We start from the raw sequence: 56,451 nt of genomic DNA, 5'->3' as shown, positions 1-56,451 counted from the left end.
ATGGGGGTGCGTTGCCGGGCGGTAGCCTTCCAGTCGATCTGCCGCAGGCTGTCCCCTTCGCGAAACTCACGCAACTGGTGAAACTCCAGTCCCAAGCCACGGCGCTGACGTTGGCGTACACCCAGTTGACTCAGCCAGTTATCTACGCCCTGCAGTTGGGCACCGTACAGACGGGCGAAATCCGGGTAGACGCGGGTGGTATCGCTCACGTCGATCAGTCGCCGTGCTGACCACAGGCCCATGGGGCTGGGCAGGAGAATTTCACAGCGGTTGAAACTGAAATGACCACGCCTCAAGGGGCGAAGGCGATAACCCAGTTCACTGCGTTCACCGGGGCGCAGGTCTATGGATTGGGGCATGTGCTCCACCGACAGCCCATCAGGGACATGATCGAACACCTGCACGCTCAGTGTCTGCGGGAAGTCATGCTCGAGAACCAGGCGTATTTCCCCCCAGCGGCCCAATGCCAGGCTTCCGGGCATTTGCCGTTGCACACGGGGCGAAGGGCGGCTACGCAGACGCATCGCATCCAGCAGCGCGAGCAATAACAGCGCCAGTAGCAGGCCCCACGCGATGGAGTGCAAGGTGTCGGGCACTTTGAGCTGCAACGCTGCCGCAATTCCCAGCAGGACGTCCAAGCCCAGCAATACGCCAAGCCAGTTCAGCAGCAGACGGGTCGGTTTCATGGGCGATTCATTGCCGAGGTGCCGGGATCTGGTCGAGCAGTTGCTTGAGCACCTGGTCGACCTCCAGCCCGTCGATATCCAGCTCTGGCGCGATGCGTACCCGATGGCGCAGCACTGCCAGCGCGCAACCCTTGATATCGTCCGGGGTGACGAACTCACCACCGCGCAACAGGGCGCGGGCACGTGCGCCACGTACCAGGTCGATGGAAGCGCGTGGGCCGGCACCGATGGCCAGCCCTGGCCAGCTACGGGTGGCGCGCGCCAGCCGTACGGCATAGTCGAGCACTTGTTCGTCGAGTGCCAGTTCACTGGCTATCTGTTGAAGCTGCAGCACGTCTTCGGCCTGCAGCACGGTGCGCAAGGGATGTACATCCAGCATGTCGGCGCGAGACGAGCGCGTGACTTCACGCACCATGTCCAGTTCTTGCTGCGCATCGGGGTAATCCATGCGCACCTTGAGCATGAAGCGATCCAGCTCCGCTTCCGGCAGCGGGTAAGTACCTTCCTGTTCAATAGGGTTCTGGGTCGCCAGCACCATGAACGGTTGACCGATGGGCAACGCCTCGCCTTCGAGGGTGACTTGCCGCTCCTGCATGGCTTCGAGCAAGGCTGCCTGGGTCTTGGCCGGCGCACGGTTGATTTCGTCGGCCAGCAACAAATGGGTGAACACCGGCCCTTTGCGCAACTTGAACTGTTCAGTGTGCAGGTCATACACGGCGTGGCCGGTGACATCGCTGGGCATCAGGTCCGGGGTGAATTGAATGCGCGCGAAATCCCCCTCAAAGCAACGTGCCAAGGCACGCACCAGTAGGGTTTTCCCAAGCCCCGGCACGCCTTCGAGCAGCACATGGCCGCCGGCGATCAGCGCGGTCAGGACATCGTCGATCACCGGATCCTGGCCAATCACCGCCTTGCGCAATTCAGTACGCAGGTCCTGGGCTTGCCTGCTGGCACGTTGCAAGGTTTCGCTCGGCAAGGCAGTGGCGCTTGAAAGTTCGCTCATAGGGCATTCCTGAGGGTTTGCAGGCACGCCACCTGCCGGCTGAAATCGGCACTGGAAAGCCGTTTCTGCGGGAGTGGGTCAAGGGCCTGGCTGATGACATGAAGGGGTTGGCGCGTCAGGTGTTCAAGCACCCGGCACTGTGCTGCACTGTCGAGGTGTTCAAAACCGGGGTGACGGTGCCGGGCCGCGCGCAGGATATCGCGCTGCAAAGCATGCAGCAGCGTGCCCTGGCCGCTGCGGCGCAGCAGGAAGTCGGCGCTGGCTTTAAGGTGTTCCTGCAATTGGCGGCGAGCATTGGAGGTTGGAGATCGAGTCGGGCCTTGACGCATACCGGCCCGCCACAGTGCCAGGGCGATCAGCGAAATCAGTGCGATCAGGGCCTGAGGAAAATACCGCATCAGTAACGTGAACAGGTCGTCGAAGTCGCTGTTGAACAACAGGGTCACGGCCGTGCCCTGATTCAGGTACCACAGTAGCCAGGCATTGTCGTGCTTGCCGATGTTCGGAGTTTTCCACAGGTCACTGTCGGTGATCACTGTGACGCTGCCTTCCCCGAGGTCGAGTTGCATCAGGTGGCTCGACCTTGAGCTGTTGGCGGAAAATTGGGCCTGGTGCCTAGGGTCGGTGAGATTGAAATCCGTGTCGAAACTGAAGTACGCCGAGGCGGTTTCATTGTCGACGTAGAGTTTGGTGAGGTCCTGGCTTTTGTTTTTAAGGGGCTTTTTACTGGAAGGCGCAGGTTCCTCAGGTTCGTCACTCAAGGTTTGGTGGATATGCAAGCGATCGAGCAGCAGGTCGCCACTTTTGCCGGTCTCCTCATCCCACAACGCCTCGGCCACCAGCAACAGATGACCACCGGATTTGGCCCAGCTCAGCAGTTGCTCTATCTGGCGGGGTGACATGTTGCTGCGTTCGCCGAGCAGCAACAGGCTGTTGCCCTTGCCCGGTAGGGTAGTCAGCCGCTCCAGGCTGTTGGCGTGCTCAACGGTCACGCCTTGTTGGCGTAGAAAGTGTTCGGCTGCCAAGTAGGGGTTGGCCAAGGCTTCTGGAGAAGGGCCACGATCCACCACCTCGTCGTAGGGAATTGCCTTGGTCCACGCATAGAAGGCACCGGCTCCAAACACGCATGCCAACAATAGCCCGACCCACAGTAACGGCCGGTTCATTGGTTGCTCCCCGGGTTGAACAGGGTGCGCCAATCACTGCACAGTTTTTGCTGGGCTGAGGGGGGAGGCAGGTGATGACCGTAGGCAAGGTTCTGCCAGTGTTGGGTCAACTCATCGCTGAAAGCCAGGAGCTGCGGTTGTTGCAACCGTTGAACCCGCTCCAGGACCTGGCCTTCGGTATCAGCGCTTTTCAGCGGCACATTGAAATCATGCAACAGCCGACTGAGCAGGCCTCGATACAGTAGGCCAAGGGCTTCCCTAGGATGGGTGGCCCACAAATGCTCGGCGGCACTGGCCACATCGTCGGGCAACGTCTGCGTGTCCAGTTCAAGGCCGAACAGTTGCGTGGGAACGGGGCCGCCAACCTTGATCGTGCGAGGCCCGCGCCGACTGACAAAAGTGCGCAACCACTCACGATAACGCCACGCCAGCAGGAACAGGGCGCCGATCAGAAGCCCCCACAACAGCACCTCCAAGCCCAGGGCGATCGACTTGAAAGTATTGCTGTTGAAGTTATCCAACAGCGCCTTCAGCCAGTCTGGAAGCTTGCCGTCGCTGTGAGCTTTGCTTTTAACCGACGACTTTTCTTCGCCAAAGCGATAGCGCGTGACGGTTTCCGGGTTCTTGAAGGGAGGCTTGTCCAGTAGGGACTGGACAGATTGGCTTGCGCTCTGGGTGCTCAGTGGTTTTGAGGGGCTGGACGCTTCTGCCATGACGGGCGCGCTGAATGGCAGCAGCGTCAGCCCGATCATCAGCAATAGCAGCGGCGCCACATTGCTCAGGCGTTGACGGAGGCGACGGAAGACCAACTCCAGGTCCCAGGCCTCCAATACGGTGCGGCGGTTGAGGTAGAGGCTGAAACCGCAGGCTACATAGATGGGTTCCCAAAACACCAGGATCAAGGCGTAGAAGGCGTTGCCCAAATGTTCCAGCCATAACCCTTCCGAGCTTGTCGCCAGTACCAGGCGCTGCCAATCCCAATCCATCTCGACGTATTGGGGAATGAACAGGTAGAAGAGCGCCATGCAACCGAACCACAAGCCGATCTCCAGGTGCACCCCAATGGTGGTCAACCAGCGTGCGGCCCCGGCATTACGTTGCTGCAGTACACCCAGTCGTTTTTGGCGTGCGGGCCCATCCAGGCCTTCGAGCTGGCTGACCGGCATCACAAAGCTGCGGCTCAGACTGAACCGGCGCCAGGTCAGGCTGGCCAACAGTTGACCCTTGAGCAGGCGCGGCCACTGACGAACGGCCTGCTTGATGCTGGGTGTTTCGCCAAACAGGGCCTTGGACAAGATATACAGGGGGAGACGATCAAAGGCCGGCTTGAGCCACCAGAACAGGAACATTGCGGTGGACGGGTACTTCCACAGCAGTGCCGTGAGCACGGCGAACACTGGCAGCGTCACCAACGCCCAACTGCCCATCAACAACAAGCGATGCTCACGGGCCATCAATACGCCAAGATCCATCGCCTCCCAGGCAGTACGTGGGCGGATTACCACGCTGGCATCACTGAGGCGCATGGCGAGTCCTTCCGGCAAGGCTCAAGTAAGCGACTACCAGCAGCCACAGTGCCGCGCCAACCAGATATTTGACCCAGGGAGCTATCAGGGTGGTGGATGACCAGTACGCCTCAATGAAGGCTGCGATCAACAGGAAGAGCATGACGCCGCATAACATTTGCACGCTCTTGCGCGCCGCCAGCCGCAGTGATTCGCCGCGGGTCAACTGCCCGGGAGCGATCAGCGCCCAGCCCAGTTGCAAACCCGCGGCACCGGCGAGGGCGATGGCCGTCAGCTCGAAGGCCCCATGCCCGATCACGAATGACCAGAAGGTCTGCCCGTAGCCGATTTCGGTCAGATGCCCGGAGACCGCACCGATGACCAGGCCGTTGAAAATCAGGAAGAACACGCTGCCCAGCCCGAACAGTAATCCGGCAGCAAAGGTCTGGAACGCAATACCGATGTTGTGCATCACGTAGTAGCCGAACATCATCCAGTCTTCGCTCGAGGCACGCTCAGCGGCGCGGCCCAGGCGGCTGGCATCAGGGTCATACATGCCCTGCATCTCGGCAACCTGCAGGGGACTGACGATGCTGTAGATCAGGTCGGGAAACAGGTAGACCAGCAACGCGATACCCACCAGGCTGCCAAAGAACAGCAGGCTCGCTACCAGCACGAAACGCCACTGTTCCCGCACCAACCGGGGAAAATCGGCAAGTACGAAACTCAGCACATTTGCCGTCAATTGGCTGCGATGGCGGTAGAGTTGTTGATGGCCGCGCAAGGCCAGTTGTTGCAAGGGGTCTACTAAATAGCTGCTATAGCCGCGTTCCTGGGCCAGGGCCAGGTGCTGGCACAGGTGTCGGTACTGATGGGGGAAATCGGCCATGTCACTGGTTTTAACCTTGCCTTGTTCCAACTGTTGCAGGTGTTGGGCAAAGGCCTGCCATTGAGGCTGGTGACGGCTTTCGAAAAGACTCTGCTTCATGTTGGCCCCAACAGGCCACGGGCCACGCCGTTGAGTTGTTCCACGGCGCGGGCTGGGGACACTTGCAACGGGGTAGCGAGAATCGACGCCAACTCGTGAACGCGTTCCGTGGAAAGCTCACCCTGGCGTTCCGCAAAGCCAAGGATGGCCCGCTGTTCACTCAGCTCCAGGGCGAAGGGCAAGCGTAGGGCGGGAGCTTGAGGAATCTTGGGGCGCATGAGCGGTTGTTCCCGGTAGATCACCAATGTACCGGCGGCCAGGTCGCCCAGGCGCTTGAAATGAGGATGCTGCAGGCAACTGATCGCGCCCAGGAAGTAACCGAAGGGCAGCATGTCGACAAACCGCAGTAGATTACGGATCAGTGACGCGGACCAGCCGACCGGGGTGCCGTCATCGTGTACCACACGCAATCCCATGACTTGCTTGCCGGGCGAACGACCCTGGTTGAGCACCTCGAACAGCACCATGTACCACCAACTGATCAGGAACAGCAGCAGCGAGCCCAGGCCGATGCCGACATTGCCAAGCAAGGCCAATGGCACCAGCAGAACGCCCATCACCACCCCGCGCAACCCCAGGTCGAAGGCAAAGGCCAGCGCACGTGGCATCAGGCCAGCGGGGCGCAGCGGCAGGTCGATGCCCTCCGGGGTTTCGATCTGGTAGCGGGTATCCAATGGGGCTGACGGCATCGCGATCCTTGGCAGTGCAGAATGGCTGGGAGACACGGATGCTAGCAGTGTCGGCGATGGAAGCAACCATTCAAGGTTTTGCTGGATGTTTGTACAGTTGATTTGGTGCTGGTCGCGGACGCGGTCCAGCGCCTAGACTTTGTCGATCTTCAGTACAGGAATAGCCCGTGACCTCCATTTTCTGGTACGACTATGAAACCACCGGCATCAATCCGCGCAGTGATCGCCCGCTCCAGGTAGCGGGCATTCGAACGGACCACGAACTCAATGAGATAGGCGAGCCGGTCAATCTTTATTGCCAGCCCAGCGACGATATCCTGCCCCATCCCGTCGCCTGCGCCATTACCGGTATCACCCCAGCAATCCTCGCGGAAAAAGGTCTGGCAGAGGCCGATTTCATGACTCGGGTGCATGCCGAGCTGGCGGCTCCGGGTACGTGTGGCGCCGGGTACAACACCTTGCGCTTTGACGATGAAATGACGCGCTACAGCCTGTACCGCAACTTTTTCGACCCTTACGCACGTGAGTGGCAGGGCGGCAACAGTCGTTGGGATCTCATCGACGTGATCCGCACCGCCTACGCCCTGCGCCCGGAGGGTATTGCATGGCCGCAACAGGATGGGCGCGTCACGCTCAAGCTGGAGCGCCTGACCGAAGCCAACGGTATCGATCATGGCCAGGCGCACGATGCTCTGTCCGACGTGCGAGCCACGATTGCCCTGGCCCGATTGGTTCGTGAGAAACAGCCCAAGCTGTATAAGTGGCTGTTTCAACTGCGCAGCAAGCAGGCGGTGATGGACCAGGTGCGATTGCTGCAACCCATGGTGCATATCTCAGGGCGTTTTTCCGCCGAGCGTCATTACCTGGGCGTGGTATTGCCATTGGCGTGGCACCCGCGCAATCGCAATGCACTGATCGTCTGCGACCTTGGGCTCGATCCCCAAGGGTTGTTGGACCTGGATGCCGATACCTTGCGTCAGCGTCTCTATACCCGTCGTGACGATCTTGCCGAGGGCGAGTTGCCGGTGCCGCTCAAGTTGGTGCACATCAATCGCTGCCCTGTGGTTGCTCCCTTGAATGTGCTTCGGGCAGAAGATCGTGAGCGTCTGCACTTGGACATGGATCTTTTTCAGGCGCGCGCCCTGCGGCTAACTGACGCACAGGAACTTTGGCGCGATAAATTGGCGGCCATTTATGCCGAGGAAGATTTCGTGCCGAGTTCAGACCCGGAGCAACAGCTTTACGATGGCTTTATCGGAGATCGTGATCGGCGCTTATGTGAACAAGTCCGGATGGCCGAGCCTGCGCAATTAGCTCGCCAGCAATGGCCTTTTGATGATCATCGTTTACCTGAATTACTGTTTCGCTACCGAGCGCGTAACTTCCCCGATACCTTGAACAGTGAGGAGCAACAACGCTGGCAGCTTTTCTGTCAGCAACGTTTGTCAGACCCGGAGTGGGGCGCGCCAAATACCCTTGCAGCATTTAAGCAGGCCAAACAGGAATTTGCCGTTAGTGCGGCGCCTTTTCAGGCGCAGGTGCTTGAGCAGTGGCAGGAATATGCCGACGCGCTGGCCCATAAGGTGAATCTGTAGTCGGCTCTCATACAATACACAGGCAATAAAAAACGCCAGCAAGCTGGCGTTTTTAATGTATCGCGTATCAGGCGCAGGCCTGGCGAGGCTTAACCCAGCAGGGTTGCCCAGCCTTCAACCACGTCACCGCCCCACTTGGCTTTCCACTCTTTCAGGGTTTTGTGGTTGCCACCTTTGGTTTCAATCACTTCGCCGTTGTGTGGGTTTTTGTACTGTTTGACTTTGCGAGCACGCTTGGTGCCGGTAGTTTTCACAGCGCCACGCGGTGCTTTAACTTTCGATTCTGGATCCAGCAGCGCGATGATGTCACGCAGGGATTTGGAGTACTCACCCATCAGGGCGCGCAGTTTGCCTTCGAATTCCAGCTCGGTTTGCAGTTTGTCGTCTTGGGACAGGTTTTTCAAACGGGCTTGCAGCTCTTTGATAGCTTCTTCGGTGGCACGGTATTCGTTGATCAGAGACATGTGGACTACCTTATGTAGAGCGCTGATTGACAGGGAGAGTAGCCCAATAATAGTCAGGCAGTTTGCCCAAGTAAACATTTAAGCTCGCATTTATGTGAATTACTTTGAATGTTTGTAGCGTTGCTATGCATTCGAGTTAATTACTAGGGCGTAGACCTTAAGATAATCTCGTTGAAATACGGGGAACAGCTGTAGGTTGAGGGAGTAGATTCATATGAAGGTGGTAAAACCATAGGCTATTAAGGGGCAAGCCGTCGGCCAGCGATCAGAATAAGCGTCAACGAATACTGCAGTTTTCCTGCGCAATCGCTAGAATGGCGGCCTTTGCGAAGTTCTGGAGTTTCCCCCTAATGCGCACTTTTCGGCTGGTGATTGCTTGCCCGGACCGGGTTGGCATCGTTGCCAAGGTCAGTAACTTTCTGGCCTCCCACAACGGTTGGATCACCGAGGCGAGTCATCACTCGGACAATCTCAGCGGTTGGTTCTTCATGCGTCACGAAATTCGTGCCGATTCGCTGCCTTTTGGTCTTGATGCCTTCCGCGACGCGTTTGCGCCCATCGCCGAAGAGTTTTCGATGACCTGGCATATCACCGACACTGAGCAGAAAAAACGCGTGGTGTTGATGGCCAGCCGTGAATCCCACTGCCTGGCCGACTTGCTGCATCGCTGGCACAGCGATGAGCTGGACTGCGAGATCGCGTGTGTGATTTCCAACCATGATGACCTGCGCAGCATGGTCGAGTGGCATGGCATCCCGTACTACCACGTGCCGGTCAATCCGCAGGACAAAGAGCCGGCGTTCGCCGAGGTCTCGCGTCTGGTCAAGCAACACGAAGCCGACGTGGTGGTGCTGGCGCGCTACATGCAGATCCTGCCACCGGAACTCTGCCGCGAATACGCTGGCAAGGTGATCAACATTCACCACAGCTTCCTGCCGTCGTTCGTCGGCGCCAAGCCGTACCACCAGGCGTCCCTGCGGGGTGTGAAGTTGATCGGCGCTACTTGCCACTACGTCACCGAAGAACTGGACGCCGGCCCGATCATCGAGCAGGACGTGGTGCGTGTCAGCCACAGCGACAGCATTGAAGACATGGTGCGTTTCGGCCGTGACGTCGAGAAGATGGTGCTGGCCCGTGGCCTGCGTTACCACTTGGAAGACCGCGTGCTGGTACATGGCAACAAAACGGTCGTGTTCTGATCGACCTGTTGTGATTGAAGAATGAAGGGCCTGGGCGTTAAATCGATCCAGGCCCTTTTTCTTTGTACGCTGCCGAGGATTGAATCATGAGTGATCCGCTGGACAAAGCCACTTCAAAAGCCCCCGCCACATTAGGGGAGGGCTGTTTGAGTCGATACGACCCGGACGACCTGAGCAGCGAGGACGGCACCGAGTTTCCCGGCGCCGCCGAATTGTGGGAGCAGGAGCAGGCCAAGTCCGAGACCAAGGACGCCTGATCAGATCCGGAAACTGCCAACCAATTGTTTCAACCGTGCAGCCTGTTGTTCCAGGTCGGCACAAGCACGCAACGTGGATTGCAGGTTTTCCACACCTTCCTGGTTGAGGGTGTTGATCTCGGTAATGTCCATGTTGATCGACTCCACTACCGAGGTCTGTTCCTCTGTGGCGGTGGCGACGGACTGGTTCATGCCATCAATTTCGCCGATGCGTTGGGTCACGCTGTTCAGGCGTTCGCCGGCCAGGTTGGCGATATCGACACTTTCAAGACTGTGGCGCTGACTTTCACCCATGGTGCTGACCGAGTCTCGCGCGCCGACTTGCAGTTCTTCAATCATCTTCTGCACCTGTTGCGCCGATTCCTGAGTGCGATGCGCCAGGTTGCGCACTTCATCCGCGACCACTGCAAACCCACGCCCGGCTTCCCCGGCACGGGCTGCTTCGATGGCGGCGTTCAGTGCCAGCAGGTTGGTTTGCTGGGAAATACTGGTGATCACTTCGAGAATCTGGCCGATGTTCACCGTCTTGCTATTGAGCGCTTCGATGTTGCTGCTGGAGGCGCTGATCATCGACGACAACTGGTTCATCGCCTTGATGTTGCGTTCCACCACTTGCTGGCCATCCTCAGCCAGATGCCGTGCATCGCTGGCCTGATGGGAGGCCTGCGCTGCATTGCGCGCGATTTCCTGGGCCGCAGCGCCCAGTTCATTGATGGCGGCGGCGACGCTGTTGGTGCGGTTGGCCTGCTCATCGGAATTGACCATCGACGAGTTGGAGGCGCTGACCACCCGCAGTGCCACTTCATTTACCTGTTCGGTTGCCGAAGACACTTCGCGGATCGACGTATGAATGCGCTCCACGAAGCGGTTGAAGGCGTTACCCAGCGTGCCGAATTCATCGTGGTTCTGGATGGTCAGGCGGCGGGTCAGGTCGCCCTCGCCATCGGCGATGTCCTGCATGGCGCGGGTCATCACGTGCAGTGGTTGCAACAGGATACGGATCAGCATGCCGAGCAGGGCGATGATGATCACCACCGCAATGAGCGTGGCAATGACCGCTGAGGTGCGGAATTCGCTGAGCATGGCGAAGGATTTTTCTTTATCGACTGAAATACCGAGGTACCAGTTTACCGAGGGCAGGCCCTTGATCGGAGTGAAGGTCACGATGTTGTCTTTGCCGTTGGCCTCGACCTCGCTGAAGTCTGCGCTGATCTTCGGCGTATTTTTCGGATACGCGTCGGCCAGGGTCTTCATCACCAGGTTTTTGTCCGGGTGTACCAGTACCTTGCCGTCGGCGCTGACCAGGAACGCATAGCCCATGCCGCCAAAATTCAGCGCGCCGATGTTATCCACCAGGGTTTGCAGGCTCAGGTCACCGCCGACCACGCCGATGCTTTGGGTGCCTTGGTTGCTGGGAGTGGCAACGGAAATGATCAACTTGCCGGTGGCCGCATCGATATAGGGCTCGGTCAGGGTTGAACCGTTGCTGCTCTGGGCGCCCTTGTACCAGGGGCGAACACGCGGGTCGAAACCGACCGGCATCTTGGTGTCGGGGCGGATGGTGAAGGCGCCCTTGCTGTCACCGACGTAGGTCGCCATGAAGGAGGACGTCAGAGTTTTCTGTTCCAGCAGGCTGGCAACAACCGAAGGCTCGGGGTTGATGGCGATGTTTTGCGCGGCGTTTTCCACCAGGGCTATACGCCCGTTAAGCCAGGTTTGAATGTTGCTGGCGGTGACATCGCCCATTTCATGCAGGTAGTTGTTGAGATCGTCGCGTATCGCGTTGCGTTGCAGGTAGTCGTTGTAGAGGGTAAACAGCGCGAATGCGGCAATGACGATAAGGGAGGCTGCAAGCAGGATTTTGTGGCTGAAGCGCAGATTTTTATTCATGGCTTGTAGGGTCCGCTAAGGTCTTAATATCCGAAGCGCGTCCTTATGGGAGGCGCAAATGGCAGCGTCAAAAAAGGTGTGATACTTCTTGTGATGGTTCCGGTGGTCCCTGTGGGAACTATCTGACCTATTTTTAGACTTTGTGGGTCTCACACTTCTCTGTATCGACCTGGCCGCAATAAAGATTAACCATGGGTGACGAAATGCCTGACTCCACGCAACTGCTCATCGGCGCCGGCCTCGACGGCCAGCCCATCGCCCAGGCCATGCGCCTGGCCAACCGTCACGGGTTGATCGCCGGTGCCACCGGCACGGGCAAGACCGTTACGCTGCAACGCCTGGCCGAAGCCTTCAGTGATGCCGGCGTGGCGGTGTTTGCGGCGGATATCAAGGGTGACTTGTGCGGCCTGGGCGCTGCGGCGAACCCGCAGGGCAAGGTGGCCGAGCGCATCGCCGGCATGCCGTTCCTCAATTACACGGCCAAGGCTTATCCGGTCACGCTGTGGGATATCCACGGGCAATCCGGTCATCCGTTGCGCACTACGATCAGCGAAATGGGCCCATTGCTGCTCGGTAGCCTGTTGGAACTCACCGACAGCCAACAATCGGCGCTTTACGCGGCGTTCAAGGTCGCAGACCGCGAAGGCTTGTTGTTGCTGGACCTCAAGGACCTCAAGGCGCTCCTCAATCATCTGCGCTACCACCCCGAACTGTTGGGCGAAGACGCGGCGCTGATGACCACCGGCTCCAGCCAGGCGTTGTTGCGACGCCTGGCGGTGCTGGAGCAGCAGGGCGCCGAAGCTTTGTTCGGCGAGCCGGCCCTGCAGTTGGAAGATATCCTGCAGCCCACGGGTGACGGGCTTGGTCGCATCCATCTGCTGGACGCGAGCCGTCTGGTTCACGAAGCGCCGAAGGTGTACGCGACCTTCCTGCTGTGGCTGCTGGCGGAGTTGTTCGAGCAACTGCCCGAGCGCGGTGATGCCGACAAGCCGTTACTCGCACTGTTCTTTGATGAGGCGCACTTGCTGTTCGCCGACACGCCCAAGGCGTTGCAGGAGCGACTGGAGCAAGTGGTGCGGCTGATCCGTTCAAAAGGCGTTGGCGTGTATTTTGTCACCCAGTCGCCAGGCGACCTGCCGGACAGCGTGCTGGCGCAACTCGGCCTGCGCATCCAGCATGGCCTGCGGGCGTTCACGACGAAAGAGCAGAAATCCCTACGGGCCGTAGCCGACGGTTTTCGGCCGAACCCGGCCTTTGATGCCCTTTCGGTATTGACCGAGTTGGGCACGGGCGAGGCGTTGGTGGGCACGCTGCAGGAAAAAGGCACGCCGGAAGTCGTCCAGCGTGTATTGGTTGCACCGCCGCAGTCGCGGATCGGGCCGCTCAGCGAGGCCGAACGCGCTGCATTGGTGGCCAGTTCACCGTTGCAGGGCCGGTATGACAAGCCGATTGATCGGGAGTCCGCTTATGAAGTGCTGATGGCACGCAAAGAGCTTGGGCCAACCGAAGAGGCCAAGCCGGCCGCCGAGGAGCCCAGCTTCACCGACAGGGCCGGGGCGTTTCTTGGCACAACCGCAGGCAAGGCGCTGAAGTCCGCGATGCAGCAAGCCGCCAATCAAATGGGGCGGCAATTGGTCCGTGGTTTGTTGGGGTCGTTGTTGGGCGGCAGCAAGCGCAAGTAGCGATTCAGGGCTTGGCTTTGGCGTGGGCCGCCAGGCGTTCAAGCGCCGCGCGCAAGCCTGGGTTGCTGATCCCGTCGGCCGTTGCCTGGATGGCTTCGGCCGCATGGGTCGACAAATCATGAATGTGTTCCGCCACGCCAGGTTGGGTGGTGGGCGGTTGCACCTTGAACTGGATGCGCGTCAAGCCAGCGAATTCATCAAAGGCCATCAATTGGCGCTGCAGGCGTTTTTGCTGATAGCGCAAGCGTGTCGCCCAGTGGCCATCTGTGACAATCAGCAGCAGGTTGCCTTCACGCCAGGACGCCACGCGGCAATGTTCGCGTGCGGCCGGTTGCAACTGGGTTTCGAGCAGTCGTTGCAGGCGGCCCAGGCGTTGCGCATGGCCAAAGATGGCTTTCAGCGGCTTGGCATCGCGAAGCAACACGGTGGGAGCGCGGGCTGATAAGGGGCGAAACGCCATTATTGGACACCTTAAGTAACAGAGCCGCCATCTTAGCAGAACCCGCCTGTACGGCCCCAGGCAATGCATTCTGTGGGTTTTGTTCATGAAATCAATTGGTAACTTCTTCGCTCCATGGGTTGAAGTTCCGGCAAAAGCCCTTATTTTAAACAAGCCCTCTCACAGCACCATGCCAGCATCGGGGAACAACGCCACTTTCCTCACCCACGAATCCGGGTAGAATGCGCGTTCGCATGCGGCCGTGAGGGCTGCTCGGGCCACTCACGGTGCGCCCTCCATCCCTATGTGTGGAAGAACCTGCCGATATGTTTGCGCCTTTGTTAAAGAAACTTTTTGGAAGCAAGAATGAGCGCGAAGTCAAACGCATGCTCAAGACGGTGCAGCTGGTCAATGCCTTCGAAGAGCAGATGGTTGCCCTTTCGGACGAGCAATTGCGCGCCAAGACCCAAGAGTTCAAGGCCCGCATAGCTAAAGGTGAAACCCTCGACAAGCTGCTGCCCGAAGCCTTTGCGGTCGCCCGTGAAGCCGGTAAGCGTGTCATGGGCATGCGCCACTTCGACGTCCAGTTGATCGGGGGCATGACCTTGCATGAAGGCATGATTGCCGAAATGCGTACCGGTGAAGGCAAGACCCTGGTGGCAACCCTGGGCGTTTACCTCAACGCACTGTCCGGCAAGGGCGTGCACGTTGTGACGGTGAACGACTACCTGGCCCGCCGGGACGCCAACTGGATGCGCCCGCTGTATGAATTCCTCGGCCTGACCGTCGGCGTGGTTACGCCGTTCCAGCCGCCGGAAGAGAAGCGCGCTGCCTACGCTTGCGACATTACCTACGGCACCAACAACGAATTCGGTTTCGACTACCTGCGCGACAATATGGCGTTCAGCATGGATGAAAAATTCCAGCGCGAACTCAACTTTGCCGTGATCGACGAAGTCGACTCCATCCTCATCGACGAAGCCCGTACCCCGCTGATCATCTCCGGCCAGGCCGAAGACAGCTCGCGCCTGTACACCGAAATCAACAAGTTGATTCCGCGCCTGGAGCAGCACATCGAGGAAGTGGAAGGCGTGGTGACCAAAGAAGGTCACTTCAGCATCGACGAGAAGACCCGCCAGGTCGAACTCAACGAAGCCGGTCACCAGTTCGTCGAAGAAATGCTGACCCAGATCGGCGAGCTGGCCGAGGGTGAAAGCCTGTACTCGGCACACAACCTGGGCCTGTTGACCCATGTGTATGCCGGCCTGCGCGCCCACAAGCTGTTCCATCGCAACGTCGAATACATCGTGCAGGACGGCCAGGTCGTGCTGGTTGACGAACACACCGGCCGCACCATGCCGGGTCGTCGTCTGTCCGAAGGCCTGCACCAGGCCATCGAAGCCAAGGAACACCTCAACATCCAGGCTGAAAGCCAGACGTTGGCGTCCACCACCTTCCAGAACTACTTCCGTCTGTACAACAAACTGTCCGGCATGACCGGTACGGCCGACACCGAAGCGTTCGAATTCCACCAGATCTACAGCCTGGCCGTAATGGTCATTCCGCCGAACAAACCGTTGGCGCGTAAAGACTTCAACGACCTGGTGTTCCTGACCGCCGAAGAGAAATACGCGGCCATCATCAACGACATCAAGGACGGCATGGCCCAGGGTCGCCCGATCCTGGTGGGTACCGCCACCATCGAGACTTCCGAGCACGTATCGAACCTGCTCAATAAGGAAGGCATCGAGCACAAGGTTCTCAACGCCAAGTTCCACGAAAAAGAAGCCGAGATCATTGCCCAGGCCGGTCGCCCAGGCGCACTGACCATCGCCACCAACATGGCCGGTCGTGGTACCGACATCCTGTTGGGCGGTAACTGGGAAGTGGAAGTCGCGGCACTGGAAAACCCGAGCCCTGAGCAGATCGCCCAGATCAAGGCCGATTGGCAGAAACGCCACCAGGCCGTGCTGGAATCCGGTGGCCTGCAGGTGATCGCTTCCGAGCGTCACGAATCGCGCCGTATCGACAACCAACTGCGTGGTCGTGCCGGTCGCCAGGGTGACGCCGGTTCCAGCCGCTTCTACCTGTCCCTGGAAGACAGCCTGATGCGCATCTTCGCTTCGGACCGTGTGAAGAACTTCATGAAGGCCTTAGGGATGCAGTCCGGTGAAGCGATTGAACACCGCATGGTGACCAACGCCATCGAGAAGGCCCAGCGCAAGGTCGAGGGCCGCAACTTCGATATCCGTAAGCAACTGCTCGAGTTCGATGACGTCAACAACGAACAGCGTAAAGTGATCTATCACATGCGTAACACGTTGCTGGCCGCCGACAACATTGGCGAGACCATCGCTGATTTCCGTCAGGATGTACTTAACGCTACCGTCAGCGCACACATCCCGCCACAGTCCCTGCCAGAGCAGTGGGATGTTGCCGGTCTGGAAGCCGCTTTAAAAAGCGACTTCGGTGTGGACTTGCCGGTTCAGCAGTGGTTGGACGAAGACGATCACCTGTACGAAGAAACGCTGCGCGAGAAGCTGATGACCGAGCTGCTGGCCGCGTACAACGAGAAAGAAGAGCAGGCGAGTGCCGAAGCACTGCGCACCTTCGAGAAGCAAATCGTACTGCGCGTGCTGGACGACCTGTGGAAAGACCACCTGTCGACCATGGACCACCTGCGTCACGGTATTCACCTGCGTGGCTACGCGCAGAAGAACCCGAAGCAGGAGTACAAGCGCGAGTCGTTCACGCTGTTCTCCGAACTGCTGGATTCGATCAAGCGCGATTCGATCCGCGTGCTGTCCCACGTTCAGGTGCGTCGCGAAGACCCGATCGAGGAAGAAGCCCGCCTGCGTCAGGAAGCCGAGGCTCTGGCTGCGCGCATGCAGTTCCAGCATGACGAAGCACCGGGCCTGGAAGCGCCTGAGGTATTGGGCGAAGAGGTCGACGTGGCCCTGGCTCAAACCCCGGTTCGCAATGACCAGAAGCTGGGCCGCAACGAGCTGTGCTACTGCGGTTCGGGCAAGAAGTTCAAACACTGCCACGGCCAGATCGAATAAGATTTTTGCCTGACGCTGCAACACCCCGCGCCGCGACCGGCCTCTGCCGTCGCGGCGTTTTGCCATTAATTTCGCCGTCGCTTACGACGGCACAGACATCATCTGATTTTTAAGGAGCGCATTCATGGCTGTTGGTCTTGGTCCTTTGCCCACATTGCACCCGGTTGCCGGTTTTGAACTCGGTATCGCTTCGGCCGGCATCAAGCGCCCTGGGCGCAAGGATGTGGTGGTGATGCGCTGTGCCGAAGGCTCGACCGTCGCCGGTGTGTTCACCCTCAACGCGTTCTGCGCCGCGCCGGTGATCCTGGCCAAGCAACGCGTTGCCGGCACGATCCGTTACCTGCTGACCAACACCGGCAATGCCAACGCAGGTACCGGCGAGCCAGGCCTGGTGGCCGCCGCGCGCACCTGCGCCAAGTTGGCCCAGCTGACCGGCGTGGACGCCAGCCAAGTGCTGCCGTATTCCACCGGCGTGATCGGTGAGCCATTGCCGGTAGAAAAAATCGAAGGCGCGCTGCAAGCTGCGCTGGACGACCTGTCGGTGGATAACTGGGCCGCGGCAGCAACCGGCATCATGACCACCGACACCCTGCCCAAAGGCGCCAGCCGCCAATTCGTGCACGATGGCGTGACCGTCACCGTGACCGGTATCAGCAAGGGCGCGGGCATGATCCGCCCGAACATGGCCACCATGCTCGGCTACATCGCCACCGACGCCAAAGTCTCCCGCGACGTGCTGCACAGCCTGATCCTCGACGGCGCCAACAAGTCGTTCAACCGCATCACCATCGATGGCGACACCTCGACCAACGACTGCTGCATGCTGATCGCCACCGGCCAGGCCGACCTGCCGGAAATCACCGAGGCCAGCGGCCCGTTGTTCGCGGCATTGAAGCAAGCCGTGTTTGACGTGTGCATGGAAGTGGCCCAGGCCATCGTGCGTGACGGCGAGGGCGCCACCAAGTTCGTGACCGTTGAAGTCAACGGCGGCGGCAATCACCAGGAGTGCCTGGACGTGGGCTACACCGTGGCGCATTCGCCGCTGATCAAGACGGCCTTGTTCGCCTCCGATCCTAATTGGGGCCGTATCCTGGCGGCAGTGGGTCGTGCCGGTGTGCCGGACCTGGACGTGAGCAAGATCGATGTGTTCCTCGGCGACGTGTGCATCGCCAGCCGTGGCGCCCGCGCCGAGACCTACACCGAAGCCCAGGGCTCGGCGGTGATGCAGCAGGAAGAAATCACCATCCGCATCGAGTTGGGTCGCGGCGCGTGCAGCGAAACCATCTGGACCACCGACCTGTCCCACGAATACGTGAAGATCAACGCGGAATACCGTACTTAAGAGGAAACGCGCGGTGAAACGAGTGCATGTAGCAGCCGCGGTGATCCGCGGTGTCGACGGCAGGATCCTGTTGGCGCGCCGCGCCGATACCCAGCATCAGGGCGGCCTCTGGGAGTTTCCAGGCGGCAAGGTGGAGGCCGATGAATCGGTCGCCAGCGCGCTGTCCCGCGAATTGCAGGAAGAGCTGGGTATACAGGTCACCACCGCGCGGCCGCTGATCAAGGTGCAGCATGATTACCCGGACAAACAGGTGTTGCTGGATGTCTGGGAGGTTTCGGCGTTTACCGGCGAGCCTCATGGTGTTGAAGGGCAACCGTTGGAATGGGTCGCTCCTCGGGACCTGATCAACTACGAGTTCCCGGCGGCCAATGCGCCGATTGTGGCGGCGGCGCGTTTGCCGGCTGAATACCTGATCACCCCTGGTGAACTGGAAACCCCGATGTTACTGCGGGGTATTCAGAAAGCCATTGCTGGCGGTATCAAGTTGGTGCAACTGCGTGCGCCCAACGGCTACGACCCCAAATACCGTGACCTCGCGGTGGATGCGGTGGGGCTGTGCGCGGGTAAGGCACAACTGATGCTCAAGGGGCCGTTCGAGTGGCTGGGGGATTTTCCTTCGGCCGGTTGGCACATGACCTCGGCACAACTGCGTAAATACGCGAGCAAAGGTCGACCGCTTCCTAAAGATCGTTGGCTGGCGGCCTCTTGCCACAACGCAGAAGAGCTGGCACTGGCGGAAATGATGGACGTGGATTTCGTCACGCTGTCGCCGGTACAGCCGACCCAGACTCACCCTGATGCCCAGCCATTGGGATGGGAGCAGGCGGCAGAGTTGATCCGTGGGTTCAGCAAACCGGTGTTTCTGCTGGGCGGGGTTGGGCCTGCCGAGCGAGAGCAGGCTTGGGAAGTTGGGGCTCAGGGTGTGGCGGGGATTCGGGCATTTTGGCCTGAGGTTTGATGGTGTTGTGACGGGCCTCTTCGCGAGCAAGCCCGCTCCCACATTCGATCGAGTTCCACCTTTGGAATACGGTCGAATGTGGGAGCGGGCTTGCTCGCGAAGGCGTCAGATCAGGCACTGAAAACTCAGTGGGGCTTGGCCGCCGCCTGCCACAACACCTCCGCAACACCTTGGCGCCGAGCAATCACCCGCGCCGCCACGAACAGCAAGTCCGACAACCGATTGATGTACGCCAACCCCACCCCCTCCAACGGTTCCACCGCATTCAACTGCTGACACCGCCGCTCCGCACTGCGCGCCAGGCTGCGGCACACATGGGCTTGGGCGATCAATGCCGAGCCACCCGGCAGGATGAAGTTCTCCAGCGGCCCCAGTTCCTCATTCCAGCGGTCAATCGCGGCTTCCAGCCGATCCACTTCGGCAGCGTTCAAGGCTTTGTACACCGGCATCGCCAGTTCACCGCCCAGGTCGAACAAACGATGCTGGCAAGGCGTTAGCACCTCGATTACATCCTTCAACTCCGGATGCTTGCCACTCTGTTCTTCCAGGCTGGCCAGCAACAAACCCAGCTGGCTGTTCAGCGTATCCACCTCACCAATCGCCTCCACCCGTGGGTGGTCCTTGGGCACGCGGCGGCCGTCGCCCAGGCCGGTTTCGCCCTTGTCGCCGGTGCGGGTGTAGATCTTCGACAGGCGAAAGCCCATGGTCAGTGCTCCAGTTGGTTCAATTCATAAGGGGGCAGTTGGCTGCCGGCCAACGGCAGGCGCAGGGTGAAGCAGGTGCCTTGGCCCAGGGTGGAATGCACTTCCATCTGGCCCTTGTGGTTGTTGGTGATGATGAAATACGACACCGACAACCCAAGGCCGGTGCCCTGGCCGATTTCCTTGGTGGTGAAGAACGGCTCGAAGGTGCGTTTGCGCACGTTCTCGCTCATGCCGATGCCGTTGTCTTCCACTTGGATCTCCGCCCACGGCGGGTTGAGGCGCGTGCGCAGGATGATGCGCCCCGGCTCGCTGTCGTCTTCACGCAGATGGATGGCCTGGGCGGCGTTTTTCAGCAGGTTGAGCAGTACTTGTTCCAGTTCGTTGGCGGTACCGGGCACCGGGCCGAGTTGAGGGTCGAACTGGCGGATGATGGCCTGGCCCTTGAAGTCGAAGCCGATGGCCAGGTCGAAGTCATTGCCAGCGATTTCCACGGCTTGGTCGATCAGCGCCGGCAAATCGCAGGGGGCCATCTGTCGGTTGCTACGACGGCTGAAACTGAGCATGTGGGTGACGATCTTTGCCGCCCGCGCCCCAGCCTGTTGGATGCCATCAAGCAATTGCGGCACTTCGCGACTTTGCAGGTAGCGGTTGACTGTTTCCAGCTCGATGCCTGCCTGCTCCGCATGCTCCAGGTTCTTGGGCAATTCGGGGGACAGGCGGCGACGGATGTTCTGCACGTTGTGCAGGATCGCCCCCAGCGGGTTGTTGATCTCATGGGCCATGCCGGCGGCCAAGCCACCCACGGAGAGCATTTTCTCCGACTGCACCATCATTTCTTCCAGGGACAGGCGCTGCGTGATGTCATCGATCCGGATCACCACGCCACGCCCGGCCCCGCCCATCAGCGGATAGAAGGTCAGCGCGTAGTGCTTGGCTTCGTCGTCCTTGAACCAGGTGACACGCTCGATGCGCTCCACGGTGTGTTGCTCCACCGCCGCCCGGATCTGCGGCAGGTAAGGTTTGAGCGGCTGGAACGCCAGGTAGATCGGCTGGTTCAGGGCTTCGTCCAGGCGTGTGCCGGAGAGGGCGCTGGCCTCCTGGTTCCATTGGGTGACGTAGAGCTGTTCATCCAGGGCGATCAGCGCCGAGGGCATGGAGTCGATGATGCTGTTCAGGTAATTCTGGAAGCCGGTGAGTTTCTTCTCGATCTTGCTGCGAACCTGCACTTCCAGTTCCAGTTTGCGGTTGGTGTGGCGAGTTTCTTCCGCCAGACCCTGAGCCTGGTCATACGCCGCCTGAGAGTCGTCCCGCGCACGCTTGAGCTGTTGCTCACGGGCTTCGATGCGCGACAGCATGGTGTTGAAGGCCTCGGCCAGGCTGCCAATTTCGTCGTGGTTACCGCGGCCGGCGCGCAGGGCGTAGTTCTCCTCGCGGGTGACCTGGCGGGAGAGTTCTTCCAGTTCGTGAATCGGCCGAGTGATCAGGCGTTTGATCTGGCGGGCGATGATCAGCCACAACAGCACGCTGAAAATCAGGATGCCCAGGCTGGCCGTCAACGTGCCGGTATAGAACGCCACTGGCAGCTCGCTACTGGCCACCAGCAGCAGATGCCCGGACGGCTGGCCGGCGCGGGGCAGGGTGATGACTTGGTTGCTGCGAAATTCGGTCACGCGCCAGGCTTCGATATGCCGATAGTTGTCCGGCAGGTGCAAGCGGTCGCCGTGTTGCATCTGCGCCAGGCGGTTGCCTTCGCCGTCGTACAGGGCGGCGGCGCGCAACGGCGAATAGCTGGTCAGTTCGTTGAGCAGCGCGTCAGCCTTGGCCGGCGATTCGAGGGCTTCGGCGGCGAGTGCGGGGTTGGACACCAGGCGGCCGATGGCCTGCAAGGCCTGGGGTGCCATGCTTTCCTGGGAAATCCAGTAGGCGGCGCTGATAAAGGTCAGGTTGGCCACCAGTAACACGGTGGTCAACAGCACCAGCAGGGCGGCGAGCAGTTTCTGCCCGACCGGTAGGTTTTCAAGACGCTGGCGCAGCGGCATCAGGGTTTTCCCAGGTGATAGACAGGCGGGCAGGGTAGCGCGTGGCTCAGTCGCGGGGCAATCCACGTGCAAGCAAGCGCTCCACCAGGCGCACTTGCAACTGTTGCAGGTGCGGCAGGTTCAACTGGTGACGAGAAGCCGCCTGGCAAGCATAGCCCAAGAGATAGCTGATTTCGGTGCGACGGCCGGCGGTCACGTCCTGATACATGGACGAGTAGTTGGCGGCGGTGGCCTGGATCACCCGTTCGACTTCGTGTTGCAGGTCCTGCGCGGCAGCGGGTTGGCCGCAGCACGCCAGCAGCTCCGCCAGCTCGGCGCAGAGGGTTGCGACTTCGCAGTGATGAGCTTGCAGTTCTCCATTACGGCATTGATACAGCACGGTCAGTGGGTTGATGGCGCAATTGAGCGCCAGCTTGCGCCACAGCCGCGTGAGGATGTCGGTGCTCCAATCGTGGGGGATGCCGGCGGCCTGTAAATCATCCAGCCAGAGCGGCTGGGTGGGATGGCTCGCGTCGCCCAGCCAGGTGTAGCCATGGCCCGCGAACACCACACGCCAATCGCCGTCGCGGAATGCGCCTTCGGTGCTGGAGGCAAAGATGCAGCGTGCCTGGGGCAGTTGCGCGGCCACCGCGTCCTGGCTGCCAAGGCCGTTCTGCAACAGGATCAGTTCGGCGTCGGGTGCCAGCCGATGTTGCAGCTGTGCGACGGCACTCTGTGCGTCGTAGGCTTTGCACGCCACGAGTAGGCGATGAATCGGCTCGGGATTGTCGGGCGTTTCGCCAATTACCGGGTATGTGCGTTCCATGCCCTGTTCTACCAGCGTCAGCCCTTTGGCTGCCTGATAGCTGGCCAGGCGCGCAGCATCGCGCAGGATCAACCGCACGGGCACGCCAGCGCGCGCCAGCCGCGTGGCCCAGAGTGTGCCCAGGCTGCCGGCGCCGAGAATATGCCAGGTGGTCGACATCAGTTTGTGCTCCAAAGGGTCGCCCGCAGCGAACGGGACAAAAGAACCGCTATAATGCCCCGGCATTTTAGCTTGGGCGCGCTCCATCTCTACTGAGCCCGCCCCTTATATTGGAGAAATGACATGCCTTCGTTCGACGTGGTATCCGAACTGGACAAACACGAAGTCACCAACGCCGTCGAGAACGCCGTCAAGGAACTGGACCGTCGCTATGACTTGAAAGGCAAGGGCAGCTTCGAATTCAAGGAAAAAGAGCTGACCGTCAACCTGACCGCTGAAGCCGATTTCCAGCTGGAAGCGATGATCGAGATCCTCAAGCTGTCGCTGGTCAAGCGCAAGATCGACGCGCAATGCCTTGAAATCAAGGACGCCTACGCCTCCGGCAAACTGATGAAGCAAGAAGCCGTCCTCAAGGAAGGCATCGACAAGGAGCTGGCGAAGAAGATCGTTGCTCACATCAAGGACGCCAAGCTGAAAGTCCAGGCTGCCATCCAGGGTGAGCAGGTTCGCGTCACCGGCAAGAAGCGTGACGACCTGCAAGAGGCCATCGCGGCCCTGCGCGCCAAGACCTTCGACATGCCGCTGCAGTTCAATAACTTCCGCGACTGATGGCACTTTGGGGAACCTGTGGACGTTTTTGACGTCCCACGCCCCAGAACCTGCGCCGACGATTGAGCCCTACGGGGCTCAATTGCATTTATGGCCGAACATCCGGTAAACAGGAGAATGTAGATGGATTTGAATGCTGAAGTGGATCACCTGATCAAGACCTCAGAGTCGTGGATCCCGATGATCATGGAATACGGCAGCCGGTTTTTGCTGGCGGTGCTCACCCTGGCCATCGGTTGGTGGCTGATCAACGTGTTGACCCACCGCGTTGGGCGTTTGTTGGCATTGCGTAATGCCGACCTGGCGCTGCAACACTTCATCACCAGCCTGGCGAACATTGCGCTCAAGGTCATGCTGGTGGTCAACGTGGCCTCGATGATCGGCGTCGCCACCACCTCGTTCGTTGCCGCGATCGGTGCTGCTACCTTGGCCATCGGCTTGGCATTGCAAGGCAGCCTGGCGAACTTCGCTGGCGGCGTGCTGATTCTGTTGTTCCGTCCGTTCCGCATTGGTGACTGGATCGAAGCCCAGGGCACTTCCGGCACCGTCGACAGCATCCAGATCTTCCACACCGTGCTGCGCACTGGTGACAACAAGACCGTAATCATTCCCAACGGCAGCCTGTCCAACGGCCTCATCACCAACACCAACCGTCAGCCGACCCGCAAGGTGGTGTTTGACGTGGGCGTCGACTATGAAGCCGACCTGCAGAAAGCCCGTGAAGTGTTGCTGGAACTGGCCAAAGACCCACGTGTATTGGCAGACCCGGCGGCTGTTGCAGTGGTGTCGACCTTGGGTGACAGTTCGATCACTGTTTCCCTGCGGTGCTGGACCAAGACCGCAGATTATTGGGACGTGGTGTTCATGTTGAACGAACTTGCACGTGACCGTTTGAAAGCAGCGGGGATTGATATTCCGTTTCCGCAACGGGTTATTCGTGTGATGCAGGAAACAGCTGTCAAGTAATGGCCATTAACTGCCTTGAACTTGGCCGTTAGGTCAAGTTCAGGACGCCGCTGTTAATGTCGTTAGTTAGCTTGCTAGTTATTTTGTTGCTGAAAAATTAAAGCCATGAAAAAGCCGCTCCCTTGTTAAACAAGAGAGCGGCTTTTTGTTTAAGGCGAAAGCCTTAAGTCATCACTGTAATAAAACTGTCAATTACAGGATGTTCAGCGGGTATTGCGCGATCAGACGCAGTTCGTCGATCGAAGGCGAACCGTAGTAAACGCCATCACCCGAACGGTAGGTTGCTTGACGCAGACGCAGGCTCAGGTCCTTGGCCGGACCGCTCTGGATCACGTACTTGGCTTCGATATCGCGTTCCCACTCTTTGCCGTTCGAGGTGGTGGCGGTGTTGGCGCCACTACCGGTCACGTAACGAGTCATGAAGCTCAGGCCAGGAACACCGAAGGTCGCCATGTTGAGGTCGTAACGAGCCTGGAAGGACTTCTCGCCTTCGGCGTTGAAGTCGGAACGAGCGATGGAGTTGGCCAGGAACACTGTGCCGCCACCGTCGATGCCGTAGCCATAGTCGCCGTCGCCGGTGACTTTCTGGGCTGCCAGGGTGAAGGTATGAGCGCCGATGGTGTAGGCGCCCTGCAGGCTGAACGCACGGTTGTCGAGCTTGGTGGTGTTATCTTTCTCTGCGCGTTGCAGGCCGGCACCTTCGCTCTTGGTGTCGTAGATGTTGAAGTCGAAAGCCAGCGACTGGTCATCGCTGAGGGCGTGTGTCCAGTTGACGTTGGCGTAGTATTTGCGCCAGTAGTCTTCGACTTTCGAGTAGTAGAGACTGGTGGTGAACTCTGGAGTCCAGGAGTACACGCCACCGACGAAGTTCGCTTCTTTGAGACCTACGTGCCCGACATCACTGCTGTCGCTGATACTGTCTTTGTAGGTTTGCGATTGCGCTACGATCGAGGTGAAGTGACCGGCTTCAAGTTTCAGGCCCTTGATCTCGTTGCTGGTGATCGACACACCCTGCGGCAGTTCTGGGAGCAGACGGCTGTCGTCTGAAGCAAATACAGGCGCGGTGGTGTACTGGTCGCCGATTTTCAGGACGGTATCGGAGAAACGGAACTTGATGGCGCCGCCGCCTTTGGAGTAATCATCCTGCGAACGGCCGTCAGAGCCGGTAGGGAAGAGGCCGGTACCGGCGCGACCCTTGCCGCTGTCGAGCTTGACGCCCAGCAGGCCGATTACATCCACGCCGACCCCGATGGTGCCTTGGGTGAAGCCGGATTGGTAAAGGCCGTTGAAGCCCAGGCCGGTTTCTTCTTGGCGACTTTGTGCAGTCGACGGGTTGTTGCGCCTGTCGCGGCTGAAATACAGAGCGCGAGTATTGATGCTGAAAGTACTGTCTTCAACAAAGCCTTTGGCGTCGTCCTGGGAGGAGGCCATTGCGAACTGCGTAGTGCCTGCTGAAACAGCCAGGGCGATCATGCTCCACTTCATCACGCGCATCGTGATTTGCTCCTTTGGTTTTAGGAAGAGTACTGCCGTCCCACCTATATTTTTGTCTGGGCGGCTCTTTCTTTTTGTGTCGGCGCAAAGTTATATCACGCTGACAATATTGGCGATACTTGCCCAACTTTCCTTTCAGCTTCTTTACGAGCTTGTCGTAGATTGCTATATCCATGTCGCAAATTCACAGCCTCACTGTAACGAGGCTGACAACTTCAATACTGTTTCCAGACCGTTAAAAGAACGCAAAAAACGTTACTTTCCAAGTTTGAAATCTTCCTTGGCGTGCATTGAACCGCTGCTGTTTTTCATCGCGAAACACCGCTTCCCTTCCGGTGCCGTTGCCGACGATAGAGGGATGAATGCAGCAAGCGTGCCCAAACCGTAAATCGAATGTCATTTTTTCGTGAAAAACGTTACCGCTGGGTGAAAACCGCATAAGTACGGGGTTTTTACGCCGATTGGTTTGGCCTTGACGCCCGGTCTCTGTGCCTGTGTTGTGGTGCATAAATCCTGTATCTGGGAAAAACGTTACCCGTTCACCCCAGTCAGTGGGTAATCGGCGGATCTCTTTGAGGCGCAATTGGGTCATTTTGGTGCATGCCCCCTGATGCCTCAGTGTTTCGGTGATGGCTCAATGCCTTGTTTTCTGAGGCCTCTGCACCGCGGTTCTCGTCGCAATATTTTGAGCAGCGCTTAGCCAATCACTGAAGGATTGGTCATTGAGCGTAGTCGAAAAATCCGTTTGGCTCGAAATGGTGCACCTTTTTTCGTTACGCCTTGCCTGGGCGCGTATTGGCCGACGTGAAGCAATAGCGATTCGCAGGTATGCTGGGCGCCTTGAACCTGACCTGCCGAACGGAGTGCCTGCGGTGTTCGCTTTAGATCAACGCCTTCAACAAGACACACTGGTCATCGGGGATTTCCCCCTGTGCCGCCTGCTGCTGTCCAACGATTCGAACTACCCCTGGTTCATCCTGGTGCCGCGCATCCACGGTATCAGCGAAGTGTTTCAACTGGATGTCGTCGACCAGCAACGCCTGTGGCAAGAAACCACCGCCTTGGCCCAGTTGCTGAATGAAGGCTTGTCCGCCGACAAGATGAACATCGGCGCTCTGGGCAACGTGGTCAGCCAGTTGCACGTGCATGTGATCGTGCGCAAACGTGATGATGCCGCCTGGCCTGCGCCGGTATGGGGCAAACACCCCGCGCAGCCTTATACCGATGAACACGTGGCCGCCATTCGTGCTCGCCTGCGCGAGCTGTTGCCCGCCGACTTCGTCTTTACCCAGGGCTGAATCATGGATCTGCAAGACCGCGTCAACGATCTGGAAAGCCGCCTGGCCTTCCAGGACGACACCATCGAGACCCTCAATGACATCCTCGTCACCCAGCAGCGGGCCGTCGAGCGCCTGCAACTGCAGATGACCGCGCTGCTCAAGCGCCAGGAAGAAATGGGCGGTCAATTCGAGACCTCCGAAGAAGAAGCGCCGCCGCCTCACTATTAATAGGCGCGCATAAAAAAACCGCGATCCAGCCAGGCTGGGTCGCGGTTTTTTTTTGCTGCGAAGGCGGGTATCAGCGACGCGGCAGTGCAGCGATCACGTCTTCGGCCTGCAGGCCTTTGTCGCGATTCATAACGGAGAATTCCACGCGCTGGCCTTCCACCAGAACGCGATGGCCTTCGCCGCGAATGGCCCGGAAGTGGACGAAGATATCGTCGCCCGAATCACGGGAAATAAAGCCGAAGCCTTTGGAGGTGTTGAACCACTTGACGGTACCGGTATCCCGATTGGTCATGTCGTAGGTTTGCGACGAGGCCGCAGGGGACGAGCGGTAGAAGCTGATGGCCAGGTGAAGAACAATGGCGACCACAGCAATCACCAGGCTGAGCAGGATGGCCGGGTGGCCGCCGACTTCAGGCATGGGGGCCAGGAGGGTGAGGGTTTGTACGACAACGGTCAGTACCAACAGCGCGCTGACCAGGTTTTGCAGTTGATGACGCGTGCCTTTGTTCCAGTAAGGGATCACCGGTGCCAGCGTCAGGTTAAGAAGGCCGAACAAGGCCAGGTACAGAGCGTCGTGTTGTTCCAGATACGGCAGGCTTTCAGGCTGCAGGGTCGGGATAAAGGACAGCAGCAAAGCTGCAACGCCCGTTAGCAGGTGGACGATTTTCAACATTTTGATTAACTCACGTTAAGACGGATCACAAGGAAGAGCTGACTGGCACGGTTCGCTTCTGAACAATGGGAGGCGTTGGGCACGTGCGCGGGGTATCAGCCTATGCCGCTGCCGCAGAAAGTAACGGCGACGACACGCCGCCTATTTAACAGCAAAGGCTGTGCCTACTCAAATCAAGCATTTCGAGGTGTTGCAAGGGCGACGGCATTTCTGCGTCAAACGCTTGTCCTAGACACGTGCGGGCTTTTCAAGCGGCCTTCTGGGAGATTTCCTACATGGGCCCAAGGCTTGGACTGCGTCGTTTTCACAGGCCGGGGCGGGGCGAATTGCCGCGCCGGGCTGCGCATCACCGGCACACTTGCTAGAGTGGACCTGCACCTGATCAATGAATGCTTGTCAATTGAAGGGGATAAACATGGCAATCGATATCGGTATAAGTGAAGAAGATCGTAAATCCATCGTCGACGGGCTTTCGCGACTGCTTTCCGATACCTATGTACTGTACCTGAAGACCCACAACTTCCATTGGAACGTCACGGGCCCTATGTTCCGCACGTTGCACCTGATGTTCGAAGAGCAATACAACGAGCTGGCGCTGGCGGTGGACTCCATTGCCGAGCGTATCCGTGCATTGGGTTTCCCGGCGCCGGGTGCCTACTCGGTCTACGCGCGTCTTTCTTCCATCAAGGAAGAAGAAGGCGTGCCGAATGCTGAAGACATGATCAAGCAACTGGTAGAAGGCCAGGAAGCGGTCACGCGCACCGCGCGCGGCATCTTCCCGCTGCTCGACAAGGTCAGCGATGAGCCGACGGCCGACCTGTTGACCCAGCGCATGCAGGTTCACGAGAAAACCGCGTGGATGCTGCGTTCCCTGCTCGAAAATAAGTAAACAACTGCCCTTGGCGGCGTCTCCCCGGCGCCGCTCGCTTGTTTCCGCGCATTTCCTGGCGTTGTCCTACGCCTATCAACGTCGCGTCTTCTGGCTGCTGCACTCTGCCTGCGGTTTTATAAGGCCATTGCCTAATGGGACATCCCATGGGCGGCTGTTTGGCAATGGAGTGTCAGGTGTATGTCACGTGGAGTGGGTAATGGAATCATGGAAACCGGTGGTTTTCATAAAATAAAGGTCGACCCCTTTGCAAAAGGGTTCGACATGGGGCTTGCCAAGCCATTGTCCCGGTCGGTAAGGCTCAACGGGTTTTCCACGTGCCTGCGGCTGGAGCAGATCTATTGGAATATCCTCACGGAAATTGCCAGGATCAACGCCTGTTCGGTCAGTGCGTTGCTGTCCTATGTGGATCGGGAAGTGCACTTGCGTCATGGCGGGGTGAAGAACTTCAGTGGGTTGGTCAGGGTGGTGTGTGTGGTTCACGCCTTGAAAGAGCGTGTTCAACCTTCTTAGCCACCGGGCTTCGGGGTCAGCCTTCCTTTGAGGCGGGCAAGGCCCCGGGGCAGAAAGCCGGCTGCGCTGCCTCGATTTACCAGATATAATCCCGCGCTTTGCTACGCATGCTGCGACCCGTAGGGCAGGCGTGGCGCAGTAACGTTCTGATCGCCGAGACATCGCCATGCCCATGTACGACTATCAATGTGCTTCCTGTGGTCATCAGTTGGAAGCCATTCAGAAGATCAGCGCCGCGCCGCTGGTCGATTGCCCGGCCTGCCAAGCGCCGGAGCTCAAGAAAATGTTGTCCATGCCAGGCTTCCGCCTGAGCGGCAGCGGCTGGTACGAGACCGATTTCAAGACCGGCTCGAAGAAGAACCTGGCGGGCGGCGACAAAGCAGACTGAGTTGAACTCTACGCGCAGGCTCCTGCATTATCCGTCCCCTGCTTTAATGTACGGTGACGAGGCAAGCCTCCACCGAATTTCGAATTACGAGAAGTGAAACCACGACCATGATGCGCAGCCACTATTGCGGCCAACTGAACGAGACCCTGGAAGGTCAGGAAATCACCCTTTGCGGATGGGTTCACCGTCGCCGCGACCACGGCGGGGTGATCTTCCTCGACATCCGTGATCGTGATGGTCTGGCCCAGGTGGTGTTCGACCCGGATCGCGCCGAAAGCTTCGCCGCTGCCGACCGCGTGCGCAGCGAATACGTCGTGAAGATCACCGGCAAGGTTCGCCTGCGTCCGGAAGGCGCCGTGAACAAGAACATGGCCTCCGGCGGCATCGAAGTGCTGGGCTACGAGCTGGAAGTGCTGAACGAGTCGGAAACCCCGCCGTTCCCACTCAACGAATACTCCGACGTCGGCGAAGAAACCCGCCTGCGCTATCGCTTCCTGGACCTGCGTCGTCCGGAAATGGCCGAGAAGCTGCGCCTGCGTTCGCGCATGACCACCAGCATCCGCCGCTTCCTCGACGAAAACGGCTTCCTAGACGTTGAAACTCCGATCCTGACCCGGGCCACCCCGGAAGGCGCGCGTGACTACCTGGTGCCGAGCCGTACCCACGCGGGTTCGTTCTTCGCCCTGCCGCAATCGCCGCAGCTGTTCAAGCAACTGCTGATGGTGGCCGGCTTCGACCGTTACTACCAGATCGCCAAGTGCTTCCGTGACGAAGACCTGCGCGCCGACCGCCAGCCGGAATTCACCCAGATCGACATCGAGACCAGCTTCCTCGATGAAAAAGAGATCATGGGCCTGACCGAGCAGATGATCCGCAACCTGTTCAAGGAAGTGCTGGACCTGGAGTTCGGCGATTTCCCGCACATGACCTTCGAAGAAGCCATGCGTCGCTACGGTTCCGACAAGCCAGACCTGCGTAACCCGCTGGAACTGGTGGACGTGGCCGACCAACTCAAGGAAGTCGACTTCAAGGTGTTCAGCGGCCCGGCCAACGACCCTAAGTGCCGCATCGCCGCCCTGCGCGTGCCTGGCGGCGCGAGCATGCCGCGCAAGCAGATCGACGACTACACCAAGTTCGTCGGCATCTACGGTGCCAAGGGCCTGGCGTACATCAAGGTCAATGAGCGCGCCAACGGTGTTGAAGGTCTGCAATCGCCGATCGTTAAAAACATCCCGTTGGACAACCTGAACGCGATCCTCGATCGCGTCGGTGCAGTCGACGGCGACATCGTGTTCTTCGGCGCCGACAAAGCCAAGATCGTCAGCGAGGCCCTGGGCGCGCTGCGGATCAAGCTGGGTCACGACCTGAACCTGCTGACCTGTGAATGGGCCCCGATGTGGGTCGTTGACTTCCCGATGTTCGAAGAGAACGACGACGGCAGCTTCAGCGCCTTGCACCACCCGTTCACTGCGCCGAAGTGCTCGCCGGCCGAGCTGGAAGCCAACCCGGCAGGCGCTTTGTCTCGTGCCTACGACATGGTGCTCAACGGCACTGAGTTGGGTGGCGGTTCGATCCGTATCCACCGCAAAGAGATGCAACAAGCGGTGTTCCGTCTGTTGGGCATCAACGAAGCGGAACAGGAAGAGAAGTTCGGCTTCCTGCTCGACGCACTGAAATACGGCGCACCGCCGCACGGTGGCCTGGCGTTCGGCCTGGACCGTCTGGTGATGCTGATGACCGGCGCCCAGTCGATCCGCGAAGTGATCGCCTTCCCGAAAACCCAGAGCGCTGCGGACGTCATGACCCAGGCTCCGGGTGTGGTGGATGCCAAGGCACTGCGCGAACTGCACATCCGCCTGCGCGAGACGCCAAAGGCTGAGTAAGGCTGCTGCGTGAAAGCGCACTGAGGTTTACGCAGTCTAAAAAGGCGCATCTTCGGATGCGCCTTTGCGTTAAAGGACTATTCCTCGCCTGGGGCGGGGGTGATCAAGGTTTCTACAGAATTTCGGAGTTGTGTTATGGCTGGCCATTCCAAGTGGGCGAACATCAAGCACCGCAAAGAGCGTCAGGATGCCAAGAAAGGCAAGATCTTCACCAAGTGGATTCGCGAGCTGACCGTCGCCGCCCGCCAGGGCGGTGGTGACCCCGGCTCCAACCCGCGCCTGCGCTTGGCGTTGGACAAGGCGCTGGGCGCCAACATGAGCCGCGACATCATCGATCGCGCTGTGGCCCGTGGCGCTGGTGCTGCCGACACCGACGACATGGTCGAGCTGAGCTACGAAGGCTACGGCCCGGGCGGCGTGGCGGTGATGGTCGAGTGCATGACCGACAACCGCAACCGCACCGCGGCAGCCGTACGTCATGCGTTCAGCAAGTGCGGTGGCAACCTCGGCACCGACGGTTCGGTGGCTTACCTGTTCGAGCGCAAGGGGCAGATCACCTTTGCACCCGGCACGGATGAAGATGCGCTGATGGAGGCCGCGATGGAGGCGGATGCCGACGACGTGGTGACCAACGAAGACGGCTCCATCGACGTGTTCACCTCGTTCGCCAGCTTCTACTCCGTGCGCAATGCGCTGGAAGCCGCTGGCTTCAAAGGCACCGACGCGGAGATCGTGATGCTGCCGACCACCAGCGCCGAGCTGGACCTGGACGGTGCGCAGAAAGTGCTGAAGATGCTGGATATGCTGGAAGATTTGGATGATGTGCAGAATGTGTATTCCAACGCGGATATCCCGGAAGAAGTCGCTGCACAGCTTACCTAAGAACGATAAACGTCCAGTGTGGACGCGGGCTTTTGTGGCGAGGGAGCTTGCTCCCGCTGGGGTGCGAAGCGTCCCCTAAAGCCTGCGCCTGCTACGCAGTCGAGCGGGAGCAAGCTCCCTCGCCACAAAAGCAGCTCCCACATTGGATCTATGTGTTTCCACAAAACCGCAGGCGTTATGACTTTAATCCTAGGTATCGACCCCGGTTCGCGCATCACCGGTTTTGGCGTGGTGCAACAGACCCCGCGCGGCTGTGTCTACGTCGCTTCGGGCTGTATCCGCACCGGCGCGGGCGAGTTGGCCGAGCGCCTGCAGATCGTCTATCGCGGCGTGCGTGAAGTGATCCAGACCTACGGACCGGTCACCATGGGCATCGAAAAGGTGTTCATGGCAAAAAATGCCGATTCGGCGTTGAAGCTGGGCCAGGCCCGTGGCGCCGCCATCGTGGCTGGAGCGGAGGAGGGCATGGAAATTGCCGAATACACCGCGACCCAAGTCAAGCAGGCCGTGGTCGGTACGGGTGCTGCTAACAAAGAGCAGGTGCAGATGATGGTCATGCACATGCTCAAGCTCACCTCAAAACCGCAGATCGACGCCTCCGACGCCCTGGCCATTGCCATTTGCCACGCGCACACCCGTTCCAGCCTGTTGCCACATGGCCTGGGTACCGCACGCAGTCGTGGCGGTCGCCTGCGTCTCTGATAGCATCAGCGCAATCGAAATTTCCGGTCAGGCCATGCGCTGACCCCACGCTTTAAGGATCTGAACCGTGATTGGACGCTTGCGCGGCACCCTGGCTGAGAAACAGCCGCCGCACCTGATTCTGGATGTAAACGGGTTGGGGTATGAGCTGGAAGTGCCCATGACCACCCTGTATCGCCTACCGTCGGTCGGTGAGCCGATTACGCTGCACACCCACTTGGTGGTGCGCGAAGACGCGCAGCTACTCTATGGTTTCATCGGCAAGCGCGACCGCGACTTTTTCCGCGAACTGATCCGCCTCAACGGCGTGGGCCCGAAACTGGCCTTGGCGTTGATGTCGAGCCTGGAAGTGGATGAGCTGGTGCGCGCCGTTTCGGCCCAGGACACTTCAGCGCTGACCAAGGTGCCGGGTGTCGGCAAGAAGACTGCCGAGCGCCTGCTGGTAGAACTCAAGGACCGCTTCAAGGCCTGGGAAGTGGTACCGAGCATGTTCGCCCTGGTACCGAACCAGCCGGATATGCCGGCGGGTCAAGTCGCCAGCGCCGAAAGCGATGCGGTCAGCGCGCTGATTTCCCTAGGCTACAAGCCGCAGGAAGCCAGTAAGGCCGTTTCGGCCATCAAGGACAAGAACCTGAGCAGTGAAGACATGATCCGCCGCGCCCTGAAGGGAATGATTTAAGTGATTGAAGCTGATCGTCTGATTGCAGCCACCGGCCCGCGTGACCGTGAAGAGGTCCAGGACCGCGCCATCCGCCCCCTGAGCCTGGCCGACTACATCGGCCAGCCCACCGTGCGCGAGCAGATGGAGCTGTTCATCCAGGCTGCGCGTGGGCGCAGCGAGTCGCTGGACCATACGCTGATTTTCGGCCCGCCTGGGCTGGGCAAGACCACGTTGGCCAATATCATTGCCCAGGAAATGGGCGTGTCGATCAAGTCCACCTCCGGCCCGGTGCTGGAGCGTCCGGGTGATCTGGCGGCGTTGCTGACCAACCTTGAGCCCCATGACGTGCTGTTTATCGACGAGATCCACCGACTCTCGCCAATCGTCGAGGAAGTGCTGTACCCGGCGATGGAGGACTTCCAGCTCGACATCATGATTGGCGAAGGCCCAGCCGCTCGCTCCATCAAGCTCGACCTGCCGCCGTTCACGCTGGTCGGTGCCACGACCCGCGCGGGCATGCTGACCAACCCGTTGCGAGACCGTTTCGGCATTGTTCAACGTCTAGAGTTCTATAGCACGGCCGACCTTGCGACCATTGTCAGCCGTTCGGCGGGCATTCTCGGCTTGCCCCTGGACCCGGAAGGCGCGTTTGAAATCGCCCGTCGGGCCCGCGGTACGCCTCGAATTGCCAACCGTCTGCTGCGCCGTGTGCGCGACTTTGCCGAGGTGCGGGCCAAGGGGCACATCACCAAGGCCGTGGCCGACCTGGCGTTGAACCTGCTGGATGTGGATGAGCATGGCTTCGATCACCAGGATCGACGTCTACTCTTGACCATGATCGAGAAGTTCGACGGCGGCCCGGTGGGGGTCGACAGCCTGGCCGCGGCCATCAGTGAGGAGCGTCATACCATTGAGGATGTGCTGGAGCCGTACTTGATCCAGCAGGGTTACATCATGCGTACCCCGAGGGGGCGAGTCGTTACGCGTCACGCCTATCTGCACTTCGGGTTAAACATTCCGTCACGATTGGGCGAGATGCCTGTAGTAGACGAATTCCTCGATGCAGTGGACGATTAAAAGCTTCACGCCAGACGATTTATCCGAGGTTTGTGCTGTCCTAGTGGCTGGTGTCGTCATTCAGTCAGTCAGAAATGTTTCAGACAACGAAAAAACAGTTGCCCAGCCGGATTGGCAACCTGAGGAGTAAGCACTAGAGTATGCGCGCGCAAAACGGGGATCAGTCGTTCGCACATCGCTGTCGCGTTTATTACGAGGACACCGATGCCGGCGGCATCGTGTATTACGTCAACTACCTCAAGTTCATGGAGCGGGCTCGAACCGAGCGGCTACGGGAGCTGGGCTTTGCCCAATCCCAGCTGGCAGGGGAGGACCTGTTATTCGTCGTGCATTCCAGCGAGGCGCGGTATCACGCGCCGGCGCGGCTGGATGACGAGTTGTTGGTCAGCGCTGAAGTAATCGAATTGAACCGTGTCAGCCTGCGTTTCAAGCAGCAGGTCAGGCGGGCAACGGATGCAACGCTGCTCTGTGAGGGGCAGTTCCTGGTGGCCTGTGTGCGCACCAATAGTTTGAAACCCCGGGCCATTCCCGAAGCTCTACGTGCGGCCTTTGCCGACGTAAGCGGCGCGGGTAAACAATCAAAGCAGGAGATTTAGCGTGGAACCTACCGTCGTCGACCATTCCTCCATGTGGAGCCTGGTCAGCAATGCCAGTGTTGTGGTTCAACTGGTCATGCTGACCCTGGTAGCCGCATCGGTTACCTCTTGGGTCATGATTTTTCAGCGCAGCAACCTGCTGCGTGCCGGTCGACGTGCCCTGGAGAGCTTTGAAGAGCGCTTCTGGTCGGGTATCGACCTGTCCAAGCTGTACCGCCAGGCTGGCAGCAACCCAGACCCGGATTCGGGCGTCGAGCAAATCTTCCGCGCCGGCTTCAAGGAATTCTCCCGCCTGCGCCAGCAGCCTGGCGTTGACCCGGAAGCGGTCATGGAAGGCGTGGCCCGCGCCATGCGTGTCGCCATTTCCCGCGAAGAAGAGAAGCTTGAGCAAAGCTTGCCGTTTCTTGCCACCGTCGGTTCCGTGAGCCCGTACATCGGTCTGTTCGGTACCGTGTGGGGCATCATGAACTCCTTCCGTGGCCTGGCCCAGGCCCAGCAAGCGACCCTGGCCACCGTGGCTCCAGGTATTGCCGAAGCCCTGATCGCCACCGCGATCGGCCTGTTCGCTGCTATCCCCGCAGTAATTGCCTACAACCGTTTTGCCGCCACCAGCGAAACGTTGATCGGCCGTTACTACACCTTCGCCGACGAATTCCAGGCGATCCTGCACCGTAAAGTGCACACCAGCGAAGAATAAGCAGGTAATTCCCAATGGCTTTAATCGCTCGAGCTCGCAAAAAGCGCAAGCCGGTCGCCGAGATGAACGTAGTGCCTTACATCGACGTGATGCTGGTGCTGCTGGTTATCTTCATGGTGACCGCGCCGATGCTCAATCAGGGCGTGAAGGTTGATCTGCCCAAGGTTTCCAGCGAAGCCTTGCCGCAAGACAACAACACCCAGGTCCTGACCATTTCGATCAAGGCTGACAAGACCTATTACTGGAACCTTGGCAGCGAAGTCGATACCCAAAAACAGCAGGACAAGGCCATGACCTTGCCGCAGATGACCGACGCGGTGACCAAGATCATTCGCTCTGGCAATGAAGGCGGCAAGCACACCCAAGTCTTCATTCGCGGCGACAAAGTGGTCGACTATGGCTCCGTCATGGGCGCCATGGGCGGACTGCAGAAGGCCGGCGTGGGTAACGTTGGCTTGATTACCGAGGCGCCCTGATGCAGCAACAGCGAGAGCCGTCCGCCTCGGAAAGCTTCTTCTGGCCTAGCGTCTGGGCAATTGCCCTGCACGTCCTGGTGTTTGGCATGCTGTTCGTCAGCTTTGCCATGACCCCGGACCTGCCGCCAGCCAAGCCGATCGTGCAGGCGACCCTGTATCAGCTGAAATCGAAAAGTCAGGCCACCACCCAGACCAATCAGAAGATTGCGGGTGAGGCCCAGAAGTCGGCTGCGCGCCAGACTGAAGTCGAACAGATGGAACAGAAGAAGGTCGAGCAGGAAGCGGTGAAGGCTGCTGCGGAACAAAAGAAAGAAGAGGCGGCTCAAAAGGCCGAGGAATCGAAAAAGGCTGACGAAGCGAAGAAAGCGGACGAGGCGAAAAAGGCTGATGAAGCCAAGAAAGCCGAGAAAGCTGCCGAAGCCAAAAAGGCCGAAGAGAAACAATTGGCTGATATAGCCAAGAAGAAGTCTGAAGAAGAGGCCAAGAAGGCTGCTGAAGAAGAGGCCAAGAAAAAGGCCGCTGAAGACGCCAAGAAGAAAATAGTCGAAGACGCGAAGAAAAAAGCCGCCGAAGACGCCAAGAAAAAAGCTGAAGCAGACGAGGCGAAGAAAAAAGTCGCCGACGACGCGAAGAAGAAAGCTGCCGCCGATGCCCAGAAGAAAAAGGCTCAGGAAGCAGCGCGCAAATCCGCCGAAGAGAAAAAGGCCCAGGCCTTGGCAGACTTGCTCTCCGACACGCCGCAGCGTCAGCAAGCCTTGGCCGATGAACGTGGCGATGAAGTTGCGGGCAGTTTCGACGACCTGATTCGGGCGCGGGCAGCAGAGGGTTGGACACGTCCACCTTCGGCACGTAAAGGCATGACAGTAGTGCTGCAGATCGGCATGTTGCCGGACGGTACGGTGACTTCGGTCAGCGTGTCCAAGTCCAGTGGTGACGGTTCGTTCGACAGTTCGGCGGTTGCCGCGGTCAAGAATATTGGCCGGTTGACCGAGATGCAGGGAATGAAACCAAGCGACTTCGCTCCCTATCGTTCATTCAAGATGACATTCACACCTGAGGATCTAGCCTTGTGAGAAACCTTCTTCGAGGAATGCTTGTCGTTATTTGCTGTATGGCAGGGATAGCGGCGGCGGATGAAAAGAACATCCTGGTCACCAGCGGTAGCGATCGGGCCACCCCGATCGCAGTAGTACCGTTCGGTTGGCAAGGCGGCAGCGTGCTGCCGGACGACATGGCCCAGATCGTCAGCGACGACCTGCGCAACTCCGGCTACTACGCACCGATTCCAAAAGGCAACATGATCAGCCAACCAAACCAGGCCAGCGAAGTCGTGTTCCGTGACTGGAAAGCGGTAGGCGCGCAGTACCTGATGGTCGGCAACATCACGCCGGCCGGTGGTCGTCTGCAAATCACCTACACCTTGTTCAACGTGGCGACCGAGCAGCAGGTTCTGACCGGCAGCGTGTCGGGCACGGCCGAGCAGATTCGCGACATGGCCCACTACATCTCGGACCAGTCGTTTGAAAAACTCACCGGTATCAAGGGTGCTTTCTCGACGCGTCTGCTGTACGTAACGGCTGAACGTTTCTCCGTAGACAACACTCGTTACACTTTGCAGCGTTCGGACTACGACGGTGCACGGGCTGTGACCTTGCTGCAATCCCGTGAGCCAATCCTGTCGCCGCGTTTCGCGCCGGACGGCAAGCGTATTGCCTACGTGTCCTTCGAACAGAAGCGTCCGCGTATCTTCGTCCAGCACATCGATACTGGCCGTCGTGAGCAGATCACCAACTTTGAAGGCCTCAACGGTGCTCCGGCCTGGTCTCCGGATGGTTCGCGCCTGGCGTTTGTACTGTCCAAAGATGGCAACCCGGATATCTACGTGATGAACATGGCTTCGCGCCAGATCACTCGCGCAACCAGCGGCCCGGGCATCAACACCGAACCGTTCTGGGGCAAGGATGGTTCGACCATCTACTTCACCTCTGACCGCGGCGGCAAGCCACAGGTCTACAAGGCGAACGTGAATGGTGGTGGGGCAGAACGCGTTACTTTTATCGGTAACTACAACGCCAACCCTAAACTTTCGGCCGATGAAAAGACGTTGGTGATGATTCACCGTCAGGATGGTTTCACTAATTTCCGGGTTGCGGCCCAGGATTTGCAGCGCGGAACCGTAAAAATCCTCACAGATACCAACCTTGATGAGTCAGCCACTGTTGCGCCCAACGGCACCATGGTAATCTACGCCACCCGCCAGCAGGGCCGGGGAGTCTTGATGCTCGTGTCCATAAATGGACGCGTAAGGCTCCCACTTCCTACCGCACAAGGCGAAGTCAGAGAACCATCCTGGTCCCCTTACCTGAACTGACGCGGCGCTACAAAAAGAAGTACTTAACACACTGGGGTTCATTAGGAGTTTCACGATGGAAATGCTGAAGTTTGGTAAGTTTGCTGCTCTGGCTCTGGCTCTGTCCGTAGCCGTTGGTTGCTCGTCTAAAGGCGGCGACAATGCCGGTGAAGGCGCAGCTGTTGATCCAAACGCTGGTTACGGCGCTAACACTGGTGCGGTTGACGGCTCCCTGAGCGAAGAAGCTGCTCTGCGCGCTATCACCACTTTCTACTTCGAATACGACAGTTCGGACCTGAAACCAGAAGCCATGCGCGCTCTGGACGTTCACGCGAAGGACCTGAAAGCTAACGGCGCTCGCGTTGTTCTGGAAGGTAACACTGACGAACGTGGTACTCGTGAGTACAACATGGCACTGGGCGAGCGTCGTGCGAAAGCCGTTCAGCGCTACCTGGTACTGCAAGGTGTTGCTCCAGGCCAACTGGAACTGGTTTCCTACGGTAAAGAGCGTCCAGTTGCTACTGGCCACGACGAGCAGTCCTGGGCTCAAAACCGTCGCGTCGAACTGCGTAAGTAATTCGTCATGCGAACGTGCCGTCGTGCTCTAACTGTATTGGCTCTCAGCCTCGCACCGCTTGCGGTGTGGGCTGCGGTTCCTGTGGAAGATAGCAACTCTGGCTATAACAATAGCGGGAGCAGTTATCCGCCAGCGGGTTATGGCACGAACGGCGCCTATGCGGGGGGAGCGGCTACGTCCGCTCCCTCGGCACAGGGCGAACTGTTCAACCAGCTGCAACGCATGCAGGATCAACTGGCGCAGCAACAAGGCACCATTGAAGTACTGCAAAACCAAGTGAACCAGCTGAAGCAAGAAGGCCTGGAGCGTTACCAGGATCTTGATCGACGCATTGGAGCCGGCGTTCAACCTGCCGCAACTCCTGATAATTCTTCTACCGGTGGCGCGCCTAGCGCTGCTGCCGGTGGTGCAGCAGCAGGGGCAGCTGCCAGCCAAGCCCCTGCCGCGAGCAGCGAGCCGGGTGATCCGGCGAAGGAAAAGCTGTATTACGATGCAGCCTTCGACCTGATCAAAGCCAAGGATTTCGATAAGGCCAGCCAGGCATTTACCGCTTTCCTGCGCAAATACCCGAACAGCCAGTACGCGGGCAATGCCCAATACTGGTTGGGCGAAGTCAACCTGGCCAAGGGTGATCTACAGGGTGCAGGCCAGGCATTTGCCAAGGTCAGCCAGCTGTACCCCAAGCACGCCAAGGTGCCGGATTCACTGTACAAACTCGCTGACGTAGAACGCCGCCTGGGTCATACCGACAAGGTCAAAGGCATTCTGCAGCAGGTTGTGGCCCAGTATCCGGGGACATCCGCTGCTCAGTTGGCCCAGCGGGATCTGCAGCGCTTGTAAGCGATGCAGCCCGTTTAGAAGAAACCCGCGCCTGGCGCGGGTTTTTTCGTTAGAATCCACGCCCTTTTATGAAACACGCTTTTTGGGGCCTGCGCGTTGGCGGGGTTCCTTTAAGTGCCTGACGGAGGCGGACAGCCTGTTTAGCTGTTACGCCCGTGGCGACTATGCAAGACACATTACGTATTACCGAAGTCTTTTACTCGTTGCAGGGTGAAACGCGAACGGCTGGCCTGCCCACAGTATTTGTGCGCCTGACCGGTTGCCCCCTGCGTTGCCAATACTGCGACAGCGCCTACGCCTTCAGTGGCGGCACGGTGCGCACCCTCGATGACATTCTGGAGCAGGTCGCCGGCTATAAGCCGCGCTACGTCTGTGTGACCGGCGGCGAGCCGTTGGCCCAGCCCAATGCCATCCCGTTGCTCAAGCAGCTGTGTGATGCCGGCTACGAGGTTTCCCTGGAGACCAGTGGCGCCCTGGACATCTCCGCGGTCGACCCCCGTGTCAGCCGCGTGGTCGACCTCAAGACCCCCGACTCCAAGGAAGCGCACCGTAACCGCTACGAGAACATCGAGCTGCTGACGGCCAACGACCAGGTCAAGTTCGTCATTTGTTCCCGCGACGACTACGACTGGGCGAATTCCAAGCTGATTCAATACGGGCTGGACCGCCGCGCAGGCGAAGTGCTGTTCTCGCCAAGCCACCATGACCTGAATGCACGCGACCTCGCCGATTGGGTGGTTGCAGACAACCTACCGGTGCGCCTGCAATTGCAGCTGCATAAATACCTTTGGAACGACGAGCCAGGACGCTGATATGACTGAACACACAATGGATCAAAAACGCGCGGTAATCCTGCTATCCGGCGGCCTCGACTCCGCCACCGTGGTGGCCATGGCCCAGGCGCAAGGCTACAGCTGCTACACCATGAGCTTCGACTACGGCCAGCGTCACCGCGCCGAGCTGAACGCCGCCGCGCGTGTCGCCCGTGAGATGGGCGTGGTCGAGCACAAAGTGATTGGCCTGAACCTCAACGGCATCGGTGGCTCCGCGCTGACCGACAGCAGCATCGATGTGCCGGAAGCGCCCAGCGAAGGTATCCCGGTGACCTACGTGCCGGCACGCAACACCGTGTTCCTGTCCCTGGCCCTCGGCTGGGCAGAAGTGCTCAACGCCCGCGACATCTTCATCGGCGTCAACGCAGTGGATTACTCCGGTTACCCGGACTGCCGCCCAGAGTTCGTCGAGTCGTTCGAGCGCATGGCCAACCTGGCGACCAAAGCCGGTGTAGAAGGGCAGGGTTTCCGCATCCTGGCGCCGCTGCAAAACCTGAGCAAGGCCGATATCGTCAAGGCTGGTGTAGGACTTGGCGTAGATTATTCGCTGACTGTTTCCTGCTATCAGGCAGACGATGACGGCCGTGCTTGTGGGAAATGCGACAGCTGCCGACTGCGTGCAGAAGGCTTCCAAGCGGCCGGAATTACTGACCCAACGCGTTATTTCTGATTTATTTCAAATAAGGTGTTGAATAATCCTTAGAAATCAGTATTATACGCGCCACCACACAGCGGGTCGTTAGCTCAGTTGGTAGAGCAGTTGGCTTTTAACCAATTGGTCGTAGGTTCGAATCCCACACGACCCACCATTTTTGGCGGTTTAGAAAATCCGGAAGGCCCACGCAAGTGAGGATTTCCGGGTTTTTTTTTGCCTGTTCGAAACGTTAAAGGCCCCGGCTCGTAAAGAGTCCGGGGCCTTTTTTATTTCTCGGGAAATCCTGTCAGGCGCTGTGCTCAATAAAGTACTGACAAATCAGCCGATCCTCCCGCAAGCACTGTTCGCTCGCCGGCATCCCGGTGGCTTCTGAAAAGAACGCTGCCATCGCCCTGCACACACACTGTTCTTCACGCACCACGCTGCCCACTGGGCAGGTGAAGTTGCGCACCATCACACCACCTCCCTGGGGCACCGCCTCGGTACTCGCGCCCAAGGCGTCGGCGGCCGTCATGGCCGCACGCAAGCCGCTGTCAAAATCCACGGGGTTGGCCAGGCCAGCGCGTTGGGCCAACTGGCGGCCGGTTTGTTCCAGCACATCACCCAGCTCCTCGACGTTGTAGCGGTCCTTCAGGGTAGCGAGCAATTGCGTGAGCAGGATTTGATAAGCCGTTGAGGTGACATCTTCGCTGCCCGGTGCGGCTTCGAAGATCACGGGAGGCTTGCCCACAGTGTTAGGCGGACGGATCTTGCTGCGGCGCACCAACCCCTCCGACTCCAACTGTTTGAGCTGCACGATCACGGCATTGCGGGTCACGGCCAGAAGTTCGCAAAGCTGCACCACGGTCAGTGGCTCGCGCTGGAGAAGCTGCAGGATGTCACTTTTGGTACTCACGGGCGGTCAGGTTCGCTTGCGATTGGGAGGGGCGAGTATAGCGTTAACAAATCCAGTTCATGGAGAAAAAACAATAACGACAACAAATATTGTCAATATAGCTCGACAGTGATTAGAATCCTCTGCGCCATCGCACTGTGCGATCTAAAAAAAGGAAATGTCTGATGAGCCTGATACCCAACAATTCACTGGTCACCGCAACCCCCGAAGAGGGGCGCGAGCTGGCTATCAAAATGGCGCGGCTGGTGATCAAGGCGACCCAACCCGATGAAGCGGTACGCGGTCGCTTGCGCGATGTGTATGCCAATGACGCGGCAATGCTGATCAGCATTGGCCATGTGGTCGCGACGGAGTTTGCGACGATTGCGGCGGCGAATAAATACTGGAACGTGTAGGGCGACCCGGCAGCCAGCGGTCTCTGTTGGCTGCCTGGAACTGCCCGGTCACAACCGGGTTTAAAGGTCAGAAAAAGAAACGATAAAACAACAAAAGTCTTTGATATACATAGGATTGTCTGACAATCCTCTGCATGAAAAACTCTTCATAAACCCCCCGCTCGAACGTTGGTAGCTTCCTCGTCGCTGCCCCACAATTCGAGTCCTAATAATGAATAACAAAACTCTTAAAGGCGCCTTGGCGCTCGCCGTTTCCCTTGCCTCAACCCCGCTGTTCGCCGGTGGTTTCGCGCTCAATGAACAAAGTATCAGTTCAATGGGCACGGGCTATGCCGGTCGCTCCTCATCGGCCGAAGACGCCAGTACCGTGTTCGGCAACCCCGCCGGCATGTCTCGCTTGAAGCAGAATGAAGTCAGTCTTGGTGCGACTTACCTCGATGCCAAAACCGATATCAAGAACGCCAGTTCGTCGCAGTTCGGTGCCGACAACCCAGGCACCAACAAGGGCGATATGGTGCCCGGCATTGCCGTGCCGATGGGCTACCTGGTCACGCCCATCGATGAGCACTGGGCGTTTGGCCTGGGCATCTATGCACCGTTCGGCCTAGTGACTGACTATGAGCACAGCTTCCAGGGCAATGGCTTCGGTAACAAGAGCAAGGTTTCGGTCATCACCGTGCAGCCGACGGTCAGCTATGCCTTCAACGACAAGGTGTCGGTAGGTTTCGGCCCGACCTTCAACCGCATCAGTGGCGAGCTGGATTCCAATGTGCCGCTGGGTGGCGGCGCCGGCGAAAGCGTGAAGGTCAAAGGCGACGACAACGCCACCGGGTTCAACGCCGGTATCCTGGTGCAACCCCTCGAAAGTACGCGTATCGGCGTGACCTACCACTCGCAGGTGGTGTTCCACCTCACCGGCAAGACCCACGCCTCCGGGGTGATTTCCGATGCCTTTGACGGTGGCCCGCAGCGTTATGACGCCAGTTTGAACGTGACCACGCCGTCCTCGGTGGATTTCTCGGTCACCCATCAACTGAATGACGACTGGACCCTCTACCTCGGCAGCACCTACACCCGTTGGAGCCAGTTGAAGAAGATCACCATCAACAACGACGGCGTGTCCGACCTTACCGCTCAATTCGGCGGCCTGGGCTCGATCACCGAGCAACAGCACTGGCATGACACCTGGTCCTACGCTATCGGCGCGGCGTATCGGGTCAACAAACAACTGGTACTACGGACCGGTTTCTCGGTGGACCAGACGCCGACCAACAACACCGACCGTTCCGTGCGGATTCCTACGGGGGATCGCACTGTTTTCAGCCTGGGCGCCGGCTGGACGCCCGTCGACAACCTGACCTTCGATGTGGCGTATTCCTACCTCAAGGAGGAGCCGATCAAGGTCCATCAGAACCTTTCCCAGGTAGGGCTGACGTACGATGCCAAGTATGAAAACAGCGCCAATGGGTTCGGTGGATCGGTGACTTACCGGTTCTGATTTTCGCAAAACCGCAAGGAGCCAGCTTTTTGGCATGGCTCTTTGCTATCTACTTGCTGTCAATCGATCGAAGTCTTGGTTAAATTGAGCATTGTCCAGCTCAAGACAGGGATCGTCATGACCACGCTTTCGCCTATTAATACAGGCAATACGCTTATCGCCCGTCCGACAGAAACGCCGCCTGCAACCCTGACGTACAACGTTGAAGTCAGCCTGAAGAGGCCATCTGCAGTCGTCAGTCTGGGCAACGTCGTCTCCGATACGCTTTCCGACACCTATTCCCGTCGCGGACAATTACCGGGTCAAGAAGCCGTGCGCGCCTGGGAAAGTGACAGCCAGGACGCGCTCAGCAAATCGCTCAACGCCAACTTCAATTCGCAGTCGACGGCCAGCCGCTTCAGTGGCTTGGGCGCCGGCCTGATTGCGCAGTTCGCCAAGGGCGGGGCAGCGGTTTCCCAGTCGGTGATGTTCGCGAGTGCCGACCGCGCGGCGAACGCGGGTGAAATCAAAGCTGATCAGGATCTGCTGCACACCAAGGCCGACAATCAGGTCAGCCTCAGCATCAAGACCGCCAGCGGCAAGACCGTCACCTTCAGCCTCTCGAGCCAGACCGATGGCCTGGGTGTGCAAGCGACGGTAGACGGTGGCACCTTGACCGATGAGGAGCTCAAGGCCGTCGGTAAACTGGGCAGCGCTTTCCAGTCTGCCGTGGATGGGTTGACGGCAATGCCACCGAAGCTCGACCTGAGCCAACTGACGCAGTTTGACACCAAGCTGCTGGCGTCGGTGGACCTCAATGCCACGCTCAAATCCCTTGACGGCCAGGACCTGAGCCTGGCCTTCCATGCCGATAGCCAAAGCCGCACCACCCGCATGAGTGGCCCGCTCGGCGAGCTGAACCTGGCCGTCGACCTGAAAAACGCCGCGATCCTCGGCAACGCCAAGCAACAAACCAAGGCCCTGCAAAGCTATCTCGCCCAATTCGACCGGGCGCAGGAGCGCGGCAGTGCCAAGCCAGAGCTGATGGCGATGTTCAAAGACGCCTTCAGCGCCATGAACAGCCATTATCCACAGGGCGTTACACTGCCCGAAGCGTTGACGCGCAATTCGACTGACCAAGGCTTGCTGACCGGTTTGGCGGACTTCAAGGCATCCATCAAACAGGCCAGCGAATCGCCCAACCCGATGCGCCCGTCTGAGGTGGACAGCTTCGCCTACGAGGTCTCGCAAAAGACCCGCGTTGGCGGCAACAGCCTGTTGGATCGCAGTGTCAGCCAGGACCAGCAGTCGAGCCTCTCCGCGAGTTTCCATAAAGGGCTCAAGGGCGGCAAAGCGCCTGCCCTGGACGGCAACGCAGAGTCGCAGAACTATCGCTACGTACAAGTGCAGGACAAGGCCAGCAGTTCGGCCAAGCTCTCCTACAAGGACGGCCTGCTGGCCAGTGCAACGCTCGATCAAAGTGCCAGCCAGAACATCCGCACGCAGCAATATGTGATGGGCAAGTTGGTGGAAGACACCACGGTGCCGAAAGAGGCGTCGGTCAAGCGCGACTATCTGGTGTTGCTCGAATATGCGGCCAAGGAAAGCAAGAAGTCCAAGGATGCGCTGGAGGAGTCCACTGTTAAGGAGGCCCTGGCCAGCCTGCATGCTTCGGTAATGTTGCAGGAAGATCCGTCCGCACTGGCACGCTGACGCCTTTTTTTGCCCGGCGGACGCACCGACGAATGCCAGATTAGGCTTTTGAAACCCTTGGATATTCTGTAGCCTTGCGCAGCTTCACCTTAACCCGTGCTTGATGAACACAATCACTTCGTCCGGCGGCGCCCGAAGGGCTCCAGAGCCGGTGGTACACTCGACTTTCGCGCAACTGCGCCTGCAGGTCTTGCGAACATGACGCAAATTTCCGAACGCCTTCTGGTTCAAGCCCACCTCGACGCCAAGCAGCCCAAGGTCCTCAGCGCTGCTGAAGAGGCGAGCCTGCGTACCGCCATCGCCGCCGAGCTCAAGGCTCAAGACGCGGTGCTGGTTGCCCACTTCTACTGTGACCCGGTGATCCAGGCCCTGGCCGAAGAAACCGGCGGCTGCGTCTCCGACTCCCTGGAAATGGCTCGCTTCGGCGCTGCCCACCCGGCCAAGACCGTATTGGTCGCCGGCGTGCGTTTCATGGGCGAGACCGCCAAGATCCTCACCCCCGAAAAACGCATCCTCATGCCCACCCTGGAAGCCACGTGTTCCCTGGACCTGGGTTGCCCGGTGGAGGAATTTTCGGCGTTCTGCGACCAACATCCCGAGCGCACCGTGGTGGTGTACGCCAACACCTCGGCGGCGGTCAAAGCCCGGGCGGATTGGGTGGTGACATCGAGTTGCGCATTGGAAATCGTCGAAAGCCTGATGGACAACGGCGAGACGATTATCTGGGGCCCGGACAAGCACCTGGGCACCTACATCCAGCGCCAGACCGGTGCCGACATGCTGCTGTGGGACGGTGCCTGCATCGTCCACGAAGAGTTCAAGTCCAAGCAGCTTGAGGACATGAAGGCGCTGTACCCGGATGCAGCGATTTTGGTGCACCCAGAGTCGCCGACCTCGGTGATCGAACTGGCAGACGCCGTAGGTTCGACCAGCCAGTTGATTGCGGCTGCCCAGCGCCTGCCGAACAAGACCTTCATCGTTGCCACCGACCGCGGCATTTTCTACAAAATGCAGCAGCTGTGTCCGGATAAGGTTTTTGTCGAGGCGCCTACCGCTGGCAATGGCGCGGCGTGCCGCAGTTGCGCACATTGCCCGTGGATGGCGATGAACACGCTGGAGCGCACGCTGCAGTGCCTGCGCGAGGGCAGCAACGAGATCTTCGTCGAGCCATCAGTGATCCCGCAGGCCGTGCGCCCGCTCAAGCGCATGCTCGATTTCACTCAGGCTGCCCGCCTGAAACTGGCCGGCAACGCCTGAGTCATTACTTTTTCTGTTTGGGGATGCGAACCAGCTGGCTGTCGGAATAGATGTCATGCCAGCTGCGTTTGCGCTTATCAACCAGCGACCAGATAAACCCCATCCCCACGCACAACCACGACGCAATCGATACCACAAAGCGCAACAGCGCCTGCCACAGGCTGATCCGTGAGCCATCGGCGTTCTGCACGCGCACGCCCCACACCTGCATGCCCAGGGTCTGCCCGGAATGGGTCCAGAACTTGGCGAAAAAACCGAACAGCACGAACAGCAGAATCGTCGACAGCAACGGGTCGCCGTCCAGCGCGCCGGATTCGGTGAGGGTACGCATTTTCGCTTCACCGACAAACGCGATCCAGATCAGCTTGTAGACGAACGCGGTAACGATCAGCAGGGCAGTGCACAACAGAAAGTCATAGAACATCGCTGCCAGGCGACGGCCCAGGCCAACGGCGGGAAATTCGCCTTGAGGGCTCAGCAGGGGTTTTGACATGGCAGGGCTCTCTTGTGAAAAAAGCCATTTTACGAGCAAACGCACATAAAAAAGCCCCTGATGTCACCATCAGGGGCTTTTTGTCGCAGGAGGGATCAACCTTCCGCTTGTACTTCGTCAGCCTGCATGCCTTTTTGGCCTTGCACAGCAACGAACGTCACTTTCTGGCCTTCTTTCAGGCTCTTGAAGCCGTTGCCCTGAATAGCGCGGAAATGCACGAACAGATCCGGACCGCTTTCTGGAGTGATAAAACCAAACCCTTTCTCGTCGTTAAACCACTTGACGGTACCGCTCTGACGTTCAGCCATTTTCTTATTTCCTTGACGCTAAAAATTAATGACAGCCCCTTTCGCAGGAAAGAGTACTGGGCTGGGTTGCAGGAAAGTAAGAGACGTCGAACGGGTTGTAGCTAAGTTTGGCTACTGCCCAGGTCCAGGTTCCAAGCGACCCATGCAAACACAGTGGGCAAACTCTACGCCAACTAATAGAGAAAAAACAAGCCCTGCCAAAAGCCCAGGTTTTGCTGGGGCTTATGACACTTGGGTGAATGTTGTGGATCCGACTTATTCGATAGAATCGGTCACTTGTTATAGCTTGATCCCTATAAAAAAGACTATCGAGAGTGCACTGTTTTATGGCGATTGCGTTACAAATTAGTGCGCGTTAACGCAATCGCGTTACTTATAGAAACAGTCAATCAACCACGGTAGTAACGTTGTGGCACAAATGGCATTTTACTTACACGTAGTGGCACCTTTTTCCCACGTACCAACGCAGAGACTTCGGTATCCAGTGCGGTGAAGGCGCTGTCCAGGTAACCCATGGCCAGCGGGCCGCCGAGGGTCGGACCGAAACCGCCGCTGCACACACTGCCGATCACGGTGCCGTCGGCGTCGACGATTTCTGCGCCTTCACGCACCGGCGTGCGTTCTTGCGGCAACAGGCCTACACGTTTGCGGCTCACACCGGTTTGCTGCTGGGTGAAGATCTTGTCGGCACCCGGGAAGCCGCCGGCACGGGCGCCGTCGGCACGACGGGCCTTGGAGATCGCCCACAGCAGGCTGGCTTCGATCGGTGTGATGTCGGTGTTCATGTCGTGGCCGTACAGGCACAGGCCGGCTTCCAGGCGCAGCGAGTCGCGGGCGCCCAGGCCGATGGCCTGTACTTCGGTCTCGGCCAGCAGGCTGCGCGCGAGGCTTTCGGCATTGGCGGCGGGCACTGAGATTTCAAAGCCGTCTTCGCCGGTGTAGCCCGAGCGGCTGACGTAGCAGTCCACGCCCAGCAGGCGCAGCGTGGCGAACTGCATGAAGGTCATCTGGGTGACTTCCGGTGCCAGGCGCGCCAGTACCTTCACCGCCGAAGGGCCTTGCAGGGCCAGCAACGCACGTTCTTCGAACAGCGGCTCAATGGTGCACTGGTCGCCGATATGCTGGCGCAGGTGGGCCAGGTCCTGGTCCTTGCAGGCGGCGTTGACCACCAGGAACAGTTCGTCGTTACCCAGGTTGGCCACCATCAGGTCATCGAGAATACCGCCCTGGTCGTTGGTGAACATCGCGTAGCGCTGCATGCCCACCGGCAGGTCGATGATGTCGACCGGCACCAGGGTTTCCAGGGCCTTGGCGGCATTGGCGCCGGTGAGGCGGATCTGGCCCATGTGGGACACGTCGAACAGCCCGGCCTGATCACGGGTGTGCAGGTGTTCCTTCATCACGCCCAACGGGTATTGCACCGGCATGTCGTAGCCGGCGAAGGGCACCATGCGCGCGCCCAGTTCGATGTGCAGGGCGTGCAGAGGGGTTTTCAACAGGGTTTCGGTGGACATATTCAGCTCCTGAAAAACGTGCTGGCGCGCCGTTAGGCGTCAGCACTCGATAATGTTGACCGCCAAACCGCCACGGGCGGTTTCCTTGTATTTGCTTTTCATGTCGGCGCCGGTCTGGCGCATGGTGCGGATGACCTTGTCGAGGGACACAAAGTGCTGCCCATCGCCGCGCAAGGCCATGCGCACCGCATTGATCGCCTTGACCGAGCCCATCGCATTGCGCTCGATGCACGGCACCTGCACCAGCCCGCCAATCGGGTCGCAGGTCAGGCCGAGGTTGTGCTCCATGCCGATCTCGGCAGCGTTTTCCACCTGGGAAACGCTGCCACCCAACACTTCGCACAACGCCCCGGCCGCCATGGAACAGGCCACGCCGACCTCGCCCTGGCAGCCGACTTCGGCGCCGGAGATCGACGCGTTTTCCTTGTACAGAATGCCGATGGCAGCGGCGGTGAGCAGAAAACGCACCACACCGTCTTCGTTCGCGCCGGGGATAAAGCGCATGTAGTAATGCAGCACCGCCGGCACGATGCCCGCCGCGCCGTTGGTGGGCGCCGTGACCACGCGGCCGCCGTTGGCGTTTTCTTCATTGACGGCCAGGGCGTAAAGGTTGACCCAGTCGAGTACCGACAGTGGGTCGCGCAGCGCCGACTCCGGATGCTTGCACAGCTGGCGATGCAGGGCCGCGGCGCGCCGCTTGACCTTCAAGCCGCCGGGCAAAATCCCTTCGTTGCGACAGCCCGCATCCACACAGTCCTGCATCACCTGCCAGATCTTCAGCAGCCCGGCGCGGGTTTCCGCTTCAGGGCGCCAGGCGCTCTCATTGGTCAGCATCACCTGGCTGATGGACAACCCGTAGGTGGTGCAATGGCCGAGGAGGTCTTTGGCATGCTTGAAGGGGAAGGTCAGCGGTGTGGCATCCTCGACAATCCGGTCGGCGCCGGCGGCGTCCTCATCCACCACAAACCCACCACCGACCGAGTAGTACTCGCGGCTGCGGATCTGGATAGTGGCGGCGTCGAAGGCACGGAAAATCATGCCGTTGGGATGGTAGGCGAGGGGTTTGCGAATCATCGCCAAGTGTTCTTTCTCGTTGAACGCAATGCTGTGTTCGCCGAGCAGGTTCAGGCAGCCGTCCTTGCGCATCTGCGCCAGGCGGGTGGCCACGGTTTCGGTATTCACGGTGTCCGGGTGTTCGCCTTCCAGGCCCAGCAGCACGGCCTTGTCGCTGCCGTGGCCTTTACCGGTGGCGCCCAGCGATCCGTACAGTTCCACCTTGATGCTGGTGGTGGCGCTCAGCAGGTCGTCACGCTTGAGGCCCTCGACGAACCGAGCGGCGGCACGCATCGGGCCAACGGTGTGGGAACTGGAGGGGCCGATGCCAATCTTGAACAGGTCGAACACGCTAAGGGACATGGTTGTTCTCCGGTTTCTTATTATTGGGCGAGAATCTTGTGGTTGAACTCGGTCAATGTGGGAGCCGGGCTTGCCCGCGATAGCGGTCGGTCAGGCAACATTTATGTCTCTGATACACCGCTATCGCAGGCAAGCCAGCTCCCACATTTTTACCGTGTTCCTTCAGTCAGATCAGGCGTAGCTCTCGATCGACGGGCAAGCGCACACAAGGTTGCGATCACCAAACACGTTGTCCACCCGCCCAACCGGCGGCCAGTACTTGCCTTCGATCAACGACGGCACCGGGTACACCGCCTGCTCGCGGGTGTACGGGTGCGTCCACTCACTCACCAATTCAGCGGCGGTGTGCGGCGCGTTTTTCAGTGGGTTGTCGTCCTTGTCCAAGGTGCCGTTTTCCACCGCGCGGATTTCTTCGCGGATGGCGATCATGGCGTTGCAGAAGCGGTCCAGTTCTTCCTTGGATTCACTTTCGGTCGGCTCGATCATCAAGGTGCCGGCCACCGGGAACGACATGGTCGGCGCATGGAAGCCGAAGTCGATCAGGCGCTTGGCCACGTCGTCTACGCTGATGCCGCTGCTGTCTTTGAGGGGGCGCAGATCCAGGATGCATTCGTGCGCCACCAGGCCGTTGCTGCCGGTGTAGAGCACGGGGTAGTGCTCTTCCAGGCGACGGGAGATGTAGTTGGCATTCAGGATCGCTAGCTGCGACGCGCGCTTGAGGCCCGCACCGCCCATCATGCTGATGTACATCCAGGTGATCGGCAGAATGCTCGCGCTGCCGAATGGCGCCGCACACACCGCGCCTTCCTTGCGTTCCATGGCCGCGTGGCCGGGCAGGAACGGCGTGAGGTGCGACTTGACGCCAATCGGGCCGACGCCTGGGCCACCACCGCCGTGAGGGATGCAGAAGGTCTTGTGCAGGTTCAGGTGGGAAACGTCGCCGCCGAACTTGCCCGGTGCGCACAGGCCGACCATGGCGTTCATGTTGGCGCCGTCGATGTATACCTGGCCGCCGTTGTCGTGAATGATGCCGCAGATTTCGCGGATGCCTTCTTCGAACACGCCGTGGGTGGACGGGTAGGTGATCATCAGCGCGGCCAGGTGGTCACGGTGCTCGATGGCCTTGGCGCGCAGGTCTTCGATGTCGACGTTGCCGCGTGCATCGCACGCAGTCACGACCACGCGCATGCCCGCCATGTTGGCGGTGGCCGGGTTGGTGCCGTGAGCGGACGATGGGATCAGGCAGATGTCGCGGCGCTCGTCGCCACGGCTCTGGTGATAGGCACGGATGGCCAAGAGGCCTGCGTACTCGCCCTGGGAACCGGCGTTCGGCTGCAGGGAGATCGCGTCGTAACCGGTGGCGGCGCAGAGCATGGCTTCCAGGTCGGAGGTCAGCTCCAGGTAGCCGGCGCTTTGTTCGGCCGGGGCGAACGGGTGCAGGGCGCCGAACTCGGCCCAGGTCACCGGGATCATTTCGCTGGCGGCGTTGAGCTTCATGGTGCACGAGCCCAGCGGGATCATGGTGCGGTCCAGCGCCAGGTCCTTGTCGGCCAGCTTGCGCAGGTAGCGCATCAGCTCGGTTTCGGAGTGATAACGGTTGAAGACCGGGTGGCTGAGGACGGGCGACTGGCGCAGCAGGGCGGCTGGCAGCGTGTTTTCCGTCTGGGCGAAAGCGGGCAGGGCCTTGCCGTCGGCAAAGATCGCCCACAGGGTTTCGATATCGGCCTGGGTGGTGGTTTCGTCCACCGACACACCAAGACGCTCACCATCCACCACACGCAGGTTGATGCGCTGGGCGCGGGCCTTGTCGTGCAGCGCGGCAGTGTTTGCGCCGGTATTGAGGGTGATGGTGTCGAAGAAGTGTTCCTGCTCGACCTTCAAGCCCAGGGCGGTCAGGCCCTTGGCCAGGATCGCGGTCAGCTGGTGCACACGCTGGGCAATCTGGGTCAGGCCTTTGGGGCCGTGGTACACGGCGTACATGCTGGCGATGTTGGCCAGCAGCACCTGGGCGGTGCAGATGTTCGACGTTGCTTTCTCGCGGCGGATATGTTGCTCGCGGGTCTGCATGGCCAGGCGCAGGGCCGGCTTGCCGAAACGGTCAACGGACACACCGACCAGACGGCCCGGCATGTCGCGTTTGAACGCATCCTTGGTGGAGAAATACGCCGCGTGCGGGCCACCAAAGCCCAGCGGCACGCCGAAGCGTTGCGCGCTGCCGATGGCCACGTCGGCGCCGAACTCACCCGGAGGGGCCAGCAGGGTCAGTGCCAGCAGGTCGGCGGCCACGGCCACCAGGGCATTGGCGGCGTGGAAGCGCTCGGTCAGTGCGCGGTAGTCGAACACATCACCGTTGCTGGCTGGGTATTGCAGCAGGGCGCCGAAGAACGGGCTGACGTCGCTCAGTTCGCGTTCATCGCCCACCACCACGTCGATGCCCAAGGGCTCGGCACGGGTGCGCAGCACGTCGAGGGTTTGCGGGTGGCTGTGGATCGAGGCGAAGAAGGCGTTGCTGCCCTTGTTCTTGCTCAGGCGCTTGCAGAAGGTCATGGCTTCGGCGGCGGCGGTGGCTTCGTCGAGCAAGGAGGCGTTGGCAATCGGCAGGCCGGTGAGGTCGCTGATCAGGGTCTGGAAGTTCAGCAGTGCTTCCAGGCGGCCTTGGGAAATCTCGGGTTGATACGGGGTGTAGGCGGTGTACCAGGCCGGGTTTTCCAGCAGGTTGCGCAGGATCGGCGACGGCGTGTGGCAGTTGTAGTAACCCTGGCCGATGTAGGTCTTGAACAGTTGGTTCTTGCCGGCGATGGCCTTGATCTTGGCCAGTGCGTCGGCTTCGCTCAGACCGTCTTCCAGGCCGAGCACGCTGGTGCCCTTGATGCTTTCCGGGATCACGCTGGCGCTCAGCGCTTCCAGGGAGTCGAAGCCCAGGCTGGCGAGCATCTGCTGCTCATCTTCCTGGCGCGGGCCAATGTGGCGGGCGATGAATTCGTTGGCGGTGCTGATGTTGATCGACATGGCGCGCTCCTCAGGCTTCAGCGTTGGCTTTGATCAGGCGGTCGTACGCGTCCTGATCCAACAGTTTAGCGACCGCACCGGCATCGGCCGGTTTAAAGCGGAAGAACCAACCTTCGCCCATCGGGTCTTCGTTGACCAGCTCCGGGCTGCCATCCAATTTGTCGTTCACTTCAAGGACTTCACCGTCCAAAGGCATGTACACGCCGCTGGCCGCTTTGACCGACTCAACGGTGGACGCCTCGGCGCCCTTGTCATAGGCCTGCAACTCCGGCAGTTGCACGAAAACCACATCACCCAGCGCGTTCTGCGCGAAAGCGGTGATACCCACGGTGACGCTGCCGTCAGCTTCGGCGCGCAGCCATTCGTGATCTTCAGTGAAACGCAACTCGCTCATGGAAACTCCTCAAGGCCAGATTCGTCTGGTGGACGGGATTGGAATAATGGGGAGTTGCTTAGCAATATCGCGGCCAATCTTATTTAATCGTTATAAATCAATGAGTTAATAAAATTGGTTATAGCGTTATGCATTATGGCTGTAGCGATTTCGCTACAGCTGGGCGCAGGAAAAAAAGCCTATGTGGATCAAAGCCTTGCATGGCGCGCAAAAAACAGGGTTGTAGCGATATCGTTACGCTGTAGCGCTTTCAGTACAGCCGATGTCGTTCTCAGACCTTATTCGGGATGCCGTACTTGCGCAGCCGATGGGCAATCGCCGTGTGCGAGGTCTGCAACCGGCTGGCCAGTTGGCGCGTCGAAGGGTAGCTGGTGTATAGCGTTTCCAGCAGGTTGCGCTCGAAGTCTTCCACCGCCTGTTCGAGGCTGTCGATTTCACCGTCGCTCTGGCGCGCCACTGACGTGCCGGCGATATCCAGGTCGCCAATGTCCACCAGGCTGCTTTCGCAGATGGCGGCGGCGCGGAAGATCACGTTCTGCAGTTGCCGAACGTTGCCCGGCCAGCGGTTGCCCAGCAGCGCCGGGTACGTGCCGGGTGCCAGGCGGCACACCGGACGCTGGATCTGCGCACAGGCCTGCTGCATGAAATAACGGGCCAGCAACAGGATGTCCTGGCCGCGTGCGCGCAATGGCGGCACTTCCACGTTGAGCACGTTGAGGCGATAGAACAGGTCTTCGCGAAAGGTGCCTTCGCTGACCATTTTTTCCAGATCGCGGTGGGTGGCGCTGAGGATGCGCACATTGACCTTCACTTCACGGTCACCGCCCACGCGGCGGAAGCTGCCGTCGTTGAGAAACCGCAGCAGCTTGGCCTGCAAGTACGGCGACATCTCACCGATCTCATCCAGAAACACCGTGCCCTGGTTGGCCAACTCCATCAGCCCCGGCTTGCCGCCGCGTTGCGCGCCGGTAAAGGCGCCCGGTGCATAACCGAACAACTCGCTTTCCGCGAGGTTCTCCGGCAGCGCCGCGCAGTTCAAGGCCAGGAACGGCGCACTGTGGCGCGCACTGATGGCATGACAGGCCCGCGCCACCAGCTCTTTGCCGGTGCCGGTTTCGCCCTGGATCAACAACGGGGCATCCAACGCCGCTACCCGCTGGGCGCGGGCCTTGAGCGTGCGGATGACCGGGGATTCACCGAGCAGCGCGTCAAAGCCTTCGGCATGGTCATGGTGCAGCGCCGACAGCTGTTCGCCGATGCGGTTGGGTTGGTAGAGGGTGAGCAGGGCGCCGGCGTCGGTGATCGGCGTGGCGTCCAGCAGCAGGGTCTGGCCGTTGACGCTGATCTCGCGCAGCGGCAAGCGAAAGCCTTGCTCCAGCAAAGTGTCGAGCAGCTTCGGGTCATTGAACAGTTCGCTGATGCTTTCGCCCGCCGGCTCGCGACCATACAAGGCGATCAGCGCCGGGTTGGCCAGCAGGATCTTGCCCGCGCTGTCCAGCGCCAGCACCGGGTCGGTCATGGCGGCCAACAGGGCGTCGAGTTGCAGGTGGCGACGTTGGCCGGGGAGGATGTCCACCACGGTCACCGCTTGCACGCCCTGCACGCTGAAGAGGGCGTCGCGCAGTTCTTCGAGTACTTCGGCGCTCAGGGTCGGCGCGTCGATGTAGACGTTGGGCGGC

55 protein-coding genes, 1 tRNA gene and 1 pseudogene (2 of these 57 only partly in view) are annotated in these 56,451 nt (G+C 59.5%); 33 read left to right on the top strand and 24 right to left on the bottom strand.

Features of this window, described 5'->3' with window-relative positions; translation table 11 throughout:
• The 6 genes in view from OZ428_RS27170 to OZ428_RS27145 are tightly spaced (at most 7 nt apart) and all read right to left on the bottom strand, a layout consistent with a single transcriptional unit that may run on beyond the window.
• Positions 1–686 carry the 5' portion of a DUF58 domain-containing protein gene (locus OZ428_RS27170; RefSeq protein WP_269131891.1) on the bottom strand. 646 nt of this gene lie to the left of the window's left edge, so 686 of the gene's 1,332 nt are visible here — the first part of the coding sequence; it begins with the start codon at positions 684–686; its stop codon lies beyond the left edge, outside the window.
• 7 nt (positions 687–693) lie between these two features.
• Complete coding sequence (locus OZ428_RS27165) at positions 694–1,689, bottom strand: AAA family ATPase (protein WP_269131890.1); 996 nt, start codon at positions 1,687–1,689, stop codon at positions 694–696.
• A complete protein-coding gene (locus OZ428_RS27160; protein ID WP_269131889.1) occupies positions 1,686–2,855 on the bottom strand; it encodes a DUF4350 domain-containing protein in 1,170 nt (389 codons plus the stop codon). The genes OZ428_RS27165 and OZ428_RS27160 overlap by 4 nt, the downstream gene beginning before the upstream one ends.
• Positions 2,852–4,381 carry a DUF4129 domain-containing protein gene (locus tag OZ428_RS27155; RefSeq protein WP_269131888.1) on the bottom strand — a complete coding sequence of 510 codons (1,530 nt, stop codon included), beginning with the start codon at positions 4,379–4,381 and terminating at the stop codon, positions 2,852–2,854. The genes OZ428_RS27160 and OZ428_RS27155 overlap by 4 nt, the downstream gene beginning before the upstream one ends.
• Positions 4,368–5,348: a stage II sporulation protein M gene (locus OZ428_RS27150; RefSeq protein WP_269131887.1), complete on the bottom strand. Its 981-nt coding sequence runs from the start codon at positions 5,346–5,348 to the stop codon at positions 4,368–4,370. The genes OZ428_RS27155 and OZ428_RS27150 overlap by 14 nt, the downstream gene beginning before the upstream one ends.
• Positions 5,345–6,037, bottom strand: a complete 693-nt coding sequence (locus OZ428_RS27145; protein WP_269131886.1) for an RDD family protein — start codon at positions 6,035–6,037, stop codon at positions 5,345–5,347. The genes OZ428_RS27150 and OZ428_RS27145 overlap by 4 nt, the downstream gene beginning before the upstream one ends.
• A 167-nt stretch (positions 6,038–6,204) precedes the next feature.
• Between OZ428_RS27145 and sbcB the strand changes: the two genes are divergently transcribed.
• Positions 6,205–7,632 (top strand): exodeoxyribonuclease I, encoded by a 1,428-nt coding sequence (gene sbcB, locus OZ428_RS27140; protein ID WP_269131885.1) that lies wholly within the window; start codon positions 6,205–6,207, stop codon positions 7,630–7,632.
• 89 nt (positions 7,633–7,721) lie between these two features.
• Here the strand turns inward: sbcB and mvaT are convergent, their stop codons facing one another.
• A complete protein-coding gene (gene mvaT / locus OZ428_RS27135) occupies positions 7,722–8,096 on the bottom strand; it encodes a histone-like nucleoid-structuring protein MvaT (RefSeq protein ID WP_016970296.1) in 375 nt (124 codons plus the stop codon).
• A gap of 350 nt (positions 8,097–8,446) precedes the next feature.
• On the opposite strand from mvaT, the gene purU reads away from it, so the two are divergent.
• The gene (gene purU / locus OZ428_RS27130; RefSeq protein WP_010208067.1) at positions 8,447–9,295 is read left to right on the top strand and encodes a formyltetrahydrofolate deformylase; all 849 of its coding nucleotides are present in this window, start codon (positions 8,447–8,449) and stop codon (positions 9,293–9,295) included.
• A gap of 86 nt (positions 9,296–9,381) precedes the next feature.
• A complete protein-coding gene (locus OZ428_RS27125) occupies positions 9,382–9,552 on the top strand; it encodes a hypothetical protein (RefSeq protein ID WP_177004758.1) in 171 nt (56 codons plus the stop codon).
• Here OZ428_RS27125 and OZ428_RS34780 read toward each other — a convergent pair whose 3' ends face one another.
• Together OZ428_RS34780 and OZ428_RS34775 are read right to left on the bottom strand one after the other, a co-directional pair.
• Complete coding sequence (locus OZ428_RS34780) at positions 9,553–10,317, bottom strand: methyl-accepting chemotaxis protein (protein ID WP_370590840.1); 765 nt, start codon at positions 10,315–10,317, stop codon at positions 9,553–9,555.
• Positions 10,318–10,410: 93 nt separating this feature from the next.
• A pseudogene (locus tag OZ428_RS34775) lies at positions 10,411–11,442 on the bottom strand (HAMP domain-containing protein); the annotation flags it as partial.
• A 203-nt stretch (positions 11,443–11,645) separates the two neighbouring features.
• Between OZ428_RS34775 and OZ428_RS27115 the strand changes: the two are divergent.
• A complete protein-coding gene (locus OZ428_RS27115; RefSeq protein WP_269131882.1) occupies positions 11,646–13,124 on the top strand; it encodes a helicase HerA-like domain-containing protein in 1,479 nt (492 codons plus the stop codon).
• Positions 13,125–13,128: 4 nt separating this feature from the next.
• Here the strand turns inward: OZ428_RS27115 and OZ428_RS27110 are convergent, their stop codons facing one another.
• Positions 13,129–13,584, bottom strand: a complete 456-nt coding sequence (locus OZ428_RS27110) for a DUF721 domain-containing protein (RefSeq protein WP_269131880.1) — start codon at positions 13,582–13,584, stop codon at positions 13,129–13,131.
• Positions 13,585–13,889: 305 nt separating this feature from the next.
• Between OZ428_RS27110 and secA the strand changes: the two genes are divergently transcribed.
• The 3 genes from secA to OZ428_RS27095 all read left to right on the top strand — a co-directional run bounded on the left by secA (position 13,890) and on the right by OZ428_RS27095 (position 18,925).
• A complete protein-coding gene (secA, locus tag OZ428_RS27105; RefSeq protein WP_038845958.1) occupies positions 13,890–16,625 on the top strand; it encodes a preprotein translocase subunit SecA in 2,736 nt (911 codons plus the stop codon).
• Between the two features lie 124 nt (positions 16,626–16,749).
• Complete coding sequence (gene argJ, locus OZ428_RS27100) at positions 16,750–17,967, top strand: bifunctional glutamate N-acetyltransferase/amino-acid acetyltransferase ArgJ (RefSeq protein WP_269131879.1); 1,218 nt, start codon at positions 16,750–16,752, stop codon at positions 17,965–17,967.
• A gap of 13 nt (positions 17,968–17,980) precedes the next feature.
• Positions 17,981–18,925: a Nudix family hydrolase gene (locus tag OZ428_RS27095; protein ID WP_177073967.1), complete on the top strand. Its 945-nt coding sequence runs from the start codon at positions 17,981–17,983 to the stop codon at positions 18,923–18,925.
• A 125-nt stretch (positions 18,926–19,050) separates the two neighbouring features.
• Here OZ428_RS27095 and OZ428_RS27090 read toward each other — a convergent pair whose 3' ends face one another.
• From OZ428_RS27090 to OZ428_RS27080, 3 genes are read right to left on the bottom strand one after another with little or no spacing between them, the layout of a single operon-like run.
• Positions 19,051–19,629 (bottom strand): cob(I)yrinic acid a,c-diamide adenosyltransferase, encoded by a 579-nt coding sequence (locus OZ428_RS27090; protein ID WP_269131878.1) that lies wholly within the window; start codon positions 19,627–19,629, stop codon positions 19,051–19,053.
• A gap of 2 nt (positions 19,630–19,631) precedes the next feature.
• Positions 19,632–21,668 (bottom strand): sensor histidine kinase, encoded by a 2,037-nt coding sequence (locus OZ428_RS27085; RefSeq protein ID WP_269131877.1) that lies wholly within the window; start codon positions 21,666–21,668, stop codon positions 19,632–19,634.
• Between the two features lie 46 nt (positions 21,669–21,714).
• The gene (locus OZ428_RS27080; RefSeq protein WP_269131876.1) at positions 21,715–22,632 is read right to left on the bottom strand and encodes a putative 2-dehydropantoate 2-reductase; all 918 of its coding nucleotides are present in this window, start codon (positions 22,630–22,632) and stop codon (positions 21,715–21,717) included.
• A 123-nt stretch (positions 22,633–22,755) separates the two neighbouring features.
• On the opposite strand from OZ428_RS27080, the gene OZ428_RS27075 reads away from it, so the two are divergent.
• A complete protein-coding gene (locus OZ428_RS27075; protein WP_003175814.1) occupies positions 22,756–23,241 on the top strand; it encodes a YajQ family cyclic di-GMP-binding protein in 486 nt (161 codons plus the stop codon).
• A 123-nt stretch (positions 23,242–23,364) separates the two neighbouring features.
• A complete protein-coding gene (locus tag OZ428_RS27070) occupies positions 23,365–24,207 on the top strand; it encodes a mechanosensitive ion channel family protein (protein ID WP_269131875.1) in 843 nt (280 codons plus the stop codon).
• A gap of 192 nt (positions 24,208–24,399) precedes the next feature.
• Here the strand turns inward: OZ428_RS27070 and OZ428_RS27065 are convergent, their stop codons facing one another.
• Both OZ428_RS27065 and OZ428_RS27060 read right to left on the bottom strand, forming a co-directional pair.
• On the bottom strand, positions 24,400–25,701 hold the full coding sequence (locus OZ428_RS27065) for an OprD family porin (RefSeq protein ID WP_269131874.1): 1,302 nt from the start codon (positions 25,699–25,701) through the stop codon (positions 24,400–24,402).
• Positions 25,702–25,936: 235 nt separating this feature from the next.
• Complete coding sequence (locus tag OZ428_RS27060) at positions 25,937–26,293, bottom strand: hypothetical protein (protein ID WP_269131873.1); 357 nt, start codon at positions 26,291–26,293, stop codon at positions 25,937–25,939.
• Between the two features lie 280 nt (positions 26,294–26,573).
• Between OZ428_RS27060 and OZ428_RS27055 the strand changes: the two genes are divergently transcribed.
• Together OZ428_RS27055 and OZ428_RS27050 are read left to right on the top strand one after the other, a co-directional pair.
• Complete coding sequence (locus tag OZ428_RS27055) at positions 26,574–26,999, top strand: HIT domain-containing protein (protein ID WP_038845967.1); 426 nt, start codon at positions 26,574–26,576, stop codon at positions 26,997–26,999.
• Between the two features lie 3 nt (positions 27,000–27,002).
• A complete protein-coding gene (locus OZ428_RS27050; protein ID WP_010208093.1) occupies positions 27,003–27,209 on the top strand; it encodes a SlyX family protein in 207 nt (68 codons plus the stop codon).
• Positions 27,210–27,279: 70 nt separating this feature from the next.
• Here OZ428_RS27050 and OZ428_RS34530 read toward each other — a convergent pair whose 3' ends face one another.
• Complete coding sequence (locus OZ428_RS34530) at positions 27,280–27,882, bottom strand: cold-shock protein (protein WP_033898496.1); 603 nt, start codon at positions 27,880–27,882, stop codon at positions 27,280–27,282.
• A 415-nt stretch (positions 27,883–28,297) separates the two neighbouring features.
• Here OZ428_RS34530 and OZ428_RS27040 point away from each other — a divergent pair, with 415 nt between their 5' ends.
• The 18 genes from OZ428_RS27040 to OZ428_RS26955 all read left to right on the top strand — a co-directional run bounded on the left by OZ428_RS27040 (position 28,298) and on the right by OZ428_RS26955 (position 42,055).
• Positions 28,298–28,771, top strand: a complete 474-nt coding sequence (locus OZ428_RS27040) for a Dps family protein (protein ID WP_033898494.1) — start codon at positions 28,298–28,300, stop codon at positions 28,769–28,771.
• 180 nt (positions 28,772–28,951) lie between these two features.
• Positions 28,952–29,284 (top strand): ribbon-helix-helix domain-containing protein, encoded by a 333-nt coding sequence (locus tag OZ428_RS27035; RefSeq protein ID WP_269131872.1) that lies wholly within the window; start codon positions 28,952–28,954, stop codon positions 29,282–29,284.
• A gap of 166 nt (positions 29,285–29,450) precedes the next feature.
• Positions 29,451–29,672 (top strand): FmdB family zinc ribbon protein, encoded by a 222-nt coding sequence (locus OZ428_RS27030; protein ID WP_010208103.1) that lies wholly within the window; start codon positions 29,451–29,453, stop codon positions 29,670–29,672.
• Positions 29,673–29,779: 107 nt separating this feature from the next.
• Entirely contained in the window at positions 29,780–31,555 is a 1,776-nt protein-coding gene (gene aspS / locus OZ428_RS27025) for an aspartate--tRNA ligase (protein WP_033898492.1), read from the top strand.
• A gap of 135 nt (positions 31,556–31,690) precedes the next feature.
• Complete coding sequence (locus OZ428_RS27020) at positions 31,691–32,437, top strand: YebC/PmpR family DNA-binding transcriptional regulator (protein WP_269131871.1); 747 nt, start codon at positions 31,691–31,693, stop codon at positions 32,435–32,437.
• A gap of 177 nt (positions 32,438–32,614) precedes the next feature.
• Positions 32,615–33,139, top strand: coding sequence for a crossover junction endodeoxyribonuclease RuvC (ruvC, locus tag OZ428_RS27015; protein WP_016975450.1), 525 nt, complete (start codon positions 32,615–32,617; stop codon positions 33,137–33,139).
• A 67-nt stretch (positions 33,140–33,206) separates the two neighbouring features.
• Complete coding sequence (ruvA, locus tag OZ428_RS27010; RefSeq protein WP_003175802.1) at positions 33,207–33,818, top strand: Holliday junction branch migration protein RuvA; 612 nt, start codon at positions 33,207–33,209, stop codon at positions 33,816–33,818.
• Positions 33,819–34,877 (top strand): Holliday junction branch migration DNA helicase RuvB, encoded by a 1,059-nt coding sequence (ruvB, locus tag OZ428_RS27005; protein ID WP_015885611.1) that lies wholly within the window; start codon positions 33,819–33,821, stop codon positions 34,875–34,877.
• Between the two features lie 140 nt (positions 34,878–35,017).
• A complete protein-coding gene (gene ybgC, locus OZ428_RS27000) occupies positions 35,018–35,473 on the top strand; it encodes a tol-pal system-associated acyl-CoA thioesterase (RefSeq protein WP_015885610.1) in 456 nt (151 codons plus the stop codon).
• 1 nt (position 35,474) lies between these two features.
• Positions 35,475–36,170, top strand: a complete 696-nt coding sequence (gene tolQ / locus OZ428_RS26995) for a protein TolQ (RefSeq protein ID WP_015885609.1) — start codon at positions 35,475–35,477, stop codon at positions 36,168–36,170.
• A gap of 23 nt (positions 36,171–36,193) precedes the next feature.
• Positions 36,194–36,646: a protein TolR gene (gene tolR, locus OZ428_RS26990; RefSeq protein ID WP_161630238.1), complete on the top strand. Its 453-nt coding sequence runs from the start codon at positions 36,194–36,196 to the stop codon at positions 36,644–36,646.
• Positions 36,646–37,719 carry a cell envelope integrity protein TolA gene (gene tolA / locus OZ428_RS26985; RefSeq protein WP_033898485.1) on the top strand — a complete coding sequence of 358 codons (1,074 nt, stop codon included), beginning with the start codon at positions 36,646–36,648 and terminating at the stop codon, positions 37,717–37,719. Before tolR ends, tolA begins: the two co-directional genes overlap by 1 nt.
• A 17-nt stretch (positions 37,720–37,736) precedes the next feature.
• Positions 37,737–39,017, top strand: coding sequence for a Tol-Pal system beta propeller repeat protein TolB (tolB, locus tag OZ428_RS26980; protein ID WP_033898484.1), 1,281 nt, complete (start codon positions 37,737–37,739; stop codon positions 39,015–39,017).
• Between the two features lie 55 nt (positions 39,018–39,072).
• Positions 39,073–39,573, top strand: coding sequence for a peptidoglycan-associated lipoprotein Pal (gene pal, locus OZ428_RS26975; RefSeq protein WP_003209827.1), 501 nt, complete (start codon positions 39,073–39,075; stop codon positions 39,571–39,573).
• Between the two features lie 6 nt (positions 39,574–39,579).
• Positions 39,580–40,413 carry a tol-pal system protein YbgF gene (gene ybgF, locus OZ428_RS26970; RefSeq protein WP_025854758.1) on the top strand — a complete coding sequence of 278 codons (834 nt, stop codon included), beginning with the start codon at positions 39,580–39,582 and terminating at the stop codon, positions 40,411–40,413.
• Between the two features lie 164 nt (positions 40,414–40,577).
• Positions 40,578–41,225, top strand: a complete 648-nt coding sequence (gene queE / locus OZ428_RS26965) for a 7-carboxy-7-deazaguanine synthase QueE (RefSeq protein ID WP_010208116.1) — start codon at positions 40,578–40,580, stop codon at positions 41,223–41,225.
• 16 nt (positions 41,226–41,241) lie between these two features.
• Entirely contained in the window at positions 41,242–41,916 is a 675-nt protein-coding gene (gene queC, locus OZ428_RS26960) for a 7-cyano-7-deazaguanine synthase QueC (protein WP_028617741.1), read from the top strand.
• A gap of 63 nt (positions 41,917–41,979) precedes the next feature.
• A tRNA-Lys gene (locus tag OZ428_RS26955) sits at positions 41,980–42,055 on the top strand.
• A 132-nt stretch (positions 42,056–42,187) separates the two neighbouring features.
• Here the strand turns inward: OZ428_RS26955 and OZ428_RS26950 are convergent.
• Positions 42,188–42,796, bottom strand: coding sequence for a helix-turn-helix transcriptional regulator (locus OZ428_RS26950; protein WP_269131870.1), 609 nt, complete (start codon positions 42,794–42,796; stop codon positions 42,188–42,190).
• Between the two features lie 164 nt (positions 42,797–42,960).
• On the opposite strand from OZ428_RS26950, the gene OZ428_RS26945 reads away from it, so the two are divergent.
• From OZ428_RS26945 to nadA, 4 genes are all read left to right on the top strand, one after another.
• Positions 42,961–43,191 (top strand): hexameric tyrosine-coordinated heme protein, encoded by a 231-nt coding sequence (locus OZ428_RS26945; RefSeq protein ID WP_033902227.1) that lies wholly within the window; start codon positions 42,961–42,963, stop codon positions 43,189–43,191.
• 211 nt (positions 43,192–43,402) lie between these two features.
• Positions 43,403–44,689 carry an OmpP1/FadL family transporter gene (locus OZ428_RS26940; protein WP_269131869.1) on the top strand — a complete coding sequence of 429 codons (1,287 nt, stop codon included), beginning with the start codon at positions 43,403–43,405 and terminating at the stop codon, positions 44,687–44,689.
• Positions 44,690–44,806: 117 nt separating this feature from the next.
• Positions 44,807–46,381, top strand: a complete 1,575-nt coding sequence (locus OZ428_RS26935) for a lactate dehydrogenase (protein ID WP_269131868.1) — start codon at positions 44,807–44,809, stop codon at positions 46,379–46,381.
• 198 nt (positions 46,382–46,579) lie between these two features.
• A complete protein-coding gene (gene nadA, locus OZ428_RS26930; protein WP_269131867.1) occupies positions 46,580–47,638 on the top strand; it encodes a quinolinate synthase NadA in 1,059 nt (352 codons plus the stop codon).
• Positions 47,639–47,642: 4 nt separating this feature from the next.
• On the opposite strand, the gene OZ428_RS26925 is transcribed toward nadA, so the two are convergent.
• From OZ428_RS26925 to OZ428_RS26895, 7 genes are all read right to left on the bottom strand, one after another.
• Positions 47,643–48,131, bottom strand: a complete 489-nt coding sequence (locus OZ428_RS26925; RefSeq protein ID WP_269131866.1) for an RDD family protein — start codon at positions 48,129–48,131, stop codon at positions 47,643–47,645.
• Between the two features lie 95 nt (positions 48,132–48,226).
• Positions 48,227–48,439: a cold-shock protein gene (locus OZ428_RS26920; RefSeq protein ID WP_003365337.1), complete on the bottom strand. Its 213-nt coding sequence runs from the start codon at positions 48,437–48,439 to the stop codon at positions 48,227–48,229.
• 389 nt (positions 48,440–48,828) lie between these two features.
• Entirely contained in the window at positions 48,829–49,953 is a 1,125-nt protein-coding gene (gcvT, locus tag OZ428_RS26915; protein WP_269131865.1) for a glycine cleavage system aminomethyltransferase GcvT, read from the bottom strand.
• A 39-nt stretch (positions 49,954–49,992) separates the two neighbouring features.
• The gene (locus OZ428_RS26910; protein ID WP_033896361.1) at positions 49,993–51,369 is read right to left on the bottom strand and encodes an L-serine ammonia-lyase; all 1,377 of its coding nucleotides are present in this window, start codon (positions 51,367–51,369) and stop codon (positions 49,993–49,995) included.
• A 171-nt stretch (positions 51,370–51,540) separates the two neighbouring features.
• Positions 51,541–54,378 (bottom strand): aminomethyl-transferring glycine dehydrogenase, encoded by a 2,838-nt coding sequence (gene gcvP / locus OZ428_RS26905; protein WP_269131864.1) that lies wholly within the window; start codon positions 54,376–54,378, stop codon positions 51,541–51,543.
• Between the two features lie 10 nt (positions 54,379–54,388).
• The gene (gcvH, locus tag OZ428_RS26900; RefSeq protein WP_010208126.1) at positions 54,389–54,772 is read right to left on the bottom strand and encodes a glycine cleavage system protein GcvH; all 384 of its coding nucleotides are present in this window, start codon (positions 54,770–54,772) and stop codon (positions 54,389–54,391) included.
• A gap of 271 nt (positions 54,773–55,043) precedes the next feature.
• Positions 55,044–56,451, bottom strand: partial view of a sigma-54-dependent transcriptional regulator gene (locus tag OZ428_RS26895; protein WP_016975437.1) — the 3' portion only. The gene runs 101 nt beyond the window's last position; only the last 1,408 of its 1,509 coding nucleotides appear in the window; the start codon falls outside the window, past its right edge; it ends in the stop codon at positions 55,044–55,046.

Source organism: Pseudomonas sp. GXZC, assembly GCF_026967615.1.
Classification (GTDB): Bacteria; Pseudomonadota; Gammaproteobacteria; order Pseudomonadales; family Pseudomonadaceae; genus Aquipseudomonas; species Aquipseudomonas azotoformans_A.
This window is presented reverse-complemented; position numbering and strand designations above follow the sequence as displayed.

Coding starts and splice junctions, on each gene's coding strand:
- ybgF (WP_025854758.1), top strand. CDS start 39,580: ATGCGAACGTGCCGTCGTGCTCTAACTGTATTGGCTCTCAGCCTCGCA.
- OZ428_RS27085 (WP_269131877.1), bottom strand. CDS start 21,668: ATGCCGCTGCGCCAGCGTCTTGAAAACCTACCGGTCGGGCAGAAACTG.
- OZ428_RS27090 (WP_269131878.1), bottom strand. CDS start 19,629: ATGGGCTTTCGCCTGTCGAAGATCTACACCCGCACCGGCGACAAGGGC.
- OZ428_RS27060 (WP_269131873.1), bottom strand. CDS start 26,293: ATGACCCAATTGCGCCTCAAAGAGATCCGCCGATTACCCACTGACTGG.
- tolB (WP_033898484.1), top strand. CDS start 37,737: ATGCTTGTCGTTATTTGCTGTATGGCAGGGATAGCGGCGGCGGATGAA.
- OZ428_RS27145 (WP_269131886.1), bottom strand. CDS start 6,037: ATGCCGTCAGCCCCATTGGATACCCGCTACCAGATCGAAACCCCGGAG.
- OZ428_RS27035 (WP_269131872.1), top strand. CDS start 28,952: ATGTCACGTGGAGTGGGTAATGGAATCATGGAAACCGGTGGTTTTCAT.
- argJ (WP_269131879.1), top strand. CDS start 16,750: ATGGCTGTTGGTCTTGGTCCTTTGCCCACATTGCACCCGGTTGCCGGT.
- OZ428_RS27075 (WP_003175814.1), top strand. CDS start 22,756: ATGCCTTCGTTCGACGTGGTATCCGAACTGGACAAACACGAAGTCACC.
- tolA (WP_033898485.1), top strand. CDS start 36,646: ATGCAGCAACAGCGAGAGCCGTCCGCCTCGGAAAGCTTCTTCTGGCCT.
- OZ428_RS26920 (WP_003365337.1), bottom strand. CDS start 48,439: ATGGCTGAACGTCAGAGCGGTACCGTCAAGTGGTTTAACGACGAGAAA.
- nadA (WP_269131867.1), top strand. CDS start 46,580: ATGACGCAAATTTCCGAACGCCTTCTGGTTCAAGCCCACCTCGACGCC.
- OZ428_RS27150 (WP_269131887.1), bottom strand. CDS start 5,348: ATGAAGCAGAGTCTTTTCGAAAGCCGTCACCAGCCTCAATGGCAGGCC.
- OZ428_RS34780 (WP_370590840.1), bottom strand. CDS start 10,317: ATGGTCAATTCCGATGAGCAGGCCAACCGCACCAACAGCGTCGCCGCC.
- OZ428_RS27115 (WP_269131882.1), top strand. CDS start 11,646: ATGCCTGACTCCACGCAACTGCTCATCGGCGCCGGCCTCGACGGCCAG.
- OZ428_RS27155 (WP_269131888.1), bottom strand. CDS start 4,381: ATGCGCCTCAGTGATGCCAGCGTGGTAATCCGCCCACGTACTGCCTGG.
- OZ428_RS26935 (WP_269131868.1), top strand. CDS start 44,807: ATGACCACGCTTTCGCCTATTAATACAGGCAATACGCTTATCGCCCGT.
- OZ428_RS26925 (WP_269131866.1), bottom strand. CDS start 48,131: ATGTCAAAACCCCTGCTGAGCCCTCAAGGCGAATTTCCCGCCGTTGGC.
- OZ428_RS26945 (WP_033902227.1), top strand. CDS start 42,961: ATGAGCCTGATACCCAACAATTCACTGGTCACCGCAACCCCCGAAGAG.
- OZ428_RS34530 (WP_033898496.1), bottom strand. CDS start 27,882: ATGTTGAAAATCGTCCACCTGCTAACGGGCGTTGCAGCTTTGCTGCTG.
- OZ428_RS27070 (WP_269131875.1), top strand. CDS start 23,365: ATGGATTTGAATGCTGAAGTGGATCACCTGATCAAGACCTCAGAGTCG.
- ruvC (WP_016975450.1), top strand. CDS start 32,615: ATGACTTTAATCCTAGGTATCGACCCCGGTTCGCGCATCACCGGTTTT.
- pal (WP_003209827.1), top strand. CDS start 39,073: ATGGAAATGCTGAAGTTTGGTAAGTTTGCTGCTCTGGCTCTGGCTCTG.
- OZ428_RS27040 (WP_033898494.1), top strand. CDS start 28,298: ATGGCAATCGATATCGGTATAAGTGAAGAAGATCGTAAATCCATCGTC.
- aspS (WP_033898492.1), top strand. CDS start 29,780: ATGATGCGCAGCCACTATTGCGGCCAACTGAACGAGACCCTGGAAGGT.
- secA (WP_038845958.1), top strand. CDS start 13,890: ATGTTTGCGCCTTTGTTAAAGAAACTTTTTGGAAGCAAGAATGAGCGC.
- OZ428_RS26910 (WP_033896361.1), bottom strand. CDS start 51,369: ATGTCCCTTAGCGTGTTCGACCTGTTCAAGATTGGCATCGGCCCCTCC.
- gcvT (WP_269131865.1), bottom strand. CDS start 49,953: ATGTCCACCGAAACCCTGTTGAAAACCCCTCTGCACGCCCTGCACATC.
- OZ428_RS27030 (WP_010208103.1), top strand. CDS start 29,451: ATGCCCATGTACGACTATCAATGTGCTTCCTGTGGTCATCAGTTGGAA.
- gcvH (WP_010208126.1), bottom strand. CDS start 54,772: ATGAGCGAGTTGCGTTTCACTGAAGATCACGAATGGCTGCGCGCCGAA.
- gcvP (WP_269131864.1), bottom strand. CDS start 54,378: ATGTCGATCAACATCAGCACCGCCAACGAATTCATCGCCCGCCACATT.
- OZ428_RS26940 (WP_269131869.1), top strand. CDS start 43,403: ATGAATAACAAAACTCTTAAAGGCGCCTTGGCGCTCGCCGTTTCCCTT.
- purU (WP_010208067.1), top strand. CDS start 8,447: ATGCGCACTTTTCGGCTGGTGATTGCTTGCCCGGACCGGGTTGGCATC.
- ybgC (WP_015885610.1), top strand. CDS start 35,018: ATGCGCGCGCAAAACGGGGATCAGTCGTTCGCACATCGCTGTCGCGTT.
- queE (WP_010208116.1), top strand. CDS start 40,578: ATGCAAGACACATTACGTATTACCGAAGTCTTTTACTCGTTGCAGGGT.
- OZ428_RS27080 (WP_269131876.1), bottom strand. CDS start 22,632: ATGTCGACCACCTGGCATATTCTCGGCGCCGGCAGCCTGGGCACACTC.
- mvaT (WP_016970296.1), bottom strand. CDS start 8,096: ATGTCTCTGATCAACGAATACCGTGCCACCGAAGAAGCTATCAAAGAG.
- OZ428_RS27020 (WP_269131871.1), top strand. CDS start 31,691: ATGGCTGGCCATTCCAAGTGGGCGAACATCAAGCACCGCAAAGAGCGT.
- OZ428_RS27065 (WP_269131874.1), bottom strand. CDS start 25,701: ATGCGCGTGATGAAGTGGAGCATGATCGCCCTGGCTGTTTCAGCAGGC.
- OZ428_RS27050 (WP_010208093.1), top strand. CDS start 27,003: ATGGATCTGCAAGACCGCGTCAACGATCTGGAAAGCCGCCTGGCCTTC.
- OZ428_RS27160 (WP_269131889.1), bottom strand. CDS start 2,855: ATGAACCGGCCGTTACTGTGGGTCGGGCTATTGTTGGCATGCGTGTTT.
- OZ428_RS27165 (WP_269131890.1), bottom strand. CDS start 1,689: ATGAGCGAACTTTCAAGCGCCACTGCCTTGCCGAGCGAAACCTTGCAA.
- OZ428_RS27110 (WP_269131880.1), bottom strand. CDS start 13,584: ATGGCGTTTCGCCCCTTATCAGCCCGCGCTCCCACCGTGTTGCTTCGC.
- OZ428_RS27125 (WP_177004758.1), top strand. CDS start 9,382: ATGAGTGATCCGCTGGACAAAGCCACTTCAAAAGCCCCCGCCACATTA.
- queC (WP_028617741.1), top strand. CDS start 41,242: ATGGATCAAAAACGCGCGGTAATCCTGCTATCCGGCGGCCTCGACTCC.